This is a genomic window from Streptomyces sp. NPDC002181, assembly GCF_042890485.1.
Taxonomy (GTDB): domain Bacteria; phylum Actinomycetota; class Actinomycetes; order Streptomycetales; family Streptomycetaceae; genus Streptomyces.
This window is the reverse complement of the sequence record NZ_JBIASC010000003.1, coordinates 393571-451241: the sequence shown is the minus strand read 5'-3', so window position 1 is coordinate 451241 and position 57671 is coordinate 393571. Positions and strand designations below refer to the sequence as shown.

Annotated in this window: 45 protein-coding genes and 2 pseudogenes (1 of these 47 running past the window's edge); 21 read left to right on the top strand and 26 right to left on the bottom strand. The window is 73.0% G+C overall.

The window, feature by feature from the left end:
- The first annotated feature begins 47 nt into the window (after nucleotides 1–47).
- The 4 genes from ACFYXV_RS11390 to ACFYXV_RS11375 all read left to right on the top strand — a co-directional run bounded on the left by ACFYXV_RS11390 (nucleotide 48) and on the right by ACFYXV_RS11375 (nucleotide 4652).
- The gene (locus tag ACFYXV_RS11390) at nucleotides 48–440 is read left to right on the top strand and encodes a hypothetical protein (RefSeq protein WP_389382716.1); all 393 of its coding nucleotides are present in this window, start codon (nucleotides 48–50) and stop codon (nucleotides 438–440) included.
- Between the two features lie 42 nt (nucleotides 441–482).
- Complete coding sequence (locus ACFYXV_RS11385) at nucleotides 483–1235, top strand: AAA family ATPase (protein WP_389382715.1); 753 nt, start codon at nucleotides 483–485, stop codon at nucleotides 1233–1235.
- 90 nt (nucleotides 1236–1325) lie between these two features.
- The gene (locus tag ACFYXV_RS11380; protein WP_389382714.1) at nucleotides 1326–3356 is read left to right on the top strand and encodes a hypothetical protein; all 2031 of its coding nucleotides are present in this window, start codon (nucleotides 1326–1328) and stop codon (nucleotides 3354–3356) included.
- A 105-nt stretch (nucleotides 3357–3461) separates the two neighbouring features.
- Nucleotides 3462–4652, top strand: a complete 1191-nt coding sequence (locus ACFYXV_RS11375; protein WP_389382713.1) for a low temperature requirement protein A — start codon at nucleotides 3462–3464, stop codon at nucleotides 4650–4652.
- Nucleotides 4653–4722: 70 nt separating this feature from the next.
- On the opposite strand, the gene ACFYXV_RS11370 is transcribed toward ACFYXV_RS11375, so the two are convergent.
- Complete coding sequence (locus ACFYXV_RS11370; protein WP_385473278.1) at nucleotides 4723–5082, bottom strand: hypothetical protein; 360 nt, start codon at nucleotides 5080–5082, stop codon at nucleotides 4723–4725.
- Nucleotides 5075–13639 (bottom strand): ricin-type beta-trefoil lectin domain protein, encoded by an 8565-nt coding sequence (locus tag ACFYXV_RS11365; RefSeq protein ID WP_389382712.1) that lies wholly within the window; start codon nucleotides 13637–13639, stop codon nucleotides 5075–5077. The genes ACFYXV_RS11370 and ACFYXV_RS11365 overlap by 8 nt, the downstream gene beginning before the upstream one ends.
- Before the next feature lie 366 nt (nucleotides 13640–14005).
- Here ACFYXV_RS11365 and ACFYXV_RS11360 point away from each other — a divergent pair, with 366 nt between their 5' ends.
- A complete protein-coding gene (locus ACFYXV_RS11360) occupies nucleotides 14006–18397 on the top strand; it encodes a ricin-type beta-trefoil lectin domain protein (protein WP_389382711.1) in 4392 nt (1463 codons plus the stop codon).
- 96 nt (nucleotides 18398–18493) lie between these two features.
- Here ACFYXV_RS11360 and ACFYXV_RS11355 read toward each other — a convergent pair whose 3' ends face one another.
- Nucleotides 18494–19402, bottom strand: coding sequence for a GlxA family transcriptional regulator (locus tag ACFYXV_RS11355; RefSeq protein WP_389382839.1), 909 nt, complete (start codon nucleotides 19400–19402; stop codon nucleotides 18494–18496).
- A 141-nt stretch (nucleotides 19403–19543) separates the two neighbouring features.
- On the opposite strand from ACFYXV_RS11355, the gene ACFYXV_RS11350 reads away from it, so the two are divergent.
- The gene (locus ACFYXV_RS11350; protein WP_385473269.1) at nucleotides 19544–20137 is read left to right on the top strand and encodes an MBL fold metallo-hydrolase; all 594 of its coding nucleotides are present in this window, start codon (nucleotides 19544–19546) and stop codon (nucleotides 20135–20137) included.
- Nucleotides 20138–20168: 31 nt separating this feature from the next.
- Nucleotides 20169–20309, top strand: a pseudogene (locus ACFYXV_RS11345) (IS5/IS1182 family transposase); the annotation flags it as partial.
- Here ACFYXV_RS11345 and ACFYXV_RS11340 read toward each other — a convergent pair.
- From ACFYXV_RS11340 to ACFYXV_RS11330, 3 genes are all read right to left on the bottom strand, one after another.
- A complete protein-coding gene (locus tag ACFYXV_RS11340) occupies nucleotides 20310–20855 on the bottom strand; it encodes an MOSC domain-containing protein (protein ID WP_389382710.1) in 546 nt (181 codons plus the stop codon).
- Nucleotides 20855–21625, bottom strand: coding sequence for an SGNH/GDSL hydrolase family protein (locus tag ACFYXV_RS11335; RefSeq protein WP_385473334.1), 771 nt, complete (start codon nucleotides 21623–21625; stop codon nucleotides 20855–20857). The genes ACFYXV_RS11340 and ACFYXV_RS11335 overlap by 1 nt, the downstream gene beginning before the upstream one ends.
- Nucleotides 21626–21716: 91 nt before the next feature.
- Nucleotides 21717–22286, bottom strand: coding sequence for a PadR family transcriptional regulator (locus ACFYXV_RS11330; protein WP_385473266.1), 570 nt, complete (start codon nucleotides 22284–22286; stop codon nucleotides 21717–21719).
- 119 nt (nucleotides 22287–22405) lie between these two features.
- Between ACFYXV_RS11330 and ACFYXV_RS11325 the strand changes: the two genes are divergently transcribed.
- From ACFYXV_RS11325 to ACFYXV_RS11315, 3 genes are read left to right on the top strand one after another with little or no spacing between them, the layout of a single operon-like run.
- On the top strand, nucleotides 22406–22849 hold the full coding sequence (locus tag ACFYXV_RS11325; RefSeq protein ID WP_383495083.1) for a nuclear transport factor 2 family protein: 444 nt from the start codon (nucleotides 22406–22408) through the stop codon (nucleotides 22847–22849).
- A gap of 45 nt (nucleotides 22850–22894) precedes the next feature.
- Complete coding sequence (locus ACFYXV_RS11320) at nucleotides 22895–23230, top strand: MazG-like family protein (RefSeq protein WP_385473263.1); 336 nt, start codon at nucleotides 22895–22897, stop codon at nucleotides 23228–23230.
- Nucleotides 23230–24099: a RimK family alpha-L-glutamate ligase gene (locus ACFYXV_RS11315; RefSeq protein WP_389382709.1), complete on the top strand. Its 870-nt coding sequence runs from the start codon at nucleotides 23230–23232 to the stop codon at nucleotides 24097–24099. Before ACFYXV_RS11320 ends, ACFYXV_RS11315 begins: the two co-directional genes overlap by 1 nt.
- Here ACFYXV_RS11315 and ACFYXV_RS11310 read toward each other — a convergent pair.
- Together ACFYXV_RS11310 and ACFYXV_RS11305 are read right to left on the bottom strand one after the other, a co-directional pair.
- Nucleotides 24068–24940 carry an endonuclease/exonuclease/phosphatase family protein gene (locus tag ACFYXV_RS11310; RefSeq protein WP_389382708.1) on the bottom strand — a complete coding sequence of 291 codons (873 nt, stop codon included), beginning with the start codon at nucleotides 24938–24940 and terminating at the stop codon, nucleotides 24068–24070. The genes ACFYXV_RS11315 and ACFYXV_RS11310 overlap by 32 nt on opposite strands.
- Nucleotides 24941–25164: 224 nt before the next feature.
- Nucleotides 25165–27300, bottom strand: coding sequence for a SpoIIE family protein phosphatase (locus tag ACFYXV_RS11305; protein WP_385473253.1), 2136 nt, complete (start codon nucleotides 27298–27300; stop codon nucleotides 25165–25167).
- A gap of 348 nt (nucleotides 27301–27648) precedes the next feature.
- Here ACFYXV_RS11305 and ACFYXV_RS11300 point away from each other — a divergent pair, with 348 nt between their 5' ends.
- The 3 genes from ACFYXV_RS11300 to ACFYXV_RS11290 all read left to right on the top strand — a co-directional run bounded on the left by ACFYXV_RS11300 (nucleotide 27649) and on the right by ACFYXV_RS11290 (nucleotide 33550).
- The gene (locus ACFYXV_RS11300; RefSeq protein WP_385473250.1) at nucleotides 27649–28014 is read left to right on the top strand and encodes a hypothetical protein; all 366 of its coding nucleotides are present in this window, start codon (nucleotides 27649–27651) and stop codon (nucleotides 28012–28014) included.
- A gap of 174 nt (nucleotides 28015–28188) precedes the next feature.
- A complete protein-coding gene (locus tag ACFYXV_RS11295; protein ID WP_389382707.1) occupies nucleotides 28189–32127 on the top strand; it encodes a helix-turn-helix domain-containing protein in 3939 nt (1312 codons plus the stop codon).
- Nucleotides 32128–32257: 130 nt separating this feature from the next.
- On the top strand, nucleotides 32258–33550 hold the full coding sequence (locus tag ACFYXV_RS11290; protein WP_389382706.1) for a serine hydrolase domain-containing protein: 1293 nt from the start codon (nucleotides 32258–32260) through the stop codon (nucleotides 33548–33550).
- Nucleotides 33551–33610: 60 nt separating this feature from the next.
- Here the strand turns inward: ACFYXV_RS11290 and ACFYXV_RS11285 are convergent, their stop codons facing one another.
- The 9 genes and pseudogenes from ACFYXV_RS11285 to ACFYXV_RS11245 form a co-directional block, all read right to left on the bottom strand.
- Nucleotides 33611–34384, bottom strand: coding sequence for a class I SAM-dependent methyltransferase (locus ACFYXV_RS11285; protein ID WP_385473858.1), 774 nt, complete (start codon nucleotides 34382–34384; stop codon nucleotides 33611–33613).
- Nucleotides 34385–34432: 48 nt separating this feature from the next.
- The gene (locus ACFYXV_RS11280) at nucleotides 34433–35380 is read right to left on the bottom strand and encodes an ABC transporter permease subunit (RefSeq protein WP_389382705.1); all 948 of its coding nucleotides are present in this window, start codon (nucleotides 35378–35380) and stop codon (nucleotides 34433–34435) included.
- Nucleotides 35377–36210: pseudogene (locus ACFYXV_RS11275) on the bottom strand (ABC transporter ATP-binding protein); the annotation flags it as partial. The gene ACFYXV_RS11280 and the pseudogene ACFYXV_RS11275, both read right to left, overlap by 4 nt.
- 98 nt (nucleotides 36211–36308) lie before the next feature.
- Entirely contained in the window at nucleotides 36309–36773 is a 465-nt protein-coding gene (locus ACFYXV_RS11270) for a GntR family transcriptional regulator (RefSeq protein ID WP_389382704.1), read from the bottom strand.
- 148 nt (nucleotides 36774–36921) lie between these two features.
- Nucleotides 36922–37740, bottom strand: coding sequence for a hypothetical protein (locus ACFYXV_RS11265; RefSeq protein WP_385473865.1), 819 nt, complete (start codon nucleotides 37738–37740; stop codon nucleotides 36922–36924).
- On the bottom strand, nucleotides 37724–38650 hold the full coding sequence (locus ACFYXV_RS11260; protein ID WP_389382703.1) for a sigma-70 family RNA polymerase sigma factor: 927 nt from the start codon (nucleotides 38648–38650) through the stop codon (nucleotides 37724–37726). The genes ACFYXV_RS11265 and ACFYXV_RS11260 overlap by 17 nt, the downstream gene beginning before the upstream one ends.
- The gene (locus ACFYXV_RS11255; RefSeq protein WP_389382702.1) at nucleotides 38647–38889 is read right to left on the bottom strand and encodes a hypothetical protein; all 243 of its coding nucleotides are present in this window, start codon (nucleotides 38887–38889) and stop codon (nucleotides 38647–38649) included. The genes ACFYXV_RS11260 and ACFYXV_RS11255 overlap by 4 nt, the downstream gene beginning before the upstream one ends.
- 146 nt (nucleotides 38890–39035) lie before the next feature.
- On the bottom strand, nucleotides 39036–40409 hold the full coding sequence (locus tag ACFYXV_RS11250; protein ID WP_389382838.1) for an ATP-binding protein: 1374 nt from the start codon (nucleotides 40407–40409) through the stop codon (nucleotides 39036–39038).
- A 136-nt stretch (nucleotides 40410–40545) separates the two neighbouring features.
- Entirely contained in the window at nucleotides 40546–41223 is a 678-nt protein-coding gene (locus ACFYXV_RS11245; RefSeq protein WP_048479473.1) for a response regulator transcription factor, read from the bottom strand.
- A 132-nt stretch (nucleotides 41224–41355) separates the two neighbouring features.
- Here ACFYXV_RS11245 and ACFYXV_RS11240 point away from each other — a divergent pair, with 132 nt between their 5' ends.
- Nucleotides 41356–42024: a hypothetical protein gene (locus ACFYXV_RS11240; RefSeq protein ID WP_389382701.1), complete on the top strand. Its 669-nt coding sequence runs from the start codon at nucleotides 41356–41358 to the stop codon at nucleotides 42022–42024.
- 15 nt (nucleotides 42025–42039) lie between these two features.
- Here ACFYXV_RS11240 and ACFYXV_RS11235 read toward each other — a convergent pair whose 3' ends face one another.
- A complete protein-coding gene (locus tag ACFYXV_RS11235) occupies nucleotides 42040–42945 on the bottom strand; it encodes an aldo/keto reductase (protein WP_385473874.1) in 906 nt (301 codons plus the stop codon).
- 112 nt (nucleotides 42946–43057) lie between these two features.
- On the opposite strand from ACFYXV_RS11235, the gene ACFYXV_RS11230 reads away from it, so the two are divergent.
- Both ACFYXV_RS11230 and ACFYXV_RS11225 read left to right on the top strand, forming a co-directional pair.
- Nucleotides 43058–44008 carry a DUF5937 family protein gene (locus tag ACFYXV_RS11230; RefSeq protein ID WP_385473922.1) on the top strand — a complete coding sequence of 317 codons (951 nt, stop codon included), beginning with the start codon at nucleotides 43058–43060 and terminating at the stop codon, nucleotides 44006–44008.
- Nucleotides 44009–44117: 109 nt separating this feature from the next.
- Entirely contained in the window at nucleotides 44118–44753 is a 636-nt protein-coding gene (locus ACFYXV_RS11225) for a VOC family protein (protein WP_383350320.1), read from the top strand.
- A gap of 48 nt (nucleotides 44754–44801) precedes the next feature.
- Here ACFYXV_RS11225 and ACFYXV_RS11220 read toward each other — a convergent pair whose 3' ends face one another.
- On the bottom strand, nucleotides 44802–46256 hold the full coding sequence (locus tag ACFYXV_RS11220; RefSeq protein WP_389382700.1) for an amidase: 1455 nt from the start codon (nucleotides 46254–46256) through the stop codon (nucleotides 44802–44804).
- A 119-nt stretch (nucleotides 46257–46375) separates the two neighbouring features.
- Here ACFYXV_RS11220 and ACFYXV_RS11215 point away from each other — a divergent pair, with 119 nt between their 5' ends.
- Nucleotides 46376–47005, top strand: a complete 630-nt coding sequence (locus tag ACFYXV_RS11215; RefSeq protein WP_385473878.1) for a TetR/AcrR family transcriptional regulator — start codon at nucleotides 46376–46378, stop codon at nucleotides 47003–47005.
- A gap of 30 nt (nucleotides 47006–47035) precedes the next feature.
- Here the strand turns inward: ACFYXV_RS11215 and cynS are convergent, their stop codons facing one another.
- Nucleotides 47036–47506: a cyanase gene (gene cynS, locus ACFYXV_RS11210; protein ID WP_389382699.1), complete on the bottom strand. Its 471-nt coding sequence runs from the start codon at nucleotides 47504–47506 to the stop codon at nucleotides 47036–47038.
- Between the two features lie 48 nt (nucleotides 47507–47554).
- Nucleotides 47555–48145 (bottom strand): carbonic anhydrase, encoded by a 591-nt coding sequence (locus ACFYXV_RS11205; protein ID WP_389382698.1) that lies wholly within the window; start codon nucleotides 48143–48145, stop codon nucleotides 47555–47557.
- A gap of 123 nt (nucleotides 48146–48268) precedes the next feature.
- Here ACFYXV_RS11205 and cynR point away from each other — a divergent pair, with 123 nt between their 5' ends.
- Nucleotides 48269–49156, top strand: coding sequence for a transcriptional regulator CynR (cynR, locus tag ACFYXV_RS11200; RefSeq protein WP_389382697.1), 888 nt, complete (start codon nucleotides 48269–48271; stop codon nucleotides 49154–49156).
- A gap of 9 nt (nucleotides 49157–49165) precedes the next feature.
- Here cynR and ACFYXV_RS11195 read toward each other — a convergent pair whose 3' ends face one another.
- Entirely contained in the window at nucleotides 49166–49858 is a 693-nt protein-coding gene (locus tag ACFYXV_RS11195; RefSeq protein WP_385473886.1) for a hemerythrin domain-containing protein, read from the bottom strand.
- A gap of 122 nt (nucleotides 49859–49980) precedes the next feature.
- Here ACFYXV_RS11195 and ACFYXV_RS11190 point away from each other — a divergent pair, with 122 nt between their 5' ends.
- Together ACFYXV_RS11190 and ACFYXV_RS11185 are read left to right on the top strand one after the other, a co-directional pair.
- Nucleotides 49981–50727: an IclR family transcriptional regulator gene (locus tag ACFYXV_RS11190; protein ID WP_389382696.1), complete on the top strand. Its 747-nt coding sequence runs from the start codon at nucleotides 49981–49983 to the stop codon at nucleotides 50725–50727.
- A gap of 114 nt (nucleotides 50728–50841) precedes the next feature.
- The gene (locus ACFYXV_RS11185) at nucleotides 50842–51168 is read left to right on the top strand and encodes a putative quinol monooxygenase (protein ID WP_366105623.1); all 327 of its coding nucleotides are present in this window, start codon (nucleotides 50842–50844) and stop codon (nucleotides 51166–51168) included.
- Between the two features lie 24 nt (nucleotides 51169–51192).
- Here ACFYXV_RS11185 and ACFYXV_RS11180 read toward each other — a convergent pair whose 3' ends face one another.
- Nucleotides 51193–52887, bottom strand: a complete 1695-nt coding sequence (locus ACFYXV_RS11180) for an AMP-binding protein (protein WP_385473890.1) — start codon at nucleotides 52885–52887, stop codon at nucleotides 51193–51195.
- Between the two features lie 85 nt (nucleotides 52888–52972).
- Nucleotides 52973–54799 (bottom strand): hypothetical protein, encoded by a 1827-nt coding sequence (locus ACFYXV_RS11175; RefSeq protein WP_389382695.1) that lies wholly within the window; start codon nucleotides 54797–54799, stop codon nucleotides 52973–52975.
- Nucleotides 54800–55086: 287 nt separating this feature from the next.
- Here ACFYXV_RS11175 and ACFYXV_RS11170 point away from each other — a divergent pair, with 287 nt between their 5' ends.
- Complete coding sequence (locus tag ACFYXV_RS11170; RefSeq protein WP_389382694.1) at nucleotides 55087–56685, top strand: alpha/beta hydrolase; 1599 nt, start codon at nucleotides 55087–55089, stop codon at nucleotides 56683–56685.
- Nucleotides 56686–56710: 25 nt separating this feature from the next.
- Here the strand turns inward: ACFYXV_RS11170 and ACFYXV_RS11165 are convergent, their stop codons facing one another.
- Nucleotides 56711–57403 (bottom strand): RraA family protein, encoded by a 693-nt coding sequence (locus ACFYXV_RS11165; RefSeq protein ID WP_389382693.1) that lies wholly within the window; start codon nucleotides 57401–57403, stop codon nucleotides 56711–56713.
- Nucleotides 57404–57518: 115 nt separating this feature from the next.
- A protein-coding gene (locus ACFYXV_RS11160) for a cytochrome P450 (protein ID WP_389382692.1) crosses the window boundary here: on the bottom strand, nucleotides 57519–57671 show its 3' portion. 1065 nt of this gene lie beyond the right edge of the window; only the last 153 of its 1218 coding nucleotides appear in the window; its start codon lies off the right edge, out of view; its stop codon occupies nucleotides 57519–57521.

Genomic DNA, 57671 nt, shown 5'->3' with positions numbered 1-57671 from the left:
CCCCGTGTCATCATTCGGCGCTATCAAGCCAACCGAGGGGGGCGGGCGTGGTCATCGAGAGCTGGCAGCAGGCTGCCGTGGCCGTGGCAGTAGCTCTGGTACTGGGCGTTTTCCTGTGGTCCATGAGGCACCGGATCAAGAAGATCCGGCTGCGGCTGTGGAGCTTCGCCGTCGAGGCCGCACCGGAGGGGGACCCGGCCGACCAGACCGTGCACACGAAGCGTTCCAAGATCCTGAAGTCCCTGGTCAGCACGGTCAAGGACGGAAAGGTCGGGCTCGTGGACACCAAGGTCGAGGAGAGCTGGATCATCGTGCGCAAGGACGGCGACCCCGAACCCGACACCGGTGCCGCACCCGGCACGGGACCCGGGCCCGCACCCGGACCCGGGCCCGGCAATGGCACCGGCACCGGCACCGGCACCGGGCAGCCCACCAACTGATCCGGTCCACAGCACTCAGGGGACTTCCGGGGGGAAGACGGCGTGCACGTAGACCGCGTCGAGCAACTGGCCCACGCCGCCCGCGTGATCGGCGACGGGGCCCCGCACCGGGCCCTGTTCTTCGAGGGCGACGAGGGAATCGGCAAGACGGCCCTGCTCATCGAGGTGCACCGGCGGCACGGTGACAGCACGGTCTGCTACGTCGACCTCGCCAGCACCTGGGCGGCTTTCGACGTACTGAACCACATCTGCCGACAGGCATCCGGGCAGGGCATCCCCATGGACTCCTTCCGCGCGCTCAAACAGCGCTACGGCGAGGTGCCGACGGTGAACTTCCAGGGGATGTCGATGAACCGCTCGCACCTCGACATCGCCCTGAGCGTCAACGCCGACCGGGAGACCCAGAACTCGGCCATGAGCGACGAACTCGTCGCGCTCCTGGCGGAGTCGGCGACCGCTACCGGCTCCGGCCCGATCGTGCTCCTGGACGGGTTCGACCGCTGCGAGCCCCCGTTGCAGAGCTGGATCAGCTCCAGCTTCCTGCCGGACCTGCTCGCCACACGCCGCATCACCGTCTTCCTCGCCGGGCGGAGCGTCCCCAGCCTCTCGCATCCGTACGCCGGCGCCGTCCTGAACCTGATCCTGCCCCCGTTCGACGCCGCGACCGTGCAGGAGTGGATCGACCTGGTCGGCATCGACGAGCTCAAGGGCTCCGCCGAAGAGCTGTGCGGCAGGCTGGACGGGCTGCCCTCGGCGATCTCGGAGTTCCTGTCCCACTTCACCCGGGAGGGCTGACCCCTGGACACGGACCTCGTACTGCGCCGGATCCGCGGCACGTTCGCCGCCCTGCCGCCCGACCGGCGCTCGCTGCTCGAACACCTCTGCGTGTACGACTGGTTCGATCCGGACATCGTCGCGTACACGGCCGATGCCCTCGGGGTCCCGGCCGACAGCGGGCCGCTGGTGCGGCTGTCCGTGGTCGAGCCCCGCCCCATGGCCGCGGGCGAGGAGTTCCGGCTGCGTCCCCTGCTGCGCAAGGACCTGCTCGACCGGCTCGCCGAGGAGGAGGGCGCGACGCTCAGACGCGCCCACCGGCTGGCCGCCGCGTACTACTTCCAGCCGCTGGACCCGTTCAACACCGACAAGATCGGCTGGTACGTGGAACAGGTCCGCCACCTGGCCTCTTCCAATCCGGACCGGGCCCTGAGCCGACTGGCCGCCTTCTCGCACACGGCGCTGCTCGCCGGCCATCCGGAGGCGGCGAGCCGGGCGGCCGCCGCGGCGCTCACGTCCGGGGCGGAAGCCCGCGAACTGACCCTGCTGGCCGAGGTCGTACGGTCCGTCGCACTGGTCCTCTCCGCGCAGGCCGAGGTGGACAACCGGGCGATCGTGCGGCTCGACGGGCTGCTCGCCGGCTCCCGTCCCCCGCGCGACCTGGCCGCCGCCCGGATCGGCCGGCTCGCCCGCGACCTGGTCACGTACTACAGCGAACGACAGGCCCCCGCCCCCACCCTGTCCGCGGCGCTGGCGCTGGAAGCCGGTCGGGGCTCGGACCGGCGCGGCATGCCGGAGGTCTCCGCGAGCCTGTCCGTGGCAGAGGAGTTCGCGCACTTCCCGCACACCGTCATGCGCCGCGACCACGTGGTCGAGGTGGTCGGCCGGCGCAGGGCGAAACACTCGGTCACCTCGATGCTGTACGCGTCCGGTACGCAGAACACCCGCGCGGTGATCGACATCTTCCCCTGGGACTACGGCGAGACGCTGGACAAGCTCGACGTCCGGGACCCGAACGGCGGGGTGGTGCCCTCGCTGAAGCGGATCGAGGTGCAGTCGTACATCGCCAACGCGGTCGCGTACTGGCTCGCGGAGGACGGCGGAGACGGTGGGGACGGCGGCGACGGCGGGGACCCCGGAGCCGTCGACGGACCTGACGGGAACGCCCGCCGGGGCGCCGGCCCCGGCCGCGTCGAGGTCCGCGCCTCGCACCGGGAGATGTCCCTCGCCCTCAGTTCCGCCGTGCAGAGCCGCCAGCACGATGCCCTCGCGACGCTGCTGGAGACGGCGGCCGAGGGCACGGGCGGCCTCCTGGGCGACCGGATCCGCGCGGCCACCCGCCATCTGCCGCTGGTCGCCGAGCTGGACACCGCGTACGGCACCTCCCCGCGGCTGCACTACGAGTACGAAGGCACGTGCGTCCTGCGCCGCCACGGGGTGCTCGGCGTCTCGGCCGAGCTGGAACTCTGCCTGCCGACCGAAGCCCGCAACCAGCTGGCCGTCCCCACGCCCGAAGGGGTCGACCTGGCGGGTATCGAGACCTCCGACGACCGGTGGGTCCTCGACCCGGTCCCCTCCCGGTCCGACTGGGAGGACGGGGGCCCGCAGGGACTGCCGGAGCATTTCGTCGTCAGCCACACGGACCCGGCGGAGGGCGGGGGGGCCGGCGGGGAGGGGCCCCACCGGGTAGCGCGCACCACGCTTCGGCTGTACTACGTACCGCGCCGCAAGGACGTCCGCCGCGTCACCTGGGTCAACCTGCTCTGCCTGCTCGTCTGCGTGGCGGCGACGGCCTTGGAGATCTTCGTGCAATACGCGGAGTGGTCCGGTGTCATCCCCTTCGCCGTGATCGTGGCCAGCCTGCTGGAACAGCTCCAGACCCGGCGTCAGCATCCCTCCGGCAGCAGCGCGGAGGTGCTGCACGCGTACGCGAGCCGCCGGCTCAACGCGATCAACACCACGGGCATGATCGCCGCCCTGCTGGCGACCGCCGCCCTCTCGGTGGGCACTCCGGCGGCGTCCCTCTCGCTCACCGTGTTCTCCCTCGTCGTCTGCCTCGCCTCGACCGCCGCCCTCGCCAACGTCACCTGGCGCCGACACCCGCTGGAGGCGTCCCCGGCAGCGCCGCGCGCCCTCGGCTAGGTGGTGTCCCGACGCGACCTGGCACTACCGTGATCTCCTGGTCCTCTTACGAGGAAGTCACTGGGAAACAGGCCGCGAGGGCGGCGGAACGGAGCCGGGCGGACGATGAGCACATCCCGGTCGGACACGGACGCGGACCGAACCGGTCACCCGCAGGAGGGGCGGCACGCCGACTGGCTCGAACTCTTCCTCGACCTCGTCTTCGTCGCGCTGGCGTCCCAGCTCGCCCACCGGCTGCACGGCGATCCGGACCTGCGCGACTTCGCCGTGTTCCTGGGGCTCTACTTCCCGCCCTGGTGGCTGTGGATCAACCTCATGGTCTCGGCGAACCTCTTCGTCGACAACAGTCCCCGCCGCCGGCTGCTCATGCTGTCCGCCATGCTCTGCATCGCCGTCATGGCGTGCGCCGTGCCCGAGGCCGACACCGACCGCGGCTCCGTCTACGCCCTCGGCTACGCCGGCACCCGGCTGGTGCTGCTGGGGCTCTGGTGGCCGGCCACCAAATACCCCGAGCCGCTTCGGGTCCCCCGCTGGCGCCCCCTGAGCTACTGCCTGGCCTCGGGCCTGCTGTGGGCGGCCTCCGCCGCGGTGCCCGCGCCGTGGCAGTACCTCATGTGGGGGGTGCTCATCGCCGCGGAGATGGCGCTGCTGCTCAGCGCCCGCGGCCGGGGGCTGCCCGCCCGGCTGGACACCGGGCACATCGTCGAACGGGTCGGGCTGTTCGTCATCATCGTGCTGGGCGAGTCCGTGATCGCGTTGGTCACCTCGGCCGACCACACCTGGACCCCGCGGGCCGGGGTCGTGGGCGTCCTCGGCTTCGTCCTGCTGGCCGCGCTCTGGTGGTCGTACTTCGACTTCGGCTCGACCTCGGCGGAACTGATGCTCGCCAGGGCGGACGACCGACAGGCCTACCTGCTCGCCCGCGACGTCGGCGGCTTCCTGCACTTCTTCGTGACCGCGGGCGTCCTGTGCATGGCGGCCGGACTGGCCACCGCCGTCGAGGAGGCCGACCACGCCCATCTTCCGACCGGCGCGGTATGGGTGCTGGCGGGCGGCCTGGCCATGTACCACGGGGCCCACGCCTGCATCGCGCTGCGCTACGGACGCCCGCCGGCGGGCGTCGCCGTCTGGGCCCTTCCGGGCATCGGCATCCCCCTGCTCATCGTCTGGGGCGCCGGTCACCTGGCGCCCTGGCTGGTCGTCCTGCTCCTGGCCGCCGAGGCGATCGCGCACCTCTTCTACGCGCGCGGGCTCCAGCGCCACCGCCTCACGACCCCGGGCACGGCCCGGCCCTGACCGCACCGACGCTCCGGCAAAAGGGGCGGTGACCGGATTTCCGGTCACCGCCCCTTTCATGTCCGCTTCCCTACGCTCCGACGAAATGGCCGAAGTAGGAAGGGGTTCTGCTGTTGCCGAGGTCCTCGTGCCACTGGACCACTCCGGCGACCACGAAGCCGTCGCGATCGTCGCCGAGCCGATACAAGTGCAGGCTCCGACCGAGCGGGCCGTAACGCCGCTCGTAGGCCCGAAGGTCCTCCGCGCTCGCCTCGGCGATGGTCAGACCCTCGTAGACCGGCTGGAGCAGCATGCGGTCCACGCCGCCGAAGAAGACGTCGATGCGGTTCTCGCCGTCGTTCTGGATCGTGCTGCGCAACAGCAGGCGGGTGTGGCTGACCGTGTAGGCCCAGACCTTGAACGTGCGGTCCGACCGGTAGAGCTCACTCATTGCCGGGATATCCAACCTTCGAGGGGTCCAAGGACCAAGTCGGTTCCTTCACGCCGGTTATCTCTTCACCTCTGAAGAACCACCTGATATTGGACCATTCGAGATTTCCAAGTCTCGCATGATAGCCGACCCGGCACATCTCCCACTGGGTGGCATACCAATCCCCGCCGGCACCCGCCTTGTAGGCCAGCACGAATGCGTTCTGCACTTCCTGGGCGGTGCCGTCCTTCATTCCGTCGAACTCGTCGACCGTGATGGCCACTCTGGGGTTCTCCGACAGGTCACGGTCCACGTTCGCCATCCACTTGGTGTAGGGAGCACCCTTCACCTGGCCGATCACCTCCTGCAAAGCCGGGTCGTTGTGCGTGTAGCCGCCGATCTTCGGATCCGCGGCGAGGCCGTTGGAATGGCTGCCCACTCCCAGTACGAGCGGGCCGTCACAGGTGTTGTGCACCAGGACGGGGGTCGAGCCCGCCAGCACGTAGAACGTGTGGAGGCCGTCGACCGTCAGGTTGTAGCGGATCGCCTCGCCCGGGGTCCGCCGGACCTCGACCACCCGGACCGGATGGCCGTCCGGGGTGGTGAGCTCGTGGCCGGGGACCAGGGCCTCGGCCGGAACCCACGTACGGGTGGTCGTGTCCCAGAAGGGGTGTTCCGAGGTGGTGTGAAGGGTCGCCACGTCCCCGGGGGAGACTTCGACGCCGAGATCGATCAGGTCGCCGTCGTCATGGGCCCAGGTGGCGACCACCGTGCGCTGACCGGAGTCCTGCCCGCTGTCGGGGTCGGCCGCCTCCACCGAGTCGCCCGTGGTGATCTCGGCGATCGGCTTGCTACGGCCGCCCTCCATCAGGACCGGTGTGTCCGGCGAGAAACTGCACGTCGTTCCCGAGTTTCCGGTGACCGGCTCCTCCGCGTGCGCCGAGGAAGCCGCCGCGGATTCCGCCGCGTCCTGGGTGGTGGCCCTCTTCGGGGCCGCCGCGTTGCCTCCGGCCGCGTCGTGCGTCGCCTCCCTGGCCGCGCCGGCCTCCGGTCCCGCGCCCTTCGGGCCCGTGGGAGCGGCTTCCCCGGAGGGCTTGGCGCCCCGTGAGGAGTCCTCTCGGGCCGTCTCCGAGAAGCTTTCGCCCAGGGGCCCCGGACCACAGTCGCCCATGATGGCGGCGCAGCTGGTCACGAGGGCCGTGGTGGAGGCGCCGAAGCATTCCGGACCGAGGAGTCCGAGGGACTCGACGGTGCAGGAGACGACGGCGACCTCGATCACCAGGACGACGACGGCCACGACGACGATCGGTACGGCCTTCTCGATGTAGTGCTTCGTGCAGCCCCACCAACCGCGGCAGTCGCCCCCCTTCCCGCCGCCGCTCGACGTGGTCGTCGTGGTGACCACGGTGGTCGTCGTGGTGGTGGTGGTTCCCTGGCAGTCGATGACGCACTTGTTCAGCGACGGGTCCGTGTACCAGTTGTCGAGCCCACTGGCGTCGCTGCCGCTGGCCGGGTTGTCGGCGGCGTAGGTGTATCCGCCCATCTGGTTGGGGTCGCCGGCCTGGAAGACGGGGTCCGGGCTGAGGAAACGGCCCGTCGTCGCCTCGTAGTTGCGGGCGCCCAGCAGGTTGAGACCCGTGCCCGTGTCCAGCGGCTGGTTGAGGAAGCCGCGGTTCTCGTCCGGGGACACCCATGAGCCGGGCTTCTGGCCCCGCGCGTTTCCGTACGGATCATAGGAACGGCGGGTGGCGGTGAGGCTCCCCGCGTCCACCGAAACCGTCGCCGTCCCCTGGGCGTTGCCGATCTGGTAGGTCACGGCGCCGGAGCTGGTGCGGGTGACCGTCGTGCCGTCGGGACCCGTGTAGTGGCGCAGGGCCGTCCAGGTCTTGGCGGCCACGTTCAGGGTGATCTGCTCGGCGCCGCCGAACAGGTACAGGACGCGGGTCTTGTCCGTACCGCCCACCGCGCCGGTCTGGATGAGCAGCTGACCATCGGCGTCGTACAGGTACTTGCTGCTGGTGGTCGTCGTCCCCGACCCGGTGGTGACGGTTGCCGTCGCGCCCTCGGGGTCGTAGGTGAACGTCTGGGTCTGACCCGCGGGGACCGCGCCGGTCGGCGCCGTCGTCCACGTCTGGCCCGCGCCGCCACAGGTGGCGAGGGTCAGTTGGGTGCCGGCGCTCGCGCTCGCGCCGGGGTCGGTCAGGCAGACCGCACTGTTCGCGGCGTTGACGAGCGTGCCGGTGGCGGTCGACTTCCACTTCTGACTGGCGTCCGCGCCACAGGTGTCGATCACCACGAGGGTGCCCGCGCCCGTCGCGTTGGAGACCGTGTCGAGGCACATGCCGAGCGCCTTGACGGTGCCGTCGGTGCCGATCGTCCAGTTCTGCGCCGCGCTGGTGCCGTTGCAGGTGCCGACCTGGACCTTGGTCCCCGCGGTGGCGGCGCCGCCGGCGGTTTCGACGCAGAGCCTGCCGCCTCCGGCCAGGGCGAAGCCGGTGGTGAGCGGGCCGGTCGTGGTGACCTTTCGGCTCATGGTGTTGCCGGCGTTCTTGTTGCCGTACGCCGGGTCCGTGTACGTGTTGGTCCACGTGGCCGTGCCGTTGGCCGCGTTGCCTCCTGTCGTGGTGCCGGCCTGGTTGGGCAGGTTCGCGGTGACGGTGCCGTCCGTGCCGGGGTAGGCGATGGACTGGGTGGTGTCGACGAGGGCGTTGCCGCCCGTGTCGTGGTTGACCATGCCGGTGCGGTCGCCGAGCTGGTCGAAGGTGTACGTCTGCCAGTACGGGGCCGGGCCGCCGACCGTGGTCGTCTTGATCTGGCCCGAACTCGTGGTCTGGACCCGGCCGGTGACGCATCCGCCCACCGCGCCGACGGGTGCGGCCGTCGGGGCGGTGATCCCGGCGGTGTCCGTCCAGGCCTGGGTCAGGCGCTGGAAGGAGTCGTAGGTGAAGCACTGCGTGTCGTGCACGCTGTTGTTCTGCAGGTCGTCGATCGCGGTGATCTCGCCGGCCTGGTTGTACCGGTAGTTGACCACGTCGAGCGCGGTCCCCGTGGTCTGCACCATGCTGCTGGTCTGCGTGGTGCGCCCGGTCGTGCCGTCGAACTGGGCAAAGGTCGCCAGCTGCCTGCCGCTGGGCCCGTAGTTCGCCTGCTTCACCCGGCCGAACTCGTCGTGCACGGCCGCCGAGAGGTAGGCGGGTGTGTTGGCCGCGGAGATGTACCCGCCGAAGGCGGACAGACTGCCCTGCCGGGTGTACCCGAAGTCCACGTCCTCGGCCGGCAGGTTGCCGTCGGCCTGGTAGTGCGTGGTCGACAGCAGGCCGGTGTTGGGCGTGTAGTCGGCGGTCGTCTGGTAGGTGACCGTTCCGCCGGCGGGAGCGGAGGACTGGCCCGGCGCCGCGAAGCCTTCCGATGCCGGGATGGTGACGCTCGCGCCGAGCGGCTGGTAGGCCGTGTTGTACCCGGTGACCGCCTGGGTGTAGGCCTTGCCGGCCGCGCCCCCGACGTATCGCGTCGAGGAGGTCAGGTACCCCTTCGCGAGGGTGTCGTACGACCAGCTGGACTGCTGTTTGGCCGGGTCTGCGGTGGCGGCCCAGGGGCCGCTGTACTCGCCGGTCCGGCGGTTGTTCCAGTCGTACGTGTAGGACAGGGTCTGGCCGCGGTTGTCCGTGGCCTGGAGCACGTTGCCCGCCAGGTCGTACTTGTCGAACGTGGCGGTGCCGGTGTTGGGGTCGGTCTGCGAGACCATCTGGCCCAGCAGGTTGTAGGAGGAAGACCAGGTGTTGCCCGCGTTGTCCTTGACCGTGGCGACCTGCCCGGCCCGGGTGTACGTGTAGCTGGTCGTGGAGCCGGCCGCCGCGACGGCGCCCGCGGTCCCCTGCTTCCACCGCACGGTGCTGTTGTCGCTCGCGACCACGACGACCGTGGAGTCGGCCCGCACCCGGAACGTGGATCCGGTGGACGCGGCGAGGCCGGTGGTCCACTGGGAGACGTTCGAGGTGGTGTACACCGCGAGGTTGCCGTCGGTACCGAACTTGGCGTACGCGCCCGGGTTGCCGGAGGTGCCGCTCGCCCAGATCTGCTTGCCGGTGGCGAGGGCGGTCAGGACCAGGTTGCCGTCGGCCTGCATCGTGAGTCGCACGCTGTTGGACGCGAGCGAGGTGCCGGAGGGTATGACGTCCCCTCCGTGCAGTGTCACCGTGGCATCGGTGTTCTTCACCACCGTGCGGACGGTCTGGCCGAGAGCGTTGCGGAAGGCCGCGGTGGTGCTCCCGCCCGCCGGTGCGGTGGTGTCCGTCTCGTCCGCGCCGGGGTAGCCGGTGGAGCTGTGCCACTGCTCGACCGCCTGGTGCCAGAGCGTCGATCTGACCGACCGGCCCTGGCCGTCGTAGGCGGTGGAGGACTCCGACGGGACCGCGCTCTCGTTCGCCGCGAACAGGCTGCCGGACGGCGAGGCGCCCGGGTCGAAGTACGGGGCGTACGAGGTGACGGCCCAGCCGTGCGAGTCGTAGAAGGTGTCGGCGACGATGCGCCCGGTGTCGCTGTCGCCCTGCGGAGTGCTCTGGGTCTGGCGCGGCTGGAGCATCCCGTCGTAGATCGCGACGCTGACGGAATAGCTCCCGTCCTCGCGCAGCGTCTTCGTGGTGACCGCGGTGGGTGCCCCCGGCTGGGTGACCGTGTCGCCCGGGGCCGCGACGGCGCCCGCGTTGATCGAGTACGAGAAGGTGCGGTCGGCGCTCTTGCCCGCGCTCTTGTCGCGGCCGGGCAGCCACACAGCGGTGCGGCGGCCGAGCGCGTCGTAGGTGATGTCGGTCTTGCGGCCGTTCGCATCGACGTTCTGCGTGGCCAGGCCCCTCAACGGGGAGTGGGTGGACGAGACCACCCAGTCGTGGCTGTTGGTGGTCTTGACCGTGGTCGGGTTGGTGTTGTTGCCGGCGTTGCTCCACGCCGGCGTGAAGTCGGTGTGGGTGTTCTGGCCGGTCGCGTCGAGCGCGTCGGTGATGCGGCCGATGCCGTCGTACTTCATGGCAGCGGTGGTCTGCCAGTTCTCGGTGCTGCCGGTGAATCCGGTGGCGATCTGGACACCGGTGGCCCCGGCGGTCGCCGAGAGCGTGCCGAAGGCCCCGAGGCCGGTGAGGGTTCCGTCGCCCGTGTAGTAGACCTTCCGGTCCGAGAGCAGGTTCGCCGGGGTGGCGGCCGCGCAGGGACCGCTGACCGACGTGATCTGGCTCGGGTACGAGGTCATCTGCGGGTTGCCCGGCGGCGCGTTGGCGTACGCGGTCGTCACGCAGCGCTCCTGCGCGGGGTCGCTCACATCGCCGTGCGCGTTCTGTGTGGAGACCCGGCCCTGGGCGTCGTAGCCCGTGTCGGTGCGGGTGTGCCGCCAGGTCCCGTCGGCGAGCCGCTCGTATCCGTTGCTCTGTGTGCTCTGCATCCGGTACGAGGTCAGCGCGGGCAGGGTGGACAGTGCGGGCTTGGTCTCGCCGGGGTGCTCGGTCTTCTCCCAGTTGCTCCACGGGGACTGCGGGCTGGTCGCCGTGGTGGTGTAGGTGAAGGGGGCGCTGATGTTGGTGGCGACGACGGTTCCGCCCGCCGCCGAATAGACGTCCTTCTGCAGCTCCGTGCCGGCCATGTGGTCGGAGTCCGTGACCGTCTGCACGACGGCGCCGCCGGCCTTGGCGTCGACGGTCACCGATCGGCGGCTGCCGTCGGCCTTGTAGTCCCCGTCCATGCCCTGGAGGTAGGTGGACACCGCCTGGGTGACGGGCTCGGGGGCCCGGCCGGTCTGGACGGTGACCGTACGGAAGCCGCGGAACTGGTTCCAGGTGCGGTACTGGTCGTCGGTGGACGACGAGTCGTCGCGGTGCCAGGCGGCTCCCGCGTACGCGTAGGTGGAGACGCGCGAGCCCGAACCGGACGGGGCCGCCTTGCCGTCGGGCTTGTAGGCGGAGGCGATCGTCAGGTCGGACGTGGTCACCGTCCGCACGGTGATCTTGTTGAACCAGTCCGCGGTCGGCTTCGAGGCTCCCGGGACGTTCCAGTACACGGGGTAGCAGGACTCGGTGTTGGAGTCGGCGGCCGCGAAGTCGAGCGTCTTGCCCCCGCAGGGCGCCTGGTTGTAGTCCACGGCGATCGACTCGCCGGTCTCGGTCTGGATGGCGGACATGCGCGGGTGGTACAGCGGAGGGGCCGAGGGCATCACGTCATTGACGCGGTTGTCGATCTCGGTGCCCGTGAACGCCACCTTGTTCAGGGTGATGTCGCTGTTGCCGTTGTCGTACGTGTCCTTGCCGGTGTGCTGCACCGTCTGGAGCCACATCACCGCCTGGAGGAAGCCCGAGTGGGCCGGGTCCACGGAGGTGCCGGTGACCGGGTCGACGGTGCCGCCCGCGTCCGAGAAGACGTGGGCGAGCCGGTAGGAGTCGACCGGTACCAGCTTGTCCGTCTTGGAGTCCTTGACGTGGACCTGCGTGGTGATGCCGTCCAGGCGCGTCGTCGACCAGAAGGTCGGGCCGGCGATGACGCAGACGTCCTTGGGGACGGTGGTGGCACCGTCGGGGATGGTGGTCTTGTCCGTGGCGTCGCAGTGCAGGTCCCACGGGGTGTCCGGCCAGTGGGAGGCGTTCTCGTCCTTGAGGTTCCCGGCGGAGCAGTCGGTGAAGGTGCTCGTCGTCTGGCAGCGCTGCTTCGAGTCGAAGACCACCTGGGCGGAGGGGGTCCGCTGGGCGAGCGCGTCCGTGAGCGTGTACCCGTACGAGATCGAGGCGAGGGCGCCGCCGCGGGTGTACGGGGTGAGCGCGCCGAACTTCCCGTCGGCCGCCTGGCCGCCGCCCAGGCTGTAGTAGTTCGTCTCGGTGGTGTAGTCGTAGCGCTGGACGAGCCCGTTCGGCGAGACGACGAAGTCGAGGTTCCAGCGCCAGCCTTCGGGTTTGGCGCAGCGGGAGGCCTTGCCCTTGGCCGAGTCGTGGCAGGGGTCAGCCGACTCGGGGTGGAGGACCGGAAGGCCCCAGGCCGAGTTGGAGCTCGCGTCGGTGGGGGTTCCCGCCTGCGGCACCCCGGCCGTGCCGACGCCGGCCGGGGCGTGGGTGGAACCGAAGTAGGCGGCACTGCCGTCGGTGGTCAGGACGCGGAAGTAGGTGCCGTCCTGCAGGCCGTTGGACGCGCCGGACAGTTCCTGGACGATCGTCCCGTCGTCGCCGCGCAGCTGCCACTGGCGCAGCAGGCCGGGCACGTTCGGGTCCTTCGTGACGGGCACGAGCACGCCGGAGTGCGGGCCGAAGGAGATCTGGGCGTTCGCGCCGCCCCAGCACATGTCTCCGGAGCCCTTGAGGAGCTTGTCCCCGCCGGAGTCCCGCAGGGTGGCGCACCCGCGGTACGTGCGCTCGACGAAGCCGGGGTCGTAGCTCCAGCCGTCACCGATCCAGGTGGACTGGGAGTTGCGCGCGGAGGTCTCGCCGTCCACGGCCTGGGAGTCGTAGGCCAGGCCGACCGAGGGGGCGTTGCCGCCGAGGCCCGCCGGGACGCTGATCGGGTAGGAGTAGGTGAAGGCGCCCGTTCCGCTGGCCTGCCAGCTGCCCGAGGGGTTCAGCGAGGTCGCGGAGTAGTCGCCCTGTGAACCGCCGCTGCCCGAGGTCACCGCGAGGGTGGTGGGCTCGGCGGTCGCGGCCGCGCTCGTCGTGGAGACGGAGGCGTACGTCGCCGCGGTGAAGCGGGCACCGAGGGCGGAGCCGTCGGTGCCCGCGGACTTGGCCGCGGGGGCGGCAGCGGCGAGCGCCACGGTCGCGGTGAGCTGGTCGGCCGTGGCGCGGTTCTCGAACTCGATCGGGGTCTGTGTGCGGCACTCGGCTCGCTGCGGGGTCGTCAGCGCGCAGGCCGGCATCCGTACCAGCTGCAGGCGGGAGCCGTAGCCGCCGCCGTAGGCCTTGGCGAGCGCGGCGTAGTCGACGACGACCCGGACCTGCGCCGGGGCGTCGGCACCGGCCGTGCCGGCCGCACCGTCCCGGGCGACGGAGAGCAGCATGCCGTTGGCGCCGGCCTTGAGGGCCTGCTCGTGCGAGGCCACCTCCACCTGCACGGCGGCGCCGGGCGCCGACGCGCTCTGTGCGCCTGCGGTGGCGGGGTGCACGGGGGCGATCCAGACGGGCAGCGAGCCCGCCTTGACCGGCTTGCCGATGGGTTCGGTCCTGTCCGCCGTGTCGGCGGCCGCCGCCTTCACGAGCCGCACGGAGGTCTTGCCCGCCTTGGGCCACACCGGCGCGGCCGCCTGGTAGCCGCCCAGGGGCTTGAACCCCTCGGGCCGTCCCGCCGGCTTGCCCGCGGTCAGCTTGTGACCCGCCACCCCCGCGGTGGCGGGTGTCTTCTGCGGCTTCCACACCTTGCCGTCGAAGCGGTAGTTCCCGGCTTGGCCGCCGCGGTCCTGCCAGTCGGTCCTTCCTGCTCCGAGCATCCCCAGGTCGAGTCCCTGGGTGAAGGCGACCGGCAGCAGCAGCGCCAGGGCGGCGACGACCGCCATGCCCACGCCGCGTCTGCCGTGCCAGATCCGGAATCTGACGGTCGCGAACCCGCGACGCCGTCGTGCCACGTGCATCCCCCCACAGAGGCGGCCGGATGGACGCGGCCGCCGAATCGCGACCACACCAGTCGTGTGATCGTCCGGAGGCTATTGATGGCAATGAGGCTTAATCAATACCGTGACTCGCCAGTGAGTTCGAAGTGAACCAGCCATCCGTGCAGGCGATTTGCATACCATTTATGCAGGACAAACATTCCGCAAATCCGACAAGTCATCACGCCCTCGCACCTGCGCACCGTCCCAACACGACGGTCAAACATGGGGGAATCAAGGATTCCACCCGGTGCTCTCTTGTAAGGAAAATGACTGATGGTTGACCGAAGAGTCCGTGATACGAGCAGACTCAGACGGGCGACGCTGTCTCGAAAAATGCTTGTGGGAATTTCCGTTCTCGCCCTCTGCTCGCCGGCGGCACCGGCCCTCGCAGCGAACGGAACCACTGCCCCGGCCCCCGCCGGCAGCATGCTCGCCGCCCAGCGGGAGGCCGCGGCGAAGCACGCGGCCGTCCCCGTGGCCTCGCTCACCACCCAGACCTCCGACACCGTGGCGAACCCGGACGGCTCCTTCACCTCCACCACCCACCTCAAGCCCGTCCGCGTCCGCAAGGGCGGCTCCTGGACCCCCGTCGACGCGACGCTGCACAAGAACGCGGACGGCACCTGGTCCCCCGCCGCCAGCCCGAACGGGGTGGCCCTCTCGGGTGGCGGTACGGGCGCCGCCGTCCGGCTGGCCCACGAGGACGGCGGCAAGCTCGAACTGACCATGCCGTTCGCGCTGCCGGCCCCCGAGGTCTCCGGCGACACCGCGCTGTACCGATCGGTACTGCCGGGCGTCGACCTCTCGGTGTCCGTCACCGATCAGGGCGGCTTCAGCGACATCCTGATCGTCCACGACGCGGCAGCGGCCGCCGACCCCCGCGTCCGGGAGCTGCGGCTCGCGACCGCCGCCGACGGACTCAAGGTCAGCCCGACCGCGTCCGGTGGGATGACCGCCACGACCGCGAACGGCACGCTCGACTACGTCTCACCGCGCCCGCTCATGTGGGACTCGGCCACCGAAGCCGCGGGAACGCCACAGGCCAAGTCCGTCCTGACCAAGCCTGCCGCCGCCGCGGCCACCCCGGCCGTCACCCCCGAGCAGCGGCCCGGAGCGCCCGCCGCCTCCTCCGTCGACGGACCGGGCGGCGGCGCGCACGTCGACGGGGTGCCGATGACCGCGACGGCGGACGCGCTCACGCTGCGCCCCGACGGATCGGCCCTCACCGGCCCCGACGTCGTCTACCCGGTCTACATCGACCCGTACACCAACCCCGTGTCGAGCAAGTCGGGCCACTTCGACGAGGTGTACTCCAGCGGCTCGTGCTCCGGCAGCCCTCAGTACGACAAGCCGCAGTCCAGCGGCGAGGGCGTGGGCTATCAGCGCTGGGGCGGCGCCTGCGGCACCGGCCTGGAGCGCTCGTACTACGCCATCGACACCAGTGGGCTCTCACCGCGGATGGTGGTGTCGAACGCCCTGATCACGATCCCGACCACCTACGCCGCGAGCTGGAGCTGCTCGAAGAACCAGCCGATCACCCTGCGCACCACGGGCGCGATCGGCTCCGGAACCACCTGGAACAGCCAGCCGGGCGTCGACAACGGGTACGCGGCGGTGAGCACCTCGGTGCCCAGCGGCGCGAACTCCAACAGCAGTTGCAGCAACAGCACCGCCAGCTTCACGGTGACAGGCCAGGCCCAGAAGATCGCCCAGAACGGCATCGGCACCTGGACCGTCGGCCTGTTCGGCGACGAGTCGCTGTCCTCCGGCAACGACAACTACCTGCGCGTCTCGACCGTGATCACCCTGGTGACCACCTTCGACATCGCCCCGGACGCGCCGTCCGACCTCCACACCACCCCGTCCGCCGTCGGCGCCTCCGGCCCGTGCACCGTCACGGGGCTCGGCTGGGTCGGCGCCGCCTCGTACTCCGAGGCGGGCAGCAGCCTCCAGCTGCACTCGACCGTCCGGACCAACGTTTCCGGTGAACTGGCGAGCGCGGTCTACGAGTTCTGGGACCGCTCCACACTCACCAACGGCAACCCGACCACGATCGCCACGCCGTCCAGCCCGTACGTCGCCTCCGGCCAGGACGCGGCCGTCCCGGTCGGGATCGCGCTCAAGGACGGCCACGAGTACGGCTGGAACGCCTACGCCAAGGACAACGCGTCCGCCGCTCTGACCTCTCCGGTCTCCGAGCACTGCTGGTTCCGTACGGACTTCAGCCCGCCCCGGACCCCCGACATCGGCGCGAACGCCTCCTTCCCGCACGTCGGCGGCGGCAGCGGCAACCCCGTCGTCTACGCGGGACCGGGCCGCACCACCTCCTTCGACGTGGTCGCGGGCGATCCCGCGCCCGCCGCCACCTGCACCCCCGGCCCCTGCCTCTCCAGCGGCGTCGACCACTTCGTGTGGCGGCTCGACAGCCGGCCCACGGCCCAGGCGGGAACCTCGGTCCCGGTCGTGGCCACCGACGGCGCGGGCCGGGCGAGCGCGAAGCTCACCGTCCCCGTGACCACGTGGGGTGTCCACACCCTGTACGTCGCCGCCGTGGACCGGGCCGGCAACCTCTCCCAGGCGCCGGTCAGTTACACGTACGCCGTGCCGTGGAACCCGGACACGAAGATCACGCCGGGCGACATCACCGGCGACGGCATATCCGACCTGCTCGCCACCACGCGCACCGGCGACCTCAACCTGATCCCCGGCAACACCGACGCCGCCCAGCCCGTCAAGCCCGCACAGACCGGCCCCCGCACCGACCCCGCCCCGCCCGTCACCGGCCCGGTGACCGTCGCGACCGCCGCCCACTCCCCCGACGGCACGGGCTGGGACAACTACCTCATCGCCCACCGCGGCAACCTGCACGGCTCCGACGTGGACGACCTCTTCGCCTACAACAAGCAGACCCACAACCTCTACATCGTCAAGAACGACCTCGACCCGTCCTCCGACACCGCCTTCCCGCGCGTGCCGTACTCCACGTACGCCGGCTTCACCGGCCGGCGCTTCGACGTCGTGCCGAAGGACCCCTGCGAGTCCGCGACCCGCGTGGCCGACGACTCCCGCTGCCGCACCGCCGGGTACGACGCCTCCACCTGGTCGGTGGACCAGCTGGTGACCCCGGGCAACCTCTACGGCAACACCAACAACTTCCCGGCGGTGGTCACCGTCGAGAACAAGAAGCTGTGGATCTACCAGACCGACGGCGGCGGCCACTTCAAGCACCCGCTGCTGCTCGGTGACGGCGACTGGTCCGGCCTGACCCTGATGGGCCCCGGCGCCGTCGGCGGCACCCTCGCGGTGGACGGCTCAGGCAAGGGCACGGTCACGGGAGGCGCCCCGGCGCTGTGGGCCCGCGACGACGCCACGGGCACCGTCTACAGCTTCCCCGTCACCGTCGACGCGAACACGCTCGTGCCGGCCCTGCTGCACTCTCCCGTGCACAGCACCCTGCCGTCCGCGGTGCCCGTCACCGGCGGCGGCAAGCTGTGCCTCGACGTGGACCACGCGCACACCGCCGACGGCACCAGGGTCCAGGTGTGGGGCTGCAACGACACGCCGGCGCAGCAGTGGACGCTGCTGGCCGACGGCAGCATTCGCGCCGTGGGCCACTGCCTCGACGTGTCCGGCGGCGGTGTCGCCACCGGGACCATCGTCCAGCTGTGGACGTGCAACGGCTCGCCGGCGCAGAAGTGGACGCTCGGGGCCAACGGCAGTCTGGTGAACCCGAACTCCGGCATGTGCCTGGACGATCCCCGCGGAGACACCACCCAGGGCACCCAGCTGATGATCTACACCTGCAACGGCGGGACGAACCAGGACTGGACCACGGGCGCCAAGACCGGCTGGCAGATCGCCCCGGCCGGTCCGCTCGCACCGCTCCTGACGAAGGCCGAGTACCCGGCGGTCATGTCCCCCGGTGACCTGAACAGCGCCGCGGGCGGCCCCGACGGCAACCCCGAGCTGTACGCCGTCGACGCCGGCGGCCAGCTGATCGAGTACCCCGGCAGCGCCCCGGCGGCCGGACTCGCGGCCTTCGCAGCTCCCGCCTCGCTGGGCGCGGTCGGCAGCTCGGCCACGCACGCATGGCGGCTGGACGAGGGCACGGGCACCGCGGTGGCCGACGGTCCGGGCACACTCGACGCGACCCTGGCCGGCGCCTACACCTGGACCACGGACGCCGCTCGCGGGCGGGTCCTGAACCTGTCCGGCACCACCGGCTACGCAGCCTCCACCGGCCCCGCCGTCGACTCGTCCGGCAGCTACTCGGTCTCCGCCTGGGTCAAGCTGGGTTCCCTGAGCGCCAACTCGACCTTCGTATCCCAGTCGGATGCCGGTGAGAAGACCAACAACCTGCAGCTGTACTACTCGGCCGGCAAGAAGGTGTGGGCGTTCGGGATGCACCACGAGGCCCCGAGCTCCGGCTACTCCGCCGTGTACGGGGAATCGGCGCAGGTGGGCCGCTGGACCCACCTGGTCGGCGTCTTCGACGCGTCCACCGACCAGATGAGCCTGTACGTCGACGGGCAGCTCTCGGCGACCGGCCCGTACACGGGCACCCACTGGAACGCGGCGGGCCCGGTGCAGATCGGCCGCCGCATCGGCGGCGGACCGTACGGCGAGTACGCGAACGGCGCGGTGAGCGACGTCCGCCTCTACCCGGTGGCCCTCCCGCCGTCCAACGCGGCCGCCACCGCCGACCTCCCGACGATCACCCAGCTCGACTGACCCCGACGGCGGACGCAGTACGGCCCTCCCGGCTCGCCGGGAGGGCCGTACTGCGTCCCCCGGGCCCCTGCGGGTGGGGCGCGTCCGCTGCGGCTCCTACGGGGTGCGGGTGAAGGCGCTGCGGTAGGCGCGGGGCGGGACTCCGCGGCGGCGCACGAACTGTTCGCGCAGTACCGCGGCGCTTCCGTAGCCGACCTGCCGGGCGATCTCCTCCACGGGCAGGCCGGTGGTCTCCAGGAGTTCCTCCGCTCTGCTCAGGCGCAGGCTCCGCAGCCAGGCGTGCGGGGTGGTGCCGGTCGCGGCGGTGAAGCGGCGGGCGAAGGAGCGTCTGCTCATCATCGCGCGGCGGGCCAGCTCCGTGACGGGCAGCGGCTCGTGGAGGTGGGCGCGGGCCCAGTCGAGGACCGCGCCGAGCCTCTCGTCCTGTCCGTTGTCGGGGACGGGCGCGGCGAGGTACTGGGCCTGCCCGCCGTCGCGGTGGGAGGGCAGCACCATGTCCCGGGCGATGCCGTTGGCCCGTGCCGCGCCGTGTTCCCGCCGCAGCAGGTGCAGGCACAGGTCGAAGCCCGCCGCCGCTCCCGCGCCCGTGACGATGCCGCCTTCGTCGATGTAGAGGGCGTCGGGCTCCACGGTGACCCGCGGGTGGCGGCCGGCGAGGAGATCGGCGAACCGCCAGTGCGTGGTCGCCCGCCGGCCGTCGAGGAGTCCGGCGGCGGCGAGCGCGAACGTGCCCACGCAGTGGGCCGCGACGACGGCTCCGCGTCCGTGCGCGGCCCTGAGCGCGTCAAGTACCGCGGGAGCGGGCGGAGTACGGAAATCCGTGCCGGGCAGGACGAGCAGCAGGTCGGCCCCGGCGAGGCGGTCCAGGCCGTGGGCGACGGACAGCGGCACCCCGCAGTCCGTGGCCACCGGCCCGGGCCGGTCGGCGCACAGGGCGAACTCGAAGCCGGGCAGCGCCGCCCCGTGGGGGCCGAAGACCTCGGTGACGATGCCGACGGCGAGCATGCCGACGCCGGAGGGCAGGTACGCGGCGACGGTCTTGAAAGGGGGCACGGGCGGAGTCTGGCACACGGTTGGCACGAATCCTGCGATCACCGGCAGGAGTGCCACTCGTGAACACCCGCCGCTCCCGCAAGGATTGGGGCCATGACAGACGCACCGCGCGGCCGCAGCGCCGCATACAAGGTCCTGACCACCGGTTACGTGGGCTCCACCGGCCCCGGGGTCGCCGCGACCGTGTCCTACGTCCACGACGCGGGACGGCACGTGATCTTCGACCCGGGCATGGTGGCCCGCCACGAGGACATCCTCGTCCCGCTCGCCGAACTCGGCCTCGGCCCCGAGGACATCACCGACGTCGTCCTCAGCCACCACCACCCCGACAACACCATGAACGCGGGCCTCTTCGGCCGTGCCCGGGTGCACGACCACAAGGTGGAGTACCGGGGCGACCAGTGGACGAACCGCGACGCCGAGGGTTACGAACTCACCCCGTCCCTGCGCCTGATCCGCACCCCCGGCCACAGCGCCGAGGACATCACCCTGCTCGCCGGCACCGAGACGGGCGTCGTGGCGTTCGCCGGCGACCTCTGGTGGCACGCCGACGGCCCCGCCGACGACCCCGTGGCCCCGGACCGCGAGGTGCACCGCGCCTCCCGGCTGCGCGTCCTGGCCGCGGCGGACCTGATCGTGCCCGGCCACGGAGGCCCGTTCCAGGCCGACGACAGCACCCCGCGCTAGAGCGTGTCTCTTTGGTCGGTTGGTCTGTTGACGTCGTGGAATCCGCGCTGTCGTCCCCCAGCCGTCCGACCAGATCGGCCACCGTCTGCGGCGAGGCAGTGCCGGCGGCCGGCCGCCGTCCTTCGACGCCGAGGCGTACGAGCAGCGCAACGCGGTCGAGCGATGCAAGAACCTAGACTCGTTCCAGCGGGCGGTGAGGGCGTGGCGGGGGCTCGACCTGGATGGAATCGTCGGGGCGGACGGTCCCTCCACGGCGGACCACAGCCATGACGCCGCACTTGAACGTGAACTCGCCGGACAAGGGGTCCATGGCGAAGACCTCACCAAGCAGTCCCTTGCGGAAGTCGTTGATCTTCGAGCACGGGTTGCGCAGTCCGGTCACCTCGAGCACCGCCTGCTCCCCGAGATGGAGCAGGGCGCCGGTGGGCAGGCCCAACAGGTCCATCCCGCGCGTGGTGATGTTTTCGCCGAGCTGGCCCGCAGAGACCCTGAAGCCCTTGAGCGCGAGTTCGTCGAAGAGTTCCTCGTGCATCAGGTGGACCTGGCGCAGGTTGGGCAGGTGCGGCTCGTAGGTCATGCGGAACTGGTGGCGGATCGTCTCACCTGCGTGAACGTCTCCTTCCACTCCGAGCCCCGTGAGCAACCTGATGGAATCGCGATTGGACTTGCTGAACGAGTACCCCTCGTTACGGCTCACCGCAGTCACCTGACCAGGCATCACGCCCTCCACGTGCAGGCCGGCCGCACCGGAAGGAGCTCCGGGCGCTTCGCCGTGCGGGCGTCGCCCGAGGAGCGGCCGCGCAGGCGCCGCCCCAGCCAGGGGCCCAGGAACGCGGCGGCCCAGCGCAGTTCGGCGGCGAGGGTGGGACGGGGAGCCCCGTCCGGGGGCAGCGGGTGCGTCCACGAGTCGTCGCTGCCCGGCAGTCCGAGGGCGTACGCGAGCGAGGCGGCGATCCGCTCGTGGCCGAGCGGGCTCGCGTGCAGCCGGTCCGCGCTCCACAGCCGCGGGTCGGTGACCACCGGATGGTGCCCCGTCTCGACGACGACCACCCCGTGCCGGTCCCCGGCGGCCCGGATCCGGTCGTTGAGGGCGCTCAGGCGCGGGGCGAGGGGGCGGGCGAGCGGAGTGATCCGGCCGAGGTCCGGAAAGGTCAGCGTCATGACGCGCGTCCCCCGGGCGGTGAGCGCGGCGAACATCGCCTCCAGGTGGCCCGCGACCTCGTCCGCGTCGAATCGCGGCCGCAGCACGTCGTTGACCCCGGCGACGACGGTGGCCAGGTCGGGCTTCAGGGCGAGGGCGGGCGCGAGCTGCTCGGCGCGGACCTGGCCGGCGAGCCGGCCCCGGACGGCCAGGTTGGCGTACGCCAGACCGGGGCTGTGGAGCGCGAGGTGCTCGGCGAGCCGGTCGGCCAGGCCCCGCAGGCCGGTGGCGTCGTCCCCGTCCCCGAGCCCCTCGGTCTGACTGTCGCCGAGGGCCACGTACCTCAGGTACGCGTGCCCGGCGGGCTCAGTGGGGTCAGTGGGCTCAGTGAGGCCATTGGGCTCAATGGGGTCCGTGGGCTCCGCGCGGTCGGCGCGGTCAGCGGGTTGCACGAGCCGCCTCCCGCTCCCGCAGAACGGCGATCGTCCGCTCGCACCAGTCGCGGTTGCCCCGCTCGAAGGCGAGGCCGCGCAGGCAGGTCAGGTACGGGCCGATGCCCTCGCCGTACCGCAGGAAGTCCTCCTCGGACCGGTCGCCCCGCATCTTGTCCAGCAGACCGCCGAACAGGTCGACCTTGGCCTGCGCGAAGGCGGCGCGCTCCGTGAGCTGCGCGATGAGCGTCGCGGGGTCCACGTGGTCGGCGGCCTGGACCTTCACGATGAGGTCGTCGCGGATGGAGGAGGGCTTGGCGGCGGAGGCGGTGAACCGCTCCAGTTCCGCGAGGCCGGCCGCCGTGACGGTGAACAGGCGCTTGTTGGGCCGGGTGTCCTGGACCACCTCCCGGCCCGTGATCATCCCGTCCTTCTCCAGCCGGGTCAGCTCGGCGTAGAGCTGCTGCGGGAGGGCGTGCCAGAAGTTCGCGACGCCGAGGTCGAAGGCCTTCGCCAGCTGGTACCCGCTCAGCTCCTCGTCCAGCAGCGCCGCCAGTACGGCGTGGCGCAAAGCCATCGGATCGCCTCCCTCTCGCCCCTGTTTCCGGCGCCGCCCCTGTGCACGGACGCCTCTCGCATGATACTCAAGAAACTGACTAATCATATTCGTGAGTAGCAGATCCTCAGGGAGAAGCCGTGAACGCAGCCGACCGTTTCCGCGCCGCCGTGGAGAGCCGGGACCTCGCCGCACTGGAGGACCTGTTCACGGAGGACGTGCGCCTGTACAGCCCCGTGAAGTTCACCCCGTTCGAGGGCCGGCCGATGGTGCTGGCCCTCTTCGGGGTGCTGCTGCGCACCTTCGAGGACTTCCGTTACGTAGGCCGGTACGAGGGCAGCGCCGAGACGAGCGTCGACGGCACCGTGTCCCCGTCGGAGGTCCTGCTCTTCCGGGCGACGGTGAACGGCAAGGCGATCCACGGCATCGACCTGGTCCACTACGCCGAGGACGGCCGGATCAGGGAGTTCACGGTGATGGTCCGGCCCCAGTCCGCGGTGCACGCCCTGGGTGAGGCGGTCCTCGCCGGGCTGGTCGCCGACGGCCTGGTCCCGGCTCCGGCCGCGGGGGCGGCGGGTCGTTAGGCTGCGTGCGGCAGCCCGCTCCCGTACGTACGCCCGGAGGAACCGGTGGACATCCGCTCGGCCCAGCAGCTCGCCTGGGACAACAAGCTCGCGAAGGGCTTCAACACCACCGACGTGCCACTGGAGTTCGGGCTGCTGACCGCCGAGGTCGGGGAGGCCTTCACCGCCTGGCGCGGGAAACTGCCCGACTTCGGCGAGGAGCTCGCGGACGTGTTCCTGTACCTCGCGGCGCTCGCCGAGATGAACGGCATCGACCTGGAGTCCGAGGTGGAGCGGAAGCTGGCCAAGAACCGCGACCGGGTCTACGCACGGGACGGGCGGGGCGTCCTGCTGCGCGTCGAGACCCCGGACGGCGCGGCCGAAGAGACGGGGAGCCGCTGATGTCCGCCGCCGCCAGAGTGGCCCTGGCCACCTCGGACCCGGGCCTGGCCTGGGACACCGACCTGCCCCTGATCCTCGATGCGCTGCGCGCCCGCGGTCTCGACGCCGTGGCGGCGGTCTGGGACGCCCCGGACTTCGACTGGTCGCGGTGCGCAGCGGTGGTCATCCGGTCCACCTGGGGTTACGAGCAGCACCTGCCGCAGTACCTGGCCTGGGCCGATGCGGTGCAGGAGGTGACTCGGCTCGACAATCCGGCGTGGCTGGTCCGCTGGAACACCGACAAGCGGTACCTCGGGGAGCTCGCCGGCCGCGGTGTCCCCGTCGTGCCGACGCGGTTCATCGCGCCGGGCGAGGCCGTCGCCCTGCCCGGGCACGGCCAGTTCGTCGTCAAGCCGACGGTGTCGGCGGGGGCCCGCGGCGCCGCGCGCTACACGGAGGACCTCCACGAGAAGGCGGCCGGTCACATCGCGGCCCTCCACGCGGCCGGATCGACCGCGATGGTGCAGCCGTACCTGACCCGGATCGAGGAGGGCGAGCGGGCGCTCGTCTTCCTCGGCGGCTCCTTCAGCCACGCCGTGCGCAAGGGTCCGGTGCTGACCGACATCGGGACCGTCGACGACGACCGCGTGCCGCATCCGGGTGTGGTGCGGCACCTGCCGTCGCCTGCCGAACTCGCCCTGGCCGAGGCGGCGCTGGCGGCCGTGCCCGGGTCGCCGGACCTGCTGCACGCGCGGGTGGACATCGCGACGGCGGACGACGGGGCGCCGGTCGTGATGGAGCTGGAACTCGTGGAGCCCAACCTCTTCATGGGTCACAGCGAGCACGGTCTGGTGCGCTTCACCGACCTCGTGCGGGAGCGCGCCAGATGATGTGAGCGGCGACGGGCAGGTGGTCGCTGCCCGTCGCGGGCAGCGACCGGATCCGCGTGACGGTCGCCGAGCGCGTCAGGACCTGGTCGATCCTGGCCAGCGGCAGTGCCGCGGGCCAGCTGAACGCGAAGTCCCGCGGCGGCGCTTCCGTGCGCGAGGTGACCGGGTCCAGTCCGCGGTCGTCCACGGTGCCGTTGAGGTCCCCGAGCAGGATCAGCGGATCCGTCGGCTCGGCGGCGATCGCGGCGCCGAGCAGTGCGGCGCTCTCGTCCCGGCGTACGGAACCGAAGCCGTGCGTCGGGCTCAGGCGCAGGGAGGGCAGGTGCGCCACGTACACGGCGACCTCCCCGTGCGGCGTACGGGCGGTGGCGCGCAGTCCGCGGTTCCAGCCCTCCCCGACCCCGGCCGGCCTGATGTCCACCGCGCGCACGTCCGCCAGCGGGTGCTTCGACCAGAGCCCGACCGTACCCGCCACCGCGCGGTACGGGTACCGCGGCGCGAGCACGGCCGCGTACGCCGGCTCGGCGGCGGGCGTCAGCTCCTCCAGCGCGAGCAGATCGGCGCCGGTACCGGCCAGCGCCCGCGCGGTCCCCTCCGGGTCGGGGTTCTCGTCGCCGACGTTGTGCTGGACGGCGAGGAGATCGGGTGCCCGCTCCGCGCCGGGGAGCAGGTGGCCGCCGAAGAGGCCGAGCCAGGCGGCGGCGGGCACCAGGGCGGCGAGCCCGGCCACGGTCGCACGGCGCAGCACCGCCAGGGCGGCGAGGAGCGGGACGGCGAGGCCCAGCCAGGGCAGGAACGTTTCGAGCAGGCTGCCGGGACGGCCCGGCAGCCCGTCGGGCACCGCACCGTGGAAGACCAGCAGGCAGGCGAGGAGGACCGCGAGCCCCGCGAGGACGCGCCCCCGACGGCGCCACGACCACTGCTCCGGCCTTCGCCCGCGGCTTCGCCCCCGCCGGCGCCCGCGGCTTCGCCCGGGCCACCGCCCCGCCCCCTGCTCGCCCACGCGCCCCCTGCCCCCGGTCGGCTCCGCTTCCCCGCGTCGCGCTCCGCCACCCGCTTCGTACGCTACGACGACGCCCGGCGCGGTGATCCGGTTCCCCGGGCCGGCGGGCGGCCGGGGACCGCGCCGACCCGCCCGGGGACCGCGCCGACCCGGGCGAGGACCAGCACGGTGTCGTCCGTCGCCGTGTCGGGCAGCAGACGGGCGAGGATCCGGTCGGCGCCCTCCTCCAGCGAACCGAGCGGCGCCCGCAGTTGCTCGCACAGCGCCTCGATGCCGGTGTCGATGTCCTGGCCGCGGGCCTCGACGAGCCCGTCGGTGTACAGGGCCACGGTGGCGCCCTCGGGGATCTCGATCTCGATCGACCGGTACGGGACGCCGCCCACCCCGAGCGGGACCCCGAGCACGTCGCCGACGGCGTGCACGGTTCCGTCCCGGTGGCGTACGAGCGGCGGCGGGTGGCCGGCGTTGGCGATGCGGGCGCGCCCGGTGTGGGGGTCGTACAGGAGGTACAGGAAGGTCGCCCACTCGATGCCGGCCTCCTGCGCGCAGGCGTCGAGCTCTTCGAGCAGGGCCACGGGCTCGGCGGTGTGCCGGGCGAGGGTCTTCGCGGTGATCCGCAGCCGTCCCATGGCCGCGGCGGCGGGCACGCCGTGTCCCATCACGTCGCCGACGACGAGGGCCACCCGGTCGTCGGGCAGGGTGATCGCGTCGTACCAGTCCCCGCCGACCTCGGTACCGCGGCTGCCGGGCAGGTAGCGGTGGCTGATGTCCACGTACGGGCCCGCCGCGGGGGCACTGGGCAGCAGGGCCCGCTGGAGGGTGAGCGCGATGTCCCGGACCTTGCCGTACAGCCGGGCGTTGTCCAGGCACAGGGCGGCCCGGGAGGCCAGTTCACCGGCGAGTGCGAGGTCCTCCTCGCCGAAGGCGGGGCGGGCGGCGGAGCGGCCGAACATGGCGATGCCCTGCACGGTGCCGCGGGCGATGAGCGGGGCCATGAGGATGCAGGTCAGACCGCTGTCGAGCAGCAGTTGCGCGCGCTGCTGGTGGACGATGGTCCGGGTCGCGAACTCCTGGTCCACCGTGAAACAGAGCGGACGGCCCGTGCTCAGCATCTGGTGGGTGTGGGAGCCCGGAGGGTACGTGACCTCCCGCAGACCGCTCACGAGTTCCACGGCGGGCTCGGGGAGGGTGGTGCCGGAGGCGATCCGGCGGGTGGCGACCGGCAGCTCCGGGTCGAACGCCTCGGTCTCGTCCATCCACTCCACCAGCTCCACGACGGAGGCGTCGCAGAACTCCGGAACCACCGCGCCGACCAGCTCGCGCGCGGTGGTGTTCAGGTCCAGGGTCGTACCGATGCTCGCCGCCGCCCGGTCGAGCAGGGCCAGGCGCCGGCGGGCGGCCGTCGCCTCCAGGATGGCCTGCTCGCGTTCGGTGACGTCCAGCAGCAGGCCGCCCACTCCGCGGCGGGTGTCGCCCGCGCCGGTGAGCGGGAAGAAGCTGACCGAACGCACCTGGTCGAGGTCGGGGCGTCCCGGTGTGCGCAGGCCCACGAGGGTGCCGATCACGGTCCGGCCCTCCTCGGCCACGGAGCGCAGCATGCGCTGGTACTCCCCGCCGTCCGAGGTGATCATGATGTCGGCCATCCGGCGGCCCAGGTGCTCGGCGAGCGGGACCCCGTCCATGTCGGCCATGGCCTGGTTGAGGTGGACGTAGCGCAGCTCCTCGTCCAGCATGACCAGGCCGATCGGGCAGGTCTCGAAGAGGGAGTCGAGGAAGGACAGGTTGGTCTTCACCCGGTCCAGTTCGTCGCCGCGGCTCGCCAGTCCGATGACCACGGACGCGCCGGTGGCCCCGGTCATCGGGAAGACCCGGAAGCCGCAGTCGAACACCGAGCCGTCCCGGTGGAGCGCGGGCAGCCGTACGCGCCAGTAGCCGAGGGTCCGGGCGCGCTCGGTGAGGTGGGCGGCCGCGCCGGAGGCCTCGCCCGGGGCCGGTTCGGGAAAGAGGGCGGCCGCGGGGCGGGTCAGCACCGAGCCGGGCGCGTGGCCGAAGAGGCTCTGCGCGCCGGGGCCCCAGTAGCAGACCCGGTCCTCGTCGTCGATGCCGAAGACGGCCACCACCACGTGTTCCAGCAAGGACCCCGGTTCGGACCGGATCGGGCCGGGGTCGTCGGTGCCCCCCAGCCGGTCCGATGGCATCGGCGGGCCCCCTTCTGCGCGCGTCTCGCGCGCGTGCGCGGCTGATACCGGCGCCCGCACGGCGAAAACGGGCTGCCCCCTCAATTCTGCCCGCCATCGGGGCGGAGGACATTACGGCGCCGGACGGGAGCCGGGGTGTGACCACCGGTGACGGGTTGCCCTCCCTCGCACTGTGGCGCAGGTCAGGCGGGGTTTCCCGGTCCGGGCCGGCGATGGGCAACGGGAAACCCGTCGACCCCCGGGGGCCGGCGGGCAAGGCTGAAGACGTCAGCGAGTCGGGGCGGCAGGACCGAACGAACTCACCGGGCCCCGACGTCAACACAAGGACTCACCCAACAGGGGGACACCATGCGCAAGATGATCCGCGGCGCCGCCGCGCTCGCCACCGCCGCGGCGGCCGTCGTCGCACTGAGCGGCCCGGCCGACGCCAGGCCCGCCGACGACTGGGCCGGCTGTCCGTACGGGTCGGTCTGCATCTACCCGGAGAACCAGAACCCGGCCGTCAAGCCGACCCACATCTTCACCAGCTACGGAGCCCACAACCTCGTCAACCAGTTCGGCCGCCACTGGGTCCTCAACAACCAGTACGGCGGGGCCACCGCGAGCCTGTGCACCGGCTCCGGCGGCAAGGGCTGCGGATCCCCCATCGCCGAGGGCAGGGGTGTCTACGCCGATCTCGGTCCCATCAACTCCATCACCCTCAATCGCCCGTAACGGGGCCCCTGTTCGTGGCCTTCCGGGTCCGCCGCTCCCCCGGCGGACCCGGAAGGCCGCTCCACCGCGCGCGTCGCGCCACGCCTTCGCGACGCGCGCTGCGCCGTCCGACCCCCGCGGTAGCCTGGGACGTTCCATCTCACGACCTGGGCGCGCTGTGCCATGGGGGATGCCGTGGGGGACCCGGACCGCGGACGCGACACCGATCACCACACCGATCAGCACACCGATCACGAGCCCGATCCGCTCGGAGCGGCCGGCACGGCCGGCGCCGCCGCCGCGGCCTTTCCGGCCCAGTTGCGCCGGCTGCGGGTGCAGCGCGGCCTGTCGCTGGCCGACATGGCCCGCCGGACGCACTACAGCAAGGGCTATCTGAGCAAGATCGAGACCGGCGCCAAACGCGCCACCCACGATGTCGCGCTGCGCTGCGACCGGGTGCTGGAGGCCGGGGGCACGCTCCTCCAACTGGTTCCGGAGGCCGAGGTGCCGAAGCCCCGTACCACCGCGGCCACCGCGGCCACCGCGCCCGCCGGGCAGGCGCAGTCGGCCGGCGAGTGCCCCTACCGCGGGCTCGCGGCGTTCACCTCGCGCGACGCGGACTGGTTCTTCGGCCGCGACCGGGTGACCGCAGCCCTGGTCGAGCGGGTCTTCGACCGGATCGGCGGCGGCCCGCTGGTGCTCGTCGGCCGGTCGGGCGCCGGAAAGTCCTCCCTGCTCAGCGCGGGTCTGGTACCCGCCCTGCGGCGCACCGGCGGGTTCCCGATGGCGGGGGCCGACGGGTGGCCGGTCGTACGGTTCACCCCGACCGCGCATCCCCTCCAGGAGCTCCTGGACTCCACCGCCAAGGTGCTGGGCGGTGATCCCGGGATCACCGTAGGGGAACTGCGGGAGCGGCCGCGGCGCCTGCTGGAAGCCGTCCGCGGCCTGGCGGACGGCGCCCCCGGCGAGGCCGGGGAAGCCGGGGAGGCCGGGAAGGGCCGGCCCGCCTCCGTGCGGCCGGTACTGCTCGTCGACCAGTTCGAGGAACTCTTCACGCTCTGCTCCGACGAGGACGAGCGGCGCGGGTTCGTCCACGTCCTGTGCGCCCTGGCCACGGCGGAACCGGGGACGACGGCGCACGACCCGGCCGTCGTGGTGCTCGGCGTGCGGGCCGACTTCACGGGCAGCTGTCTGGACCTGCCCGAACTGGCCGCGGCCTGCACCGACGGGTTGTTCGTCCTCCCCCCGATGTCCGTCGCCGAGCTGCGCGAGTCGATCACCCGCCCCGCCGGGCTCGCCGGACTCACCCTCGAACCGGGCCTGGTCCAGCTGCTGCTGCGCGACGCGGGCCTGCGGGAGGGGCCCGCGGCGGCCCCGGACGCCCCGGCGGCCGGGCCCGGTGACACTCCGTCGGGTGCGCTGCCGCTGGTCTCCCACGCGCTGATGGCCACCTGGCAGCGGCGCTCCGGCTCCACCCTGACCGTCGCGGGGTACGAGGAATCGGGCGGCATCCAGGGGGCGGTCGCGCACACCGCCGAGAACGTGTTCGCCCGCCTGTACCCCGAGGAGCAGCGGACGATCCGCCGCGTCCTGGTGGCGCTGGTCCACGTCGCCGACGGCGCGGGGGCGACGCGGCGGCGCACGTCCCGGGCCGAACTGATGGGGCAGCTCGGCGGTGCGGACCGGGCCACGGCCGCCCTCGACGCGTTCGTCCGGGCCCGGCTGATCACGATGGACAGCGACACCGTCGAGATCACCCACGAGGCCCTGCTGCACGCCTGGCCGCGGCTGCGCGGATGGATCAACGCCGACCGGGACGGGCTGCTGGTCCACCGGCAGCTGGCCCGCGCCGCCGGGGAATGGGAGCGCGAGGGGCGCGATCCGTCCGTCCTGTACCGCGGGAGCCGGCTGCGCGCCGCCGATGCCTGGGCCGGGGAACTCGACGGCGGGAGCCGGCTCGGTCCCCGGGAGGAGGCCTTCCTGAGCGCGAGCCGGGCCGCGGAGGACGCCCGGCGCGCGCAGGCGTTGCGCCAGGTCCGGCTCCGGCAGCGGGTGGTGGCCCTGCTCGGCGTCCTGCTGGTGCTGGCCCTGACCGCCGGGGCCGTCGCGTACCAGCAGCGGTCGGGCGCGCTCCGCCAGGAGCGCACCGCCCGCGCGCAGGCCCTCGCCGTCCGCTCCACCTCCCTCGCCGCCGGTCAGCCCGAGGCCTCGATGCGGCTCGCGGAGGAGGCGTACCGCACGGAGGCGAACCCCGAGGCGCGGGGCGCGCTGCTGAGCACTCAGTCCCAGCCCTTCCTCGCCCGGCTCGGCGGGCACGGCGGGCCGGTCAACGCGGTGGCGTTCGCCCCGGGCGGCGGGCTGCTGGCGAGCGCCGGTTCCGACGGGAAGGTGCTGCTGCGGCGGGTCGCGGACCGGCGGACGACGGCCACGCTGACCATGCCGGGCCAGGTGCGCGCGATCGCGTTCGGGCCGGGCGGCCGGACCCTCGCCGCGACGTCCTCGGAGGGTCCGGTCCGGGTGTGGGACACGGACGGGCACGTCGTCGCCGTGCTCCCGGCGCGGACGGCGGACGCCCGGGCCGTGGCCTTCGCGCCCGACGGGCGCACGCTCGCCGTCGCGGGCGCGGACGGGACGGTCCGGCTGTGCGATCCCGCCGGCGGCGGGTCGGCCGTGGCCGAGCTGACCGGCCACACGGGGAGGGTCAACGCCCTCGCGTACGCGCCGGACGGCGGGACGCTGGTGTCGGCGGGCGCCGACCAGACCGTACGGCTGTGGGATCCGGTGGCGGCCCGTCAGATCGCCGTCCTGGCCGGGCACACCGCCGAGGTGCTGGGGGTGGCCTTCGCGCCGGACGGGCGGACGGTGGCCTCCGGGGGCGTCGACCGGACCCTGCGGCTGTGGGACGTGGCCGAGCGGCGCACGACGCTGGCGCTGACGGGTCACACCGACGACATCAACGCGGTGGCCTACACCCCGGACGGCACCACGGTCGTCAGCGCGGGCGGCGACGGCACCACCCGCCTGTGGGACGTGCGCGGCGGCCGGGCGGTCGCCACGCTCGCCGGGCACACCGACTACGTGCTCGGGGTCGCGGTGGACCCCGGCGGCACGCTGCTGGCCACCGCGGCCTTCGACCAGTCGGTGGTGCTCTGGGACCTGCGCGGTCCGGTGCTGACCGCGCGTCCGTTCACGGAGATCTGGCAGGCCGCGTACAGCCCGGACGGGAAACTGCTGGCCACCGCGGACGCCGATCACACGGTGCTGCTGTGGGAGGTGGCGGGGCGGCGGGTGGCCGCCTCGCTCACGGGCCACACCGAGACGGTGTTCTCGGTGGCCTTCTCCCCGGACGGGCGGCTGCTGGCCTCGGCGGGCTCCGACGGTTCGGTACGGCTCTGGGACGTGGCCTCCCGTACGGCGCTGGGCACGCTGACCGGGCACGGCGGGATCGTGTACGCGGTGGCCTTCTCCCCCGACGGGCGGCTGCTGGCCTCGGCCGGTTCCGACCGGACGGTCAGGCTCTGGGACGTGGCCTCCCGAACCGCCCTGGGCACGCTCACCGGTCATACGGACTTCGCGAACGACGTGGCGTTCAGCCCGGACGGGCGCACGCTGGCCAGTGCCGGCGACGATCTGACCGTACGTCTGTGGGACGTGCCCGGGCGGCGGCCGCTGGCGACGCTCACCGGCCACGCCGGTGCGGTCCGGGCGGTCGCGTTCAGCCCGGACGGGCGGACACTGGCGAGCAGCGGCAACGACGGCACCGTACGCCTGTGGGACGCCCGGCGGCCGGCGTCGGGGGGCGGGGCCGGGGCCGCGGCCGTGCTGTCGGGCCACACCGGCTCCGTGCGCGCCCTCGCCTTCTCCCCCGACGGGCGGTGGCTGGCCAGCAGCGGCAACGACCGTACGGTGCGGCTGTGGGAGGTGGCCGGACGGCGGCCGTGGGCCGCCCTGACGGGACACACGAGCGCGGTGTGGGGCGTGGTCTTCTCGCCCGACGGGCGGACGGTGGCGAGCAGCAGCAACGACGGCACGGTACGGCTGTGGAACCCGGATCCGGGGGCCCGGCTGGCGGAGATCTGCCGGCTGCGCGCGGGCACCGAGTGGCTGAAAAGGGCCCCTGCCTGCACGTTCTGAGGCGACAGGTGCACGAGCCGGACCTGCGGGGCACGTACGATCACAGCCCGCGGACTTGACCGCCCCGCGGCGGCGAGTTCGCGACTGCGACAACCAAAACCGTCTTCTCATACCGTAGTTGAGGAACAACGTGCGCCTGCCTCTCGACCGACGCCTGACTCTCAGTGCCGCCCTGCTCGCCGTCGTGGCCGGCGTGGTGCCGGCCACCGCCGCCCAGGCGGCCGCGAGCCCGTTCGCCGTGCCGGCGGCGGCGCAGTCCACTGCCGCGCCCGCCCCGAAGCCCGATATGGAGGCCGTGACGCAGGCGTTGAAGAACACCCTCGCGGTCGGGGCTCCCGGCGCGATGGTCCGCATCACCGGCTCCGGTGCGCCGCTGACCAGTGCGGTCGGCGTCCAGGACCGGACCACGGGCGCGGCCATGGACGTGAACGGCCGCTTCAGGATCGGCAGCGTCACCAAGACGTTCTCCAGCGTCGTCCTGCTCCAGCTGGTGGAGGAGGGCAAGATCAGCCTGGACGCCCCGGTCAACCAGTACCTGCCCGGCCTGCTCCCCGACGACCGGATCACGGTCCGTCACCTGATGACCCACCGCAGTGGACTGTCGGACTACACGAACGCCATGTTCGACAAGACCGTGCCCGGCTTCGAGGCCGTCCGGAACAAGGTCTTCACCTACCAGGAGCTGGTCGCCCTCTCGCTGCGCGAGCCGCGCACGACCGAGCCGGGCGTCTCGTACCAGTACTCCAACACCAACTTCGTGGTCGTCGGCATGCTCATCGAGAAGGCCACCGGGCACGGGGTGGCCAAGGAGTACGAGAAGCGCATCATCAAGCCGCTCAAGCTGAAGAACACCTCCTACGTCCACCCCTCGACGGAGATCAAGGGCGCCCACCTGCACGGCTACCTGCACCCGGACGAGGCGGGCGCGCCGCTGGTCGACTCCACCGAGCAGACCGTGTCCTGGGCCCAGTCCGCCGGCGCGATGATCTCGAACGCGGCCGACCTGAACACCTTCACGTCCGCGCTGCTCGGCGGCAAGCTGCTGAAGCCGGCCACGCTGGACGCCATGCTCACCATGACCCCGACGGACGCCGCGAACTCCCGTTTCTACGGCCTGGGCCTGCGCCGCTACGACCTGTCGTGCGGTACCTCGGTGTACGGGCACACCGGCACCGTGCAGGGCTTCTACACGTACGCCTTCACCACCCGCGACGGCAAGCACAGCCTCGCGGCGGTGGCGAACACCTCGAACAAGGGCGCGGCCAACACGGCCCTGGGCGGGACGCTCGAAGGCGCGTTCTGCGGGAAGAAGACCCCGGCGGCCGGCCCGGCGGCCGCGCCCTCCCAGCGCGGCTTCGCGCTGCTCCCGGCGCTGACCGCGGCCCCGGCCGAGCAGGACCTGCCGGAGCGCGGCTCGCGCTGAGCCCGGTGACGGAAGCCGCCGGGCCGGACCCCGTGGTCCGGCCCGGCGGCACGTCCCGTATCAGGCCGTCACACGGATCTTGGACTGACCGTGGCCGAAGCGCTCCCAGTCCTCCATGAACCGGGCGTTCAGCCCGTGCCGGGCCGCGAGGTCGACGAGGGTCCGGGTGCGGTAGTAGAAGTCCTCCCGCAAGACCTGGTGTTCGGTGCCCTCGGTCCGGTCGAAGGTGAAGTCGAAGAAGCCGCCCGGGGCCAGGATGCGGCCGACGTGGGCGAAGCACTCCTCGATGATCTCGATCGGCGAGTGGGAGAACACGCTGTGGGCGTGCACGACGTCGAAGTACGCGTCGGGCAGGAAGTCGAGCGTGAGGTCCTGGGTGAGGGTGAGGTGCGGCAGCTTGCCCTGGAGCTCCTGGCGGGCCAGCGTCTGCTTGGCCGATATGAGGATGTCCGGCGAGATGTCGATCCCGTAGTAGTGGCCGGGGTCGAGGTGCTCGATGAACCGCCAGCCGGCGCGCAGGTTGCCGCAGCCGATGTCCAGCATCGTGTGGCGCGGGCTGAGGCCGTGCTCCACCAGGTACTCGAACTGCATCTTGCCGAGGGCCAGCCAGCGGTCGTGGGTCTGGCTGCCGACGGCGGCCTCGGGATTGCGGGCGGTGTCGGAGGCCATGACCGCCCGGTAGTAGCCCACGTGGTCCGGGTGCTTGAGCCGCAGCCAGCTGTCGCGGGCGGCGCGGCGGACGTACGGGCCGATGCGCGCGGGGTTGCGCGCCGCGTAGCGGACCTTGTGGGCCAGGGTGGTGCGGTTGGCGATGAGGTTCTTCTTGGTTGCCACGGGAGGTTCCTCCGGAAGGAGCGGTGGACAGGGGCCGGGCCGTCGCGCTCAGCCGAGGCGGCGGCCGCGCAGCCGGACGGCCGTCAGGGTCACGAGGGCCAGGGCGAGGAGCAGGTAGACCGTGGTGTCGATCCCCTGGAAGGTCCAGAAGTCGGAGCTGGGGTACACCTTGTGCACCCGGCCCGTGAAGCCGTGCTCGTCCATGCAGGCGCGCAGTTTCTCGCCCGAGAACAGGCAGTTCTCCAGCGGGTGCTGGGCCCCGTCGGGGGTGAGGTAGCGGTATCCCGCCGACCATGCGCTGCCGATGAGCTGCTTGGGCTGCATTCCGGGGGTGATCCGGTCGACGGGAGTGACGAAGTCCCTGCGGAAGAAGGTCAGTACGGCGGCCACCGCGAGGACCGCGCCGAGGGTCACGCCCATCGCGGTGAGGGTACGGCGGACCAGCAGGCCGATCGCGGTCCCCGCGGCCAGGGCGAACAGGGCGCCGGCGACGGCCGAGGGGCCGGAGGCGTTGAGGATGTACGGATCGTGCCAGTACACCCCGTCGTACATGTTGGCGATCGGCGCCCACCACCAGGCGAGGAGTCCGGCGACGGCGGTGGAGACGGCGACGGCGCCGAGCGCGGCCAGGCCGAAGCGGGCGGCGAACCAGCGCCGGACGCCGGTGTCCTGGGTGAGGACGACCTTGATCGTGCCGCTCTCCAGCTCGCGGCCGATGAGCGGGGCTCCCCAGAACATGCCGATGGCCGCCGGCAGGGCCAGGCCGATGACGCCCAGGAGACGGATGCCCGAGCTGCTCTCGGACATGGCGGCGTAGGTCTCGGGCGGGCATTCGCCGTTCCAGCCCTTGCACTGCGAGAGGTCGTAGCCGCTGACCGCCTCCATGAGGTCGGCCCGCCGCAGGGCGACCCAGAGCGTGAGGGCCGTGACCAGCAGGGCTCCGGTGAGGATGAGCAGGCGCTGCTGGCGCCAGGCGAGCCACAGGGTGCCCGTCATGCCGCGGCCTCCGTTGCGTGTGCGGCGCTGCGGGGGCCGGAGCGCAGGTGGGCGAGCAGGAGCTCTTCGAGGGAGGGCGTCGCGGTGATCCAGCGTCCGTCGGCCACCCCCGAAGGGAGGGGGCTGCCCGGTGCGTTGCGTACGAGCGCGGTCAGCTGGCGGCCGGTGGTGGTGGCGTGGACGACGGCGCCGCGGTCCGCGCCGTGCGGCAGCCCGTCCGGGGTGTCGGGGTCGGCGCGGCCGGTCAGGCGGGTGTACGCCTCGCGCAGGTCCTGGGCGTCGCCCGCGAGCCGGATCCGGCCGCCTTGCAGGAGCAGGACGTGGTCGCAGACGTTCTCCAGCTCGGGCAGGACGTGCGAGGAGATCACGACGGTGATCCCGCGGTCGGCGACCTCGGCCATCAGCAGGCCCATCACCTCGTGGCGCACCAGCGGGTCGAGGTCGGCGAGCGGCTCGTCCAGCAGGAGCAGGTCGGCCTGTTTGCCGAGGGCCAGGGCCAGCGCGACGCGGGTGCGCTTGCCTCCGGAGAGGGTGACGATCCGGGTCCTCGGCGAGATCCCGCCCTCACCGACGATGCGTTCGGCCTTGGCCTGGTTCCAGTGGCGGGGGCTGAGTCTGCGGCCCACGGACAGCATCTCGGCGACGGTGAACTGCGGGTAGAGCGGCTTGTCCTGGCTGACGAAGGCCGTCCGGGCGCGGGCGGCCCGGGTGCCGGGGCGGGCGCCGAAGACCCGTATCTCCCCGGTGGTGGGCCGCAGCAGGCCGGCCGCGAGGTGGAGCAGCGTGCTCTTGCCCGCCCCGTTGGGGCCGACGAGCGCGGAGATCCGGCCCGCCGGCAGTTCGAAGTCGCAGTCGTGCAGGGCCTGGTTCCCCCGGAACCGCTGCCCTGTCGCGGTTGCCCGGAGCGCCGGTTCGGCGGTCGGGTCGTTCACGTGGTGTCCTCTCGTGACGGTCGTTGCGTGTCGGCCCCCGGGGCCCCCGCGGCCCCCGCAGGTCCCGGCGGCCGCACCGGCGCCTGCGCCGCCTGTGCCAGCGCCGCCTCGACGAGCGCCAGGACGTCCTCGCGCCCCAGCCCCGCGGCGTGCGCGCGGCCCACCCAGTCGACGAGGTCGGCGCGCAGCGGCGAATCGGCGGCGGCTTCGGGGCGGGAGAGCGAGCGGGTGACGAACGTGCCCTGTCCCGGGCGGGGTTCGACGAGCCCCTCGCGCTCCAGCTCCCGGTAGGCCTTCAGCACGGTGTTGGGGTTGATGGCGGTGGCTTCCACCACGGCCCTGGCGGTCGGCAGCCGGTCCCCCGGTTCCAGGACGCCCAGTCGAAGCGCCTGTTTCACCTGGCTGACGAGCTGCAGGTACGTGGCGACACCGCTGTGCCGGTCCACCTGAAACTCGATCATGCGTCTGCCTCATTCCACTAATGTGTTAGTGGAATGATGTGGCGAGAGATCACGGTCCGTCAAATCGCCGCCCCGCTCGGCCGACGGCGAGGAGGACGCGGACGACGAGGGCGGGGCAGCGAGAACCCGAGGGGCTGCTCCTGCCTGATCAGGTGGCCCGCAGGCGGGGCGGGAGGCGGGGCGGGGTGCGGCGCGGGGTGCGGGGGCCCGGCTTCGGCGGCCGGCCGGGGGCGGCGGTCAGGTCGCGGATGCGGTCGGTGAAATCCGGGTCGGGAAGGGGGAGTTCGAGGTCGTCGTCCACGTAGCTGACGGCGGCCGAGACGTACTCCATGACGGCCTTGACGGTGCCCGTGCCGCGCCCGGCCCCGGCTCCGCCGGGACGCAGCGCCCGCAGGACGCGCAGGGTGGTGGGCAGGCTGGCGTCGGCGGCGAGATCGCGCTCCGCGCCGTCGAAGACCACCGTGGACGTGTCCGGCACGTCCGAGGGGGCCGGAGCGTCCGCCGCCCGCCCCGTGGCGGTCGGCGCCGTCTGGCGCCGCCACCAGACGGCCTCGTGGTCCTCCCCGAGCGCGAGGTGGTGCAGGTACAGGCAGTACGAGGCGATCGAGTCCCCGGCGCCGGCGGCGTACTGCCACCAGAAACGGGCGGAGTCCTCGGCGTCGGTGAGCAGCAGGATGCAGCCCAGCACGCGCGCCCCGGAGGGCTGGGGCAGTTTGTGCGTGAGGAAGTCCCCGAGCGCGGCGACCGCCGTGCCCGTGACGGCCGTCTCGCACAGGGCCCGCAGGTCGCGGGCGGCGCCCCGCATGTCCTTCCGCGGTTCGCCGGCTGCCGCGCCGGCCGCCGCGCCGGTCTCCCCGGCGAACGCCCCGCGGTGCGGCGCCCCGCCGGTGTCGGCGATGTCGGCGGGTGCGTGCGAAGCCGCGTGGAGGCGGGCGCGGGCCAGCAGTTGGTCAATCGTCGAGGTCACCGGAGACCCCCTCCTCGGTGGTCGTGTCCGGGTACAGGGCGGCGTGCAGATTGCGCGTGGCGTGTCGCGCGGTGGAGCGTACGGAGGCCAGGGAGACGCCCAGTTCGTCCGCCGCCCGGGCCTCCTCCAGTCCGCACAGGTGGAGCAGGACGATGACGTCCCGCTGCATGGGCGGCAGGCCCCCGACGGCCCGGAACAGGGCCATGGACTCCTCGACCTGCCCGACCGGATCGGGGGCGAAGTCGAGGGCGACCGTGTCGAAGGCGGCCTCGACGAGGGAGGGCCGGCCGTTCTCCTTCGGGGCGCGTTCGAGCACCGTCCGGCGCAGCATCGGCCATGCGAACCGCTCGGGGTTCTCGCTGGCGAGCGCGTCGTGCCACAGCATCAGCAGGAGCGTGAACACGTCGTCGACGGCCTTCTCGACCAGGCCGCCCCGGCGCAGGAACGCCGAGGCGTAGCTGGTGTAGTGCGGCCGGTGCATCTGCTGGAAGGCCCGGAAGTCCAGCGGGGCCGAGGCGTTCGCGGTGCGGTGGCGGGCCCCGCCCTCGTGGAGGCAGTCCTTGATCCACGAGGTGCGCTTGCCGATGTCCTGGGCCGCGATCACCCAGCGCAGCCGCATCGAGTCGTACGGCAGGCCGGGCCGCTCCAGCGCGAGGAGCACCGTACGGACGAACACCCAGCGCGGGTAGCGTCCGACGGCCCGCAGCAGTTCGGATATGTGGCCCTTGTCCCGGCCGGTGCGCGCCTGGAGCTCGTCCAGGGTCACTCCCCTGCCGTGGATGGCGTCGCGCAGCGGCTCCAGCCAGGCGCGGTGCGCCGGCCCGGTGCCTTCGGTGATGGGGCCCAGCGGCCGGCCGGACCTGCCGCGCCGGCCCTCGGGGAGGTCCTGGGGTGCCGAGTGGAGGTTCATCCCCGCGGCTCCTCTTCCCGGTCGGGCACCTGTGCGGCGGGCACCTGTGCGGCGGGCCACTCGCGGCGGCTCTCGGCCACCCCGGTGCCCGCCTGCACGATCTGCTGCACGCCCAGTGCGACCGACGGGATCAGGGCGGTGACGGCCGCGACGGGCTGTCCCGCCACCACCATCACCACACTGAAAGCGAAGATCGCTAAGAGCGCCACCACGGTGACGATCATCCGGTTGTTCTTCATCGCGCCGTCCTCTGGCTGCTTTTCGCGCCTGGTTGATGTCTGTCCGGGATGCGGCTCATGGCGTTGCCACGCCCCCCTTCAGGAGCCGAAGCAAGCATGGAGTGAACAGAGTTGGACAGGTGCGAAAAGAGCGGAACGGGGAACAATCAGAACCCGGTGTCAGGCCCGCTTGCATCAGGTTCGAGGGGGATCCTGGCCACCAGCCGGGCACCGGCCGGCGCCTCCTCGACCGTGAGGGATCCGCCCAGGCGGGTGGCGATGTCGCGGGCTATGGCCAGGCCGAGGCCGGTGCCTCCCTCGTCGCGGCTGCGGGCGTCGTCGAGGCGGGTGAACCGCTCGAAGACCCGCTCCCGGTCCGCCGCCGCGATGCCCGGCCCGTCGTCGCGGACCTCCAGTACGGCCGTCCGCGCGGGGCCGTCGACGCACAGCACGAGCAGGACCCGCCGGTCGGCGTGGCGCTGGGCGTTGTCCAGCAGGTTCGTGACGAGCCGCGAGAGCCACAGGGTGCTGCCGCGCACGACGGCCTCGGGAGCGATCTCCATGTCGACGGGTACGCGGTCCCGGCGGCGCGAGCGGGCCGCTTCCCGGGCCACGTCCGCCAGGTCGACGGGGGCGTCGGGCGGCGCCTCCCCGGTGTCCAGGCGGGCCAGCAGGAGCAGGTCGGCGGCGAGGTCCTGGAGCCGTACGGTGTCCTCCAGGGCCCCGCTGACCAGCTCGCCCCACAGCGCCGGGTCCGGGTGGGCCTGGGCGACTTCGAGCTGGGTGCGGAGCACGGTGATCGGGCTGCGGAGCTCGTGCGAGGCGTCGGCGATGAACCGGCGCTGGCGGATCCCGGCGGCCTCCAGCCGGTCCAGGGTGGCGTTCATGGTGACGGCGAGACGGGCGATCTCGTCCTGGCTGCGCGGCACCGGCACCCGCCGGTGCAGATCGCGGTCGCCGATCGCGGCGACCTCGGCACGGATCGCCTCGACCGGCCGCAGCGCCCAGCCGGTCACCCGCCAGGTGACCAGGGCCACGGTGAGCACGAGCAGCGGGACCACGACCGCGAGCACGCCCGTGATGACGTCGTCGGCGGTGTCGGCCTCCCGCAGGGAGGTCCCCGCGTACACGGTGACGAGCCCGTCCGCGGTGACGGTGGTGACCTGGACGACGCGGTGGCGGCGGTCGCCGCGCGCCGGACCTTCCTTCCACGTGTCGCGGACCGTGCCGGGCCGCCCCGGGCGCGCCGGGGAGAGGGCCGGGCGGCCGGCCAGGTTGGGGCTGGCCGCCAGGACCCGGCCCCCGGCGTCGACGACCTGGACGAAGTCGGTGCCGCGCCCGGGGGTCACGACGGTGTCGAACCGGCCCGCGGCCACCAGCCCGGCGGTGGAGAGGGCTTGGCGTTCGGCGGCGGCCTGGGCGTCCCGCATCAGGTTGCCGTCCAGGATCCCGAGCAGGGCGAAGGAGGCCGCGCCGAGCGCCAGGGCCACCACGGCGGAGGCGCCGAGCGTGGCCCGGGCCCGGACCGACCGGGGGCGCAGCCGCCGGGCGAGCTCGCCCGCGGACTTCGGGCGCGGGCTCCGTACGAGCTCACGGAGCCGGGCGGCGGCGCGCGGCGGGAAGCGGCCGGGGAGCCGGCCGGCGAAGCGGGCCGCGGCGGCGCCGGCGCGTCCGCGGTCAGCCACCGTCGGCCGCCAGCCGGTAGCCCGCGCCGCGGACGGTCTCCACGGCGGCCCGGCCGAAGGGCGCGTCTATCTTGCGGCGCAGGGCGCTGACATGGACCTCCACCACGTTGAGGTCGCCCTCGTACGCCGCGTCCCAGACGTGCTCCAGTATCTCCCGCTTGGGAACGACCTCCCCGGCCCGCCGGGCCAGGTACACGAGGACCGCGAACTCGCGCGAGGTCAGCCGGGCTTCGGTCCCGGCACGCGTGCACCGCTGCCCGGCCGGGTCGATCACGAGATCTCCGAACTCCATGATCTGCGGGCTGCGGCGGCCGGTGCGCCGGATGAGGGCGCGCAGCCGGGCGACGAGGACCACGTAGGAGAACGGCTTGGACAGGAAGTCGTCCGCGCCGGTGTCGAGCGCCTCGGCCTCGTCGTACTCGCCGTCCTTGGCGGTGAGCATCAGGATCCCCGACTCGCAGCCGCTCGCGCGCAGCCGGGCGCAGACCCGGTAGCCGTTGAGCCCGGGCAGCATGATGTCGAGCACGATGGCGTCGTAGTCGTGCTCCCCGGCCAGCCACAGGCCCTGCGGGCCGTCGTGGGCCACGTCCACGGTGAAGCCCTCGGCCCGCAGACCCCGCTGGAGGGCAGCGGCGAGCCGCCTTTCGTCCTCGACCACCAGTACGCGCATGGGGACAGGTTCTCAGGTCGCTCCGTCCGCTTGCTGAAGAGGTCTTCAGCCGGCTTCAGCAGGGCTTCAGCATCGGGCGCGCACGATCTGCCCAGCCGGGCAGCGTGCCCGCGGAACGCGAGGAGCATGTCGATGACTCAGTCCAGTCCCCAGCCCGCCGAGCCGCCCGCGGACCCGGCCGCCGACCCGGGCGAGGCCAAGACCGCGGCCGAGGCGGGCGCCGCCGGGGCGGACGGCCGCGGCCGGCTGGCCCGCCTCGCCCGTGAGGGGCGTACGAGATGGGTGGCGCTCGGGGCGGTCGTCGTGATCGGCGGCGGGCTGGCCGCGGTGGCGGTGGCCGAGCACGGCCACGACCACGTGCGGGGCGGTTTCGCCGCCAAGGTCCGCGCGCACGGCCCCGGCGAGGGGCCGATGGGAGGCCGGCCGGGCCCGATGACGCACAAGGGCGGCGAGCCCGAGGTCGTCGACGGCGACCGCGCCTTCCCGGACGAGAACGGAGCGGCCGGCCGCGGGCCGGCGGGCCGCGGACCGGGCGGCGGCCGGGCGGGCGGCTTCGCCAAGGGCGCCCCTGCGCCGCTGCCCGCGCTGTCGGCGGCCCAGGCCGTGGAGAAGGCGACGGCCGCCGTGGAGGGCGGCAAGCTGGAATCGCTTCGGCCCGTGACCCAGCAGGGCGGCGGCAGCGCCTGGCTGGCCGTCGTCCTGGGTACGGACGGGGTCCGGCACGCCGTGACGCTGGCCGGCGCCGACGGCGCGGTCACCGGCAACACCGCCGTCGGGAAGGGGCCGGCCGGTACCCGCTGACCGCGCGCCCGGCCCTCAGGAGCTCCGGCCGGCCGAGTCCAGGAGGGCGAGGTCCCCGGCGGACAGGCGCAGGGAGCCCGCGGCCACGTTGGCGGTGAGGTGGTCCGGGTTCCCGGTGCCGGGGATGGCCAGGACGTGCGGTCCTCGGTGCAGGGTCCACGCCAGCCGGATCTCGGCGGCGCCCACCCCGTGGGCGCGGGCCACGGCGAGCACCTCCGGGTGCTCGGCGCCGCCCGCGCCCGCTTCGCGTCCCGTGCCGGCGATCGAGTAGAACGGCACGTACGCGATCCCCTGCTCCCCGCAGGTGCGCAGGAACGCCTCCTCCTCGGGAGCGGCGCCGAGTCCGTACAGGTTCTGTACGCAGACCACGGGTGCGATGGCCCGTGCTTCGGCGAGGTGCTCGGGCCGGATGTTGGACAGGCCCAGGTGGCGGATGAGTCCGGCCCGGCGCAGCTCGGCCAGGGCACCGAAGCGCTCGGCGATCGAATCGGTCCCGACGATGCGCAGGTTCACCACGTCGAGGTGGTCGCGGCCGAGCTGGCGCAGGTTCTCCTCGACCTGGCCGCGCAGCTGGTCGGGGGTGGCGTGCGGCAGGAACTCCCCGGACAGGGCCCGGCCGGGGCCGACCTTGGTGGTGATGACGAGGTCGTCCGGGTAGGGGGCCAGGGCCGTGTTGATCAGCTCGTTCGCGGAGCGCAGCGGGGAGAAGTAGAAGGCGGCGGTGTCGATGTGGTTCACGCCGAGCTCGACGGCGCGGCGCAGGACGCCGATCGCCCGGCCGCGGTCGGCGGGGGCGGCGCCGGGGGCGAAGGCCGGGCCGTTCTGGGTCAGGCGCATCGCGCCGAAGCCGAGGCGGTTCACTTCGAGGTCGCCGAGCTTCCACGTGCCGGATGCGGCCGCGTCGGGGGTGTGAGAGGTCATGACGGGAGGATCCGCGCCACGGTAGGGTCGGGGCCATTGATTCGGGCATGGGTGAATCCAAGGGGTGGTCCCGCTGGCGGAGTTGGCGTTCTCGGCGGGCGATCTGGCGCAGATGCGGTTCGCCGTCTCGCCGCTGTGGGAGGTGGTCACCAGCTTCCGGCGGCTGCTGAACGACGGCGCCGCGTCACCCGTGTACCGGCCCTGGGCCGAGCAGGTGCGGCCCAGGCTGGCCGCCGCCGGGCTGGACCGGGGCTGGCTGGCCGAGCTCGTCCCGCCCTCGAAGTACGTGCCGCACTTCCTCAACCCCGCGCCCGCCGGACCGGCCCCCGCGCTGGCGACGGAGCTGGCCGAGCTGGTGGCGGCCCCCGCCGAAACGGTTCGCCGCAATCTCGACCACCTCCGCCATCACCAGGAGGCGCTCGGCCCCCGAGCCCGGGCGCTGTACGCGGATCCGCCGGCCCGTCTGCCGCGGCTGGCGCAGGAGGTCGAGGCGTACTGGAAGCTGGCGCTCGCTCCGTACTGGGCGCGGATCCGCGCGGTACTGGAGGCCGATGTCTTCCACCGGGCCCGGCAGGCCGCCGAGCAGGGAGCGGGCCAGGTCATCAACGAGCTGCACAGCGCCGTGCGCTGGGACGAGAACGCGCTGAGCCTGGTGCGCCGCACCCGGCCGCTGACCCGGGAGATGGCGGGCAACGGTCTGCTGCTCGTACCCTCGGCCTTCCTCGGGCCGGGCCTGCTGACCCGGATGACCCCGCCGGACCCACCGCAGATCGCGTACCCGGCGCGCGGGGTCGGCACGCTGTGGGCGTCCCGGCCGCCGGGCCCGAGGGCGCAGGCCGTCGCGGCGGTGCTCGGCCGTTCGCGGACCCTGCTGCTGACGGAGCTGGACGCCCCGGCCTCCACCACCGAACTGGCCCGGCGTACGGGGCTGTCGGCGGCCGGGGTCTCCCAGAGCCTGACGGCGCTGCGCGACGCGGGACTGGTCAGCGCGCACCGGGCGGGCCGCTCGGTGCTGTACGCCCGCACCGCGGTCGCCGAGTCGCTGCTCGGCGCGTCCGCGTAGCAAGTGTCCCGACACCATGAACCTGCCACGGCTGAATCGACGGCGGACGCGGCCGGGGCGGCGGGCGTGGCGTCGGGATTTGTGCGGGCCGTCGGGCCATGATGGCGCCGTGCGACTTGATCACGTGTCCTATGCGGTGGCCCGCGACAGCTTCGTCTCGACCGTCCAGTGGATCGGATCCGCCCTCGGCGCCGGGTTCGTCGACGGGGGCGTACACCCGCGATTCGGCACCCGCAATTTCATCCTCCCCCTGAGCGGCGGCACCTACGTCGAGGTCGTCACGACACTCGACCACCCCGCCGCCGACCGCGCGCCCTTCGGCCAGGCGGTCGCGCGACGCGCCGCCGAGGGCGGCGGCTGGCTCGGTTGGGTGGTCTCCGTCGACGACATCGCCCCGGTCGAGGCCCGCCTCGGCCGCGCCTCGGCCGAGGGCCACCGCGTCCGCCCCGACGGGTTCGATCTGCGGTGGAAGCAGATCGGCTTGCTGGAACTGATGGAGGACCCGCAACTGCCCTATTTCCTTCAGTGGCTGGTCCCCACCGCGGAGCGCCCGAGCGCCGACCCGCGCACCTCCACCACGATCCACGGGGTCTCCATCGCCGGAGACGCCCCCTCCATCGCCGAATTCCTCGGCGAACCGGCCGACCACCCCCTCGACCAGATCGACGTCACCTGGGTCCAGGATGAGGAACCGGGCCTGGTCTCGGTGGAGTTCGCCACCGCCCGCGGCCCGGTCACGATCTGACCGGGGGGCCGAAGGCCGCGGCGGGCCCGGCGACGGAAGAAGCACCACCTAGGGGTGGTTCCCCGCCCACACGACGGGCTTGCGCTGCGCCCAGGGCGCGGCCCGCTCCAGTTGGGCGGCGAGCCGGAAGAGCACGTCCTCGCGACCGTAGCCGGCGGCGAACTGGACGCCGATCGGCATGCCGGTGGCCGGGTCGGACCCCAGCGGCACCGACATCGCGGGGGTGCCGGCGACGTTGAAGGGGGCGGTGAACGGCGAGCGGTGGAACAGGTGCTCCACCCAGCCCAGGCCGTCGGCGTTCTCCGCTCCCCGGCCGTAGGCGCCCAGGGCCATCGGCACCTCGGGAAGCGTCGGCGTCAGCAGCACGTCCCATGAACCGAAGTGGGCCCCGATCGCGCGGGCGACCCGGTTGCGCACGTCGAGGGCGCGCACGAACTCCACGCCGCTCACCTTGAGTCCCCACGCGTAGCTCGCGAGCATCTCGGGCTCGACGGTGGACTCGTCCACGGGCCGGCCGAACGCCTCGGCGAAGCCGTCGATCCACTGCACGAGGTTGGCGCACCACAGGCGGGCGTTGGCGAGCACGAACTCCTCCCAGCTCACGCCGAGATCCACGGCGGCGGCCTCGACCCGCTCCACCTGGTGGCCGAGTGACTCCAGCAGCCGGGCGGCGGCCAGGGTCGCCTCGTGCACGGCCGGCTCCACGGTGCGCCCGCTCCAGGGGGCGGTGACCAGGCCGACCCGCAGGCGGCCGGGTTCCCTGGTGATCTCTTCCGCGTACGGGCGGCGGGGGCGCTCCGCGAAGTAGGGGTCGCCGGTCTCCGGGCCCTGGATCAGGTCGAGCAGGGCCGCGCTGTCCCGCACGGTCCGGCTGAGCCCTCCGTGCACCGCGAGGCCGTTGAAGACCTCGTCGGCGTCCGGACCCAGGGAGACCCGGCCCCGGGTGGGCTTGAGCCCGAACAGCCCGGTGCCGGAGGCGGGGACGCGTATCGACCCGGCCGCATCGGTGGCGTGCGCGAGGGGAGTGATGCCGGCGGCGACGGCCGCCGCCGATCCGCCGCTGGAGCCGCCCGGGGTGCGGGAGGGATCCCAGGGGTTGCGGGTGGCGCCGTACAGGAGCGGCTCCGTGGTGGTGCTGAAGGCGAATTCGGGCGTACCCGTGCGGCCCAGCGTCACCAGACCCGCCCTGCGGAACCTCCGCATCAGGAAGGAGTCCTCCCCCGCCACGTTGCCGGCGGCCAGGCGGCTGCCCAGCTCGACGCGCTTGCCCTTCACGGACACGGCCAGGTCCTTGACGAGGAACGGCACGCCCGCGAGCGGAGTGCTGCCCCGCACCGGGGCGTCTTCGGCGGGCCAGCTCTCCACGACGGCGTTGATCCGCGGGTTCACGGCCGCGATCGCGGCCCGGGCCGCGCCCGCGAGCTCCGCCGGGGTCACCTCTCCCCGGGCCACGAGCCCGGCCAGTCCCACCGCGTCGTACCGGGTGTATTCGTGCAGCTCCACGGGTTCCACCTGCGTTCCCACTCGGTCCCGTACGATACCGATCGGTATCGCTTGGGGGTGGGCGGTAACGTAGCATGATCGGAGAGAGCCCGGCCAGCGCGACCGAAGCGAGGCACGCCATGACGAACAGCCCCCCGAGGCCCGGCCGGGACTCCCGCGTCGCCCGGCTCCCTCCGCGCGAGCGCATCCTCGACGCGGCCGAGGAGCTCTTCCTCCGCGAGGGCGTCAGGGCGGTCGGCGTCCAGGCCATCGCCGAGCGGGCGAACACCACGAAAATGGCCCTCTACCGCCATTTCGCCACCAAGGACGCGCTGATCGAGGAGTGGCTGCGGATCGTCGCGGCGCAGTACACCAGCGCCTTCGACCGGGTGGAAGCCGAGCACGCCGACGACGGCCGGGCACAGGTGCTCGGCGTGGCCCGCTTCGTCGCCGAGGGGCTGGCGGACATCGTCCGAAGGGGCTGCCCCTTCGTGAACTCCATCGCCGGCCTGACCGACCCCGGCCATCCGGCCCGCCGGCTGATCGCGGAGCACAAGGTCAATCAGCGCCGCCGCCTCACGGCCATGTGCGAGCGGGCGGGCGCGCAGGCGCCCGACGACGTTTCCGCGGAGATCACCTTCCTCCTGGAAGGCGCCCAGGTCAGTGCGCAGAACGGCAGCGTCGACCGCGCGGGCGACCGGCTCGTGGCGGCGGTGACGGGAGTCCTGGACCGTGCGACGACAGCGGGGGGAAGGACCGACGAGTCCTGAAGGGCGCCCTTCAGGACGTGCCGGCACCCGTCAGAAGGGCTTGGTCGGGAGGTACTTGCCGTCGAGGGTGATCACGGCGCGCTCCCCGCCCTCGGGGTCGGCGACCTTCTTGACGTCCAGCCTGAAGTTGATCGCGCTGATGATGCCGTCGCCCAACTGCTCGTGGACCAGGGCCTTGAGGGTGGTGCCGTACACCTGGAGCATCTCGTGGAAGCGGTAGATGGTCGGGTCGGTCGGGATGCCGCCGGGGATCGAACCGCGGGTCGGGATGGTCTGGAGGAGCCGCGCCGCGTCGGCGTCGAGGCCGAGGAGCCCGGCCACGGCCTCGGCGGAGGCGGCGGGCAGCGGGTGCTGGCCGAGCATCGCGGCGGTGACGAAGGCGACGGACAGGCCGGCCGCATCGGCGATCCGCTGCCAGGAGAGGTCCTTGCGGATCTTGGCGTCGACGGCGGCGACGGCCAGGGCCTGGCGGGCGGAGGGGTCGAACTGGGCGTGGATCACGGGAGGTTCCTTTCGGGAGTTGCGTGGTTCGAGGGGGGCGGTACGGCGTCAGGCCGCGAGGGCGGCGGGTTCGATCCGCTCGACCGTGCCGGTGGGGATGTCGTAGACCCAGCCGTGCAGGGTGACGGTCCCTGCGGCCAGGGCGCGGGCCACCGCGGGGTGGGTGGCGAGGTGCGCGAGCTGCGCGGCGACGTTGGCCCGGATCAGGGGTCCCGGCTCGCGCCGCTCGGCTTCGGCCGGGGGTGCGTGGCGCAGCCAGCGGGCCATGGCGGGCAGCTCAGCGAGATCCTGGCCGGCGGCGAGCGCGGTCATGGCGCCGCAGGCGGAGTGCCCGCAGACCACGATGTCGCCGACGCCGAGGACGGCGACCGCGTACTCGATGCCGGCGGCGACGGCGTCGCCGCCGTCCCCGGAGTCCGGGTGGGCCGGGTGGGCCGGTACGAGGTTGCCGGCGGTCCGGATCACGAACAGCTCGCCCGGCTCCCGCTGGGTGATCAGCTCCGGGACGACGCGGGCGTCGGAGCAGCCGATGAAGAGCGTCCGCGGCCGGTGGGTGGTCGCCAGGCGGGCGAAGAGCTCCGCCTTCGCCGGGAAGACGTCCTGCTGAAACTGGGCGAGGCCCTCGGTGAGGTCTTGCACGGTCACTCCCTTCGGTGGGGCCGGCCCGGGTCGGGCTGACGAGTTCCACCATGCATGACCTGTATCTATAGTGTCTAAGGCGTACTGAGCATGATCGCTATTGATGCGATCTATACTCGCTCCATGTCCCTGGAACTGCGCCATCTCCGCTATCTGCTGGCCGTGGCCGAACACGGCAGCTTCACCCGCGCCGCCGAGGAACTGCACGTCTCGCAGCCCACGCTGTCCCAGCAGATCAAGCAGCTGGAGCGGACCGTGGGCGTCCAGCTGCTGGACCGTACGGGGCGGGCGGTGCGCCTGACCGATGCCGGAGCGACCTTCGTCCCGTACGCGCGCCGAGCGCTCCAGGACCTGGCCGCCGCCGAGCGGGCCGTGCTCGACGTCGCCGACCTGTCGCGCGGCAGCCTGCGCCTCGCGATGACCCCGACCTTCACCGCGTACCTGCTGGGTCCGCTGGCCGCGCGGCTCCACGCCCGGCACCCCGGGATCACCCTGAACGTCAAGGAGATGGCGCAGGGGCAGCTGGAGTCGGCGCTGCTGGCCGACACCGTCGACCTCGGCATCGCCTTCCCGGGAGCGCACCTGCCCGGCATCGCCGCCGCCGAGCTGTTCACCGAGACCCTCGGCCTGGTCGTGGGCCCCGACCACCCGCACGCCGGCCGCACCGAGCCGCTGCCGGTGGCCGAACTCCCCACCTGTCCGCTCGCGTTGCTCAGCGGGGACTTCGCCACGCGGGCGCACGTCGACGCCTACTTCCGCCTGCACCGCGTCGCGCCGCCGATCGCCGTCGAGGCCAACTCCATCAGCGCCCTCACCGAGATCGTCCGCCGCACCGGGCTGGCCACGGTGCTCCCCGAAGCCCTCACCCGCGGCGACACCCCGCTGCACCCCGTCCCGCTCGACCCCGCCCTCCCCGCGCGGACCGTGGTCCTGCTGCGCCGTGAGAGCGCGTACGAGAGCGCCGCCGTCCGCGCCTTCACCTCGCTCGCCCGGCAGTGGGCACACCCCTGAGCCGGCCGGTCAGCCCGCGAACACCACCGACGCCTCGGCGGCGTACTCGCGCAGCTGCGGTTCCAGGACGGCCGGGACCGCACCGCCCGCCGGGACCAGGCGCCGGGCCTCGTCCTCGGTGGCGTGGCTCAGCAGCCAGGCGCGGGACCACGCCGGGTCCGCCGAGTGGTCGGCCCGGCGGATGCGGGCCTGCGCGGCGGCGTACGCGGCGCCGGGCACCCTGCGGGCGATGACCGGGAGGACGTGCCGCTCCTCGGCTTCGATGTGCGCGGCCAGCAGGTCCCGCTGGACGGCCAGCAGCCCGGCCAAGTGCCCCGCGTGACGGCCGGGTTCGGCGGCGAATCGGGCCGCGGCCGCGTCGCACTCGGCCTGGAGCCCGTCGAGCGCCTCGTGGTCGGCGACGAAGCGGACGATGCCGGCCACCGCCTCGGCGGCGTCGGGCACGGCGTCGAGGACGACCGGCCACAGGATCCGGTCCTCGCGGTGGTGACCGCGTACGACGTCGTTGAAGCGGTGCACGTAACCGGCGATGGCCCCTGCCCGCGCCGGCCCGGCCGGTTCGGCGGCCTCGGCCAGAGCGGCGAGCAGCCCGGCCAGGCGCCCGATGTCGGCCAGGATCGCGCGATGGGCGACCCGGACGCCGGTGAGATCGGCAGCCACCGGGCCGTACGGCCTCGCGGGGGCGGCGTGTTCGCTGTCCATACGGAAACTGTGCGCGCCCCGTGTCAGCGTCGGGTCAACGTTCGATGAACGCCGTCCGTCCACTGCGTCATAGGCTCGGGGTACGCACGCCCCCCCGCCCGGAGAACCTGGAGATCCGCACCATGCCGCCCACCGGTCCGCAGTCCGTCGACCGGGCGCTGGCGATCCTCGACGCCGTCGCCGACGCGCCCGGACCACTCGGTGCCAAGGCCCTGGCCCGCCGGATGGAGTGCTCGCTGTCCACCGCCTACCACCTCCTGGCCCCGCTCACCGAGCGCGGCTACCTCGTCCGCACCCCGCGGGGGTACGAACTCGGGCCGCGCATCCCCGGGCTGCACCGGAGCCTGCTGCGCCATCTGGAGCCCGCTCCCCGCATCGCCGACCTGCTGGCCCGGCTGCGCCGGAGCACCGGCGCCGAGGCGTACTACACCGCCTACCGGGGCGGCCTGATCACGGTCGTCGACACCACCGCCCCGGTCACGGACGCGGCGCATCCGTTCGCCCCCGGACGGGAGACCCGGGCGCACGCCACCGCGCACGGCAAGGCGCTGCTCGCCGAGCTGCCCCGGCCCCTGCGGCGGCGGTACCTGGCCGAGCACGGGATGGCCCGCCTGACCGGGGCCACGATCACCAGCGCCGAGCTGCTGGAGGCGGAGCTCTCCCGGGTCCGCGGGCAGGGCTTCGCCGTGTCGATCGGCGAGGCCGATCCCGCGTACACCTGCCTGGCCGTCGCCCTGCCGCGCGGCCGCGACGACCAGGACGGCGACGCGGTGCACGCCCTTTCGGTGTCGCTGCCGACCGAGGAGTTCCGGCGGCGCCCCGAGGAGATCCGTACCGCGCTCGCCCGGGCCGCGGCGGACCGCCTCTGAGGCCGGTCGTCGGCGGGCGCCCGCGGGCAGTCCCGCGAGGCCTTTTTCCGACGCTGCCGGAATTACGGCGCGATGGGGATGCGCGGGGCCCTCCGGGGTGCCAGGCTGGTCGGCATGATCTTCATCGCCGTCAGGTTCGACGTCCGTCCGGAGCACAGCGACAACTGGCTCACGCTCGTCGACGAGTTCACCCGGGCCACCCGCAACGAGCCCGGCAACCTCTTCTACGACTGGTCGCGCAGCGTGGACGAGCCCACCAAGTACACCCTCCTGGAGGCCTTCACCGACGCCGAGGCGGGCGCCGCGCACGTCGCCTCCGACCACTTCAAGGCCGGTATGGAGACCCTCGCCGGCGCCATCGCCAGTACGCCGGAGATCATCCACGTCGAGGTTCCCGGCCAGGGCTGGAGCGCCATGGCCGAGCTGTCCCCCCGCGACTGAACCCCCGAGGCGGCGGCCCCGCCCCTACGAGGACGGCCCCAGCAGGCGGGCCGCCGTCTCGCGCATTTCGACCTTGCGGACCTTGCCGGTCACGGTCATCGGGAACTCGTCCACGACGTGCACGTACCGCGGGATCTTGAAGTGGGCCAGCCGTCCGTCGCAGTACGCGCGGACGGCCTCCGCGGTGAGGGGCGGCGCCCCCTCGCGCATCCGCACCCACGCCATCAGCTCCTCCCCGTACTTGGTGTCGGGGACGCCGATGACCTGCACGTCCAGGACGTCCGGATGTCCGTGGAGGAACTCCTCGATCTCGCGCGGGTACACGTTCTCCCCGCCCCGGATCACCATGTCCTTGATGCGGCCGGTGATGCTCAGGTAGCCGTCCCCGTCCATCACCGCCAGATCGCCCGTGTGCATCCAGCGCGCGGCGTCGACGGCTTCCGCGGTGCGCTCCGGCTCGCCCCAGTAGCCGAGCATCACCGAGTAGCCCCGGGTGCAGAGCTCCCCGGGCTCCCCGCGCCGTACAGTCCGCCCCGACTGGGGGTCGACCACCTTGACCTCCAGGTGGGGTCCGACGCGGCCCACCGTGGAGACCCGGCGCTCGACCGAGTCGTCGGCGCGGGTCTGTGTGGACACCGGCGAGGTTTCCGTCATCCCGTAGCAGATGGACACCTCGCGCATGCCCATCCGGTCGATGACCTCCTTCATCACCTCGACCGGGCAGGGCGAGCCCGCCATGATCCCCGTCCGCAGGCTGGACAGGTCGTACGCGTCGAAGCCGGGCGCGGCGAGCTCGGCGATGAACATCGTGGGGACCCCGTACAGGGAGGTGCAGGACTCCGCCTCGACCGCGGCGAGGGTGGCCTGCGGGTCGAAGGCCTGTGCGGGGATGACCATCGCCGCGCCGTGGCTGGTGCAGGCGAGGTTGCCCATCACCATCCCGAAGCAGTGGTAGAAGGGGACCGGGATGCAGACCCGGTCCTGCTCGGTGTAGTGGCACAACTCCCCGACGAAGAATCCGTTGTTGAGGATGTTGTGGTGGGAGAGGGTGGCCCCCTTCGGGAAGCCGGTGGTCCCCGAGGTGTACTGGATGTTGACCGGGTCGTCGGCGCTCAGCTCCGCCGCCGCCCGTACGAGGTCGGCCGGGTCGCCGGCGCGCCCCCGCTCCAGGAGGGAGGTCCAACGCGGCCCCTCCAGCAGGACGGTGAACTCCAGGTCCGGGCAGCGCGGCGCGACCTCCTCGATCATCCCCGCGTAGTCGGAGGACTTGAAGCGCTCCGCCGCGACGAGCAGCCGGATCCCGGCCTGGCGCAGCACGTACTCCACCTCGTGGGAGCGGTACGCCGGGTTGACGGTGACGAGGATGGCCCCGATCTTGGCGGTGGCGTACTGCACCAGCGTCCACTCGGCGCGGTTGGGGGCCCAGATCCCGACCCGGTCCCCCCTGGCGATGCCCAGGTCCAGCAGGCCGAGCGCGAGGGCGTCGACGTCGGCGGCGAACTCGGCGTACGTCCAGCGGCGCCCGGCGGCGAGGTCGACGAGGGCGTCGCGGTCGGGGAAGCGGCGGACGGTGCGGTCCAGGTTCTCGCCGATCGTGTCGCCCAGCAGCGGTACTTCGAAGACCCCGGATGCGTAACTCGACGCTGTGCTCGACGCGGCAGACACACGTACCTCCTGGACTCGGTGGCGGGGCGGGCCCGGTGGGCCGGCGCCCCTCATGATCCTCTTCGTCCGGAGCCCCGGCCACCCTTCCGGCGCCGTTCCCCCGAAGGGTGTTCGGTGGCCGGCCGTCCGTGTCCGGCGCTCAGCGGATGCAGCCGACGATCCTGACGGAGATCTCCGCGCTGCCGGTGAGGCCGGCCGCCGGATCGGTCGCGGTGAACACCAGCTTGTACGTCCCGTCGGGGAGCAGCGGGACCAGGAAGCGGCCCGACGCGCCGGCGCCCAGCGTCACCGGCCCGTTCGGCCCGGTGATCCGCCAGCTCGTGTACTGCGGGTCGGTGAGGGGCCGGTCGTCCGGACGGGTCCGGGCCGACCCGGCGAACGACTCCTCGCAGCCGCGCCGCAGTTGGCCGCCGTCCGACGGCTGCCGGATGCTCACCGCGGGGGCCTGCGGCTGCTGCCGGGTCGGCGCTCCGCTCTGCGACGGGGTGCCGGGCCTGCTCGGGCCGCCCTTGGTCGGGGTTCCCGGGCTGTTGGGCCCGCCCGGTGCGGGAGTCGTTCCGGGCGGGGCGGACGGGCTCGCCGACGGCGAGGCGCCGGGTGCCGGGGCGGAGGACGAGGGCGAGGGCGACGCGGGGACCGTGCCGTCCGGCGTGCCCGGCCCGGGATCGAGGGCGTGCGGAAGTTCCGGCCGGGAGACGGAGGGCGGGGCGGGGGCCTTGGCCGGCTCGGTGGGCTTGGCGTCGATCTTCGCGCAGACCGCGCTGGCGACCAGCGACTGGCTGTCCGGCACCGGCGCCACGCGCAGCTCCTGGTCGTCCGGGCCACGCCCGTGGGTGTCGAAGTACCCGTTGCCGGTCAGCGTCTCGCGGTCACTGTGCTCGATCCAGACCGAGTTGGAGTAGTCGAGGCCGGCCTTCTGCTGGTTCCTGCCGGTGACGTGCCAGGCCTTCACCTCGGCGCCCGAGGGCTCACCGCCCGCCGCCGGCGCGTCGGTCGGCGCGTACAGCCACCCGTCTCCGAAGAAGCGCGTCGGGGCCTCCGCGGCTCCCGTCTCGTTCTCGGCGGGGAACTGGAAGCCGCCGCCGACCACCAGCTTCCCCTTCGGGCAGGACACGGCCGCGCCGGCGGTGCCGCCCGCGGCCACCGACACCTTCGCGGTGGCCACGGACACGGCTTTGAGCCGCACGCAGATCGGGCGCAGGGACACCGCGTAGTTGGCCTCCGGCGGTTGCGGGTCCTCGATCCGGGTCTGGCGCACGATGTTCTCGGACGAGTGGAGCGGGAACACGCCGGCGCTGAGCCGGGTGCCCGGGTTGAGCGCGGCGTAGGGCACGGCCTTGGCATCGCCGGCGAACACCGACTTCGTGGTCAGGCTGTCGAGCGGCACCGGTGCGACGCCCCGGCCCGTCACCGTACGGCCCGCCCGGAACTCGGTGCCCAGCGAGGTGAACTCCCCCGGGCAGGAGGGCGATGCGGAGGCCTGGCGGGCCGCCTCCGCGAACGGCCCCTCGGTCGTGAGGTCGTGAATGAGCGCGCCGCCGGTGGCCGTCACCTTGTTGCGCCGGTCGTGGAACGCGTGCGCCTGGTCGGACCAGCCGACGCCGCCGAGGAACTCGGGTTTCGCGTTGACGCACAGCGCGTACGCGGTGAGCGTGGCGGGCGCGGTGTCCGGGTTGTACGCGGCGGCCAGCCAGGCGTCGCCCACGAAGAGGCTGCTCGTGGCGAAGCCGGTACCGGTGATGGCGTACCCGCCTCCGAGCGCCTTCTCGTGGCTCTGGCAGGCGGCGATCGCGGACTGCTCGCCCCCGGCCGCGACCGATACGGAGACGCTGCGCTGGACGACCGCCAACCGGGGACCGTCCCTGAGCGCCCACACCCCGGCCCCCACCGCCCCGGACACCACCAAGGCGCCCGCGGCGGCCACGGCGGCCGTCTTTGCGGTGACCGCGCTCCCCAGTCTCCCCAAGACTCCAGACCCCATCGTCGATGCCCCTCCCCCGGCCCCGCACGGCCCGCACCTCCCCGCGACGGCGGGGCGTGGGCAATGTAGCGCTGCGTGCGATGCGCGTCACAGAGGCGTGAAGTATCGGTTCTGCCACGGACTTGCCGCCTTCGGGCAAAGCCGCCGCCGGAGGGCACGGGTCCGAGGTGGCACTGGTGCCACCCCGGATGCGGAAGCCAGGGATATCGAGGGCGCGGGGGCCCGCGCGGCACGATCGAGGGGACCGACCGGATCCCAGGGGGAGTTCAGACATGCACGTGTTCAAGAAGCCGGGGCGTTGGCTGGCGGCCGCAGCCTGCGGGCTGCTCGCCGCCGCCGCCCTGCCCACCGTCCCGGCGAGCGCCGCGAGCCCCGCGAGCCCCACAGGCCTCGCGAGCCCCGCAGGCCTCGCAGGCCTCGCAGGCCTCGCAGGCCTCGCGGCAACGGGCGCCGGGGCACCGCCGGTTCCCGCCCGGTACCGGCAGCAACAGCTCGACTGGCAGCCCTGCGCGGGCGGTTCGCTGGAATGCGCCGCCATGTCCGTGCCGCGCGACTGGTACCACCCGGGCTCCGGACCGGACCTGACGGTCGCGGTCTCCCGACGCCGCGCGACGGACCCGGCGAAGCGGCGGGGCGTGCTCATGATGGCGGCCGGCGGCCCCGGTGCTTCGGGGCTCCCCCGTCCGGCCCGGCTCGCCTCGTACAGTCCGAAGCTGGCGGCCGCGTACGACATCGTCTCCTTCGACCAGCGCGGTGTGGGCGCGAGTACGAAGGTGGTCTGTTCGGACCAGGACAAGGTCGACGCCATGTTCGGCGGCGGCGATCTGCGCGACCGCTCGACGGCCGCCGTCCGGCAGACCTTCGACCGCGCGCGGGAGTTCGTACGGGACTGTGAGCGCGCGTCGGGCGGGCTGCTGCCGTACATCACCACCGACCAGGCCGTGCACGACATGGACCTGTACCGGGAGTTGCTCGGCGCGCAGAAGATCTCGTACTACGGCCCTTCGTACGCCACCTTCCTCGGGGCGTACTACGCGACCGAGTTCCCCCGCCGCGTGGAGCGGGTCGTCCTCGACAGCAACATCGACTTCACCGGGGACTGGCAGTCCTTCCTCACCGGGCAGCCGATGAGCTTCCAGCGCCGCTTCGAACAGGACTTCCTGCCGTGGCTGGCGGCCCACGACGCCACCTACCACCAGGGAAGCACCCCCGAGGAGGCGAAGGCCTCGTACGAGCGGCTGCGCGCCGCGCTGCACGACCGGCCGCTGGACGTCGAGGGCACGGTCATCACGCCCAACCACCTCGACGCGGCGGCCACCAGTGCCCTGTACAACACGAACCAGTTCGCGGACCTCGCCGGCCTCCTCGGCTTCCTGGAACATCCCGATCAGGCGCCGACGCAGACGCGGAAGGCCGTCGCCGACAAGCTGCGGCACCCGATGGGCGCGGAGTTCGTCGCCGACTTCCTCTCGGTCACGTGCGGGGACACCCCGTGGAACCGCGACGGCCGGTACTGGATCGAGAAGAGCGCCGAGGCGACGCGCACCCATCCGCTGGCCGGGGCGCGGGAGTTGACGTACGCGTCGGTCTGCGCGAGCTGGCCGCGCTCCAAGACCCCGCGCGTCAAGGTCACCGGCGAGGGGCTGCCGCCGGTGCTGATGCTCAACTCGAAGAACGATCCGGCGACGTACTACGAGGCCGCCGTACGCGCCCACCGGGGGCTGGCCGGGTCGCGGCTGGTCACCGTGGAGGGCGGCGACCACGGCCAGTTCCAGAACGGCAACGCGTGCGTCGACGCGTACGTCGAGGGCTACCTGCTGGACGGCGCCCTGCCGGCCGGGGACACCGGGTGCCCGGCTCCGGGGCGGTGACCGGGCCGGGCACCGGGCGGCGCCGTCACTCCTCGATGGCGCCGCCCATCCGGCGCAGGTGCCGGCGGAAGGTGTACGAGGGGTCGGCCTCGCGCAGGACCAGGTAGTCGGCGAAGGCCGTCTGGCTGCGCAGGGATTCGCCCGCGCGGATCCGGCGGGCCTGTTCGCGCTCGGTCTCCCGGATCCCGAGCGCCGTGTCCAGCACCTCCTCGACCCGGTCGGCGGGCACGAACAACACCCCGTCGGCGTCGCCGAAGACGAAGTCCCGGCCGCCGACGAGGTGCGGGCCGAACCGGGCGGTGACCAGGGCCTCGGGCTCGCGCTCGTCCAGCCGTACCGGCCCGGGCGGATGGCTTCCGTAGCTGAAGACGGGCAGGCCGATCTCGGCCAGCTCGGGCGTGTCGCGGTGCAGCCCCCACACGACGAGGCCGCTCACGCCGGCGCTCTCGGCTTCGAGGGCGGCGAGGTCGCCGACGCAGGCCTCGTCCGTCCGGCCGCCGTTGTCGATGACCAGGACGTCACCGGGCTCGGCGGATCCGTACGCCTCCAGGAACACGTCGACGCTGCCGTAGTGGCGCACCGGCAGTGCGCGGCCCGCGACCCGGTGGCCGGGCAGCACCGTGCGGATGCCGGACGGTGCCACGCGCACCGGCACTCCGGTGCGCAGGCAGGCATCGGCCACGAGCGGCGTGGACAGGTCGGTGAAGGCCTTCAGCATGCCGTCTCCCCTTCTTCTCCCGAACGGACGGCTTGGGTCAGCCACCGCCCCCCATGGTGCCTGCCCGGTCGCCCGGGCGAGGCGGTTCGGGGCGGGAAGACCCGTTATGTCGGGGTCAGTCGGCCGTGACCGGCAGGGCGCGCAGGGCGTGGAAGCGGAACGTACTGGTCCAGGAGAGCTCTTCCACGGGGCCGGCCGGGCGGAGCCCGGGCAGCCGGTCGAGGAGGGTGCCCAGCGCGAGCGTGATCTGGAGGCGGGCCAGCGGTGC

What these genes read in the sequence shown, in the direction of transcription:
- ACFYXV_RS11375 (WP_389382713.1), top strand. Translation starts at nt 3,462, where the DNA reads ATGAGCACATCCCGGTCGGACACGGACGCGGACCGAACCGGTCACCCG.
- ACFYXV_RS11370 (WP_385473278.1), bottom strand. Translation starts at nt 5,082, where the DNA reads ATGAGTGAGCTCTACCGGTCGGACCGCACGTTCAAGGTCTGGGCCTAC.
- ACFYXV_RS11355 (WP_389382839.1), bottom strand. Translation starts at nt 19,402, where the DNA reads ATGCTCGCCGTCGGCATCGTCACCGAGGTCTTCGGCCCCCACGGGGCG.
- ACFYXV_RS11350 (WP_385473269.1), top strand. Translation starts at nt 19,544, where the DNA reads ATGACAGACGCACCGCGCGGCCGCAGCGCCGCATACAAGGTCCTGACC.
- ACFYXV_RS11340 (WP_389382710.1), bottom strand. Translation starts at nt 20,855, where the DNA reads ATGCCTGGTCAGGTGACTGCGGTGAGCCGTAACGAGGGGTACTCGTTC.
- ACFYXV_RS11330 (WP_385473266.1), bottom strand. Translation starts at nt 22,286, where the DNA reads ATGGCTTTGCGCCACGCCGTACTGGCGGCGCTGCTGGACGAGGAGCTG.
- ACFYXV_RS11315 (WP_389382709.1), top strand. Translation starts at nt 23,230, where the DNA reads ATGTCCGCCGCCGCCAGAGTGGCCCTGGCCACCTCGGACCCGGGCCTG.
- ACFYXV_RS11305 (WP_385473253.1), bottom strand. Translation starts at nt 27,300, where the DNA reads ATGCCATCGGACCGGCTGGGGGGCACCGACGACCCCGGCCCGATCCGG.
- ACFYXV_RS11300 (WP_385473250.1), top strand. Translation starts at nt 27,649, where the DNA reads ATGCGCAAGATGATCCGCGGCGCCGCCGCGCTCGCCACCGCCGCGGCG.
- ACFYXV_RS11280 (WP_389382705.1), bottom strand. Translation starts at nt 35,380, where the DNA reads ATGACGGGCACCCTGTGGCTCGCCTGGCGCCAGCAGCGCCTGCTCATC.
- ACFYXV_RS11270 (WP_389382704.1), bottom strand. Translation starts at nt 36,773, where the DNA reads ATGATCGAGTTTCAGGTGGACCGGCACAGCGGTGTCGCCACGTACCTG.
- ACFYXV_RS11260 (WP_389382703.1), bottom strand. Translation starts at nt 38,650, where the DNA reads ATGAACCTCCACTCGGCACCCCAGGACCTCCCCGAGGGCCGGCGCGGC.
- ACFYXV_RS11255 (WP_389382702.1), bottom strand. Translation starts at nt 38,889, where the DNA reads ATGAAGAACAACCGGATGATCGTCACCGTGGTGGCGCTCTTAGCGATC.
- ACFYXV_RS11245 (WP_048479473.1), bottom strand. Translation starts at nt 41,223, where the DNA reads ATGCGCGTACTGGTGGTCGAGGACGAAAGGCGGCTCGCCGCTGCCCTC.
- ACFYXV_RS11240 (WP_389382701.1), top strand. Translation starts at nt 41,356, where the DNA reads ATGACTCAGTCCAGTCCCCAGCCCGCCGAGCCGCCCGCGGACCCGGCC.
- ACFYXV_RS11235 (WP_385473874.1), bottom strand. Translation starts at nt 42,945, where the DNA reads ATGACCTCTCACACCCCCGACGCGGCCGCATCCGGCACGTGGAAGCTC.
- ACFYXV_RS11230 (WP_385473922.1), top strand. Translation starts at nt 43,058, where the DNA reads ATGCGGTTCGCCGTCTCGCCGCTGTGGGAGGTGGTCACCAGCTTCCGG.
- ACFYXV_RS11215 (WP_385473878.1), top strand. Translation starts at nt 46,376, where the DNA reads ATGACGAACAGCCCCCCGAGGCCCGGCCGGGACTCCCGCGTCGCCCGG.
- cynR (WP_389382697.1), top strand. Translation starts at nt 48,269, where the DNA reads ATGTCCCTGGAACTGCGCCATCTCCGCTATCTGCTGGCCGTGGCCGAA.
- ACFYXV_RS11195 (WP_385473886.1), bottom strand. Translation starts at nt 49,858, where the DNA reads ATGGACAGCGAACACGCCGCCCCCGCGAGGCCGTACGGCCCGGTGGCT.
- ACFYXV_RS11190 (WP_389382696.1), top strand. Translation starts at nt 49,981, where the DNA reads ATGCCGCCCACCGGTCCGCAGTCCGTCGACCGGGCGCTGGCGATCCTC.
- ACFYXV_RS11185 (WP_366105623.1), top strand. Translation starts at nt 50,842, where the DNA reads ATGATCTTCATCGCCGTCAGGTTCGACGTCCGTCCGGAGCACAGCGAC.
- ACFYXV_RS11180 (WP_385473890.1), bottom strand. Translation starts at nt 52,887, where the DNA reads ATGAGGGGCGCCGGCCCACCGGGCCCGCCCCGCCACCGAGTCCAGGAG.
- ACFYXV_RS11170 (WP_389382694.1), top strand. Translation starts at nt 55,087, where the DNA reads ATGCACGTGTTCAAGAAGCCGGGGCGTTGGCTGGCGGCCGCAGCCTGC.
- ACFYXV_RS11165 (WP_389382693.1), bottom strand. Translation starts at nt 57,403, where the DNA reads ATGCTGAAGGCCTTCACCGACCTGTCCACGCCGCTCGTGGCCGATGCC.